Source organism: Colwellia sp. BRX8-9 (genome assembly GCF_014077245.1).
Taxonomy (GTDB): Bacteria; Pseudomonadota; Gammaproteobacteria; order Enterobacterales; family Alteromonadaceae; genus Colwellia_A.
This window is the reverse complement of record NZ_JACGVN010000001.1, coordinates 115,344-173,014: the sequence shown is the minus strand read 5'-3', so window position 1 is coordinate 173,014 and position 57,671 is coordinate 115,344. Positions and strand designations below refer to the sequence as shown.

58 protein-coding genes (1 of these 58 only partly in view) are annotated in these 57,671 nt (G+C 36.0%); 54 read left to right on the top strand and 4 right to left on the bottom strand.

Translation table 11 applies throughout. The features are described from left to right. Positions 1-9 precede the first annotated feature (9 nt). Positions 10-417, bottom strand: a complete 408-nt coding sequence (locus H4J70_RS00855) for a hypothetical protein (RefSeq protein ID WP_182217767.1) — start codon at positions 415-417, stop codon at positions 10-12. Between the two features lie 838 nt (positions 418-1,255). Between H4J70_RS00855 and H4J70_RS00850 the strand changes: the two genes are divergently transcribed. The 18 genes from H4J70_RS00850 to H4J70_RS00765 all read left to right on the top strand — a co-directional run bounded on the left by H4J70_RS00850 (position 1,256) and on the right by H4J70_RS00765 (position 21,361). Further along, entirely contained in the window at positions 1,256-1,960 is a 705-nt protein-coding gene (locus H4J70_RS00850) for a hypothetical protein (protein WP_182217768.1), read from the top strand. After that, positions 1,960-2,478 (top strand): metal-dependent hydrolase, encoded by a 519-nt coding sequence (locus H4J70_RS00845; RefSeq protein WP_182217770.1) that lies wholly within the window; start codon positions 1,960-1,962, stop codon positions 2,476-2,478. Before H4J70_RS00850 ends, H4J70_RS00845 begins: the two co-directional genes overlap by 1 nt. A 6-nt stretch (positions 2,479-2,484) precedes the next feature. Continuing rightward, complete coding sequence (locus H4J70_RS00840; RefSeq protein ID WP_182217772.1) at positions 2,485-3,174, top strand: penicillin-insensitive murein endopeptidase; 690 nt, start codon at positions 2,485-2,487, stop codon at positions 3,172-3,174. Beyond that, complete coding sequence (locus H4J70_RS00835; RefSeq protein ID WP_182217774.1) at positions 3,171-3,515, top strand: low molecular weight protein tyrosine phosphatase family protein; 345 nt, start codon at positions 3,171-3,173, stop codon at positions 3,513-3,515. The genes H4J70_RS00840 and H4J70_RS00835 overlap by 4 nt, the downstream gene beginning before the upstream one ends. 129 nt (positions 3,516-3,644) lie before the next feature. Further along, positions 3,645-4,469, top strand: a complete 825-nt coding sequence (locus H4J70_RS00830; protein ID WP_182217308.1) for an NERD domain-containing protein — start codon at positions 3,645-3,647, stop codon at positions 4,467-4,469. A gap of 274 nt (positions 4,470-4,743) precedes the next feature. After that, positions 4,744-5,607 (top strand): alpha/beta hydrolase, encoded by an 864-nt coding sequence (locus tag H4J70_RS00825; RefSeq protein WP_182242611.1) that lies wholly within the window; start codon positions 4,744-4,746, stop codon positions 5,605-5,607. Positions 5,608-6,001: 394 nt separating this feature from the next. After that, on the top strand, positions 6,002-6,679 hold the full coding sequence (locus H4J70_RS00820) for an acyl-CoA desaturase (RefSeq protein ID WP_259367975.1): 678 nt from the start codon (positions 6,002-6,004) through the stop codon (positions 6,677-6,679). A 223-nt stretch (positions 6,680-6,902) separates the two neighbouring features. Continuing rightward, positions 6,903-8,630: a diguanylate cyclase gene (locus tag H4J70_RS00815; RefSeq protein ID WP_182250496.1), complete on the top strand. Its 1,728-nt coding sequence runs from the start codon at positions 6,903-6,905 to the stop codon at positions 8,628-8,630. Between the two features lie 136 nt (positions 8,631-8,766). Beyond that, complete coding sequence (locus tag H4J70_RS00810; protein ID WP_182250495.1) at positions 8,767-9,237, top strand: hypothetical protein; 471 nt, start codon at positions 8,767-8,769, stop codon at positions 9,235-9,237. Between the two features lie 202 nt (positions 9,238-9,439). Beyond that, the gene (locus H4J70_RS00805; RefSeq protein ID WP_310740283.1) at positions 9,440-13,495 is read left to right on the top strand and encodes a hypothetical protein; all 4,056 of its coding nucleotides are present in this window, start codon (positions 9,440-9,442) and stop codon (positions 13,493-13,495) included. A 151-nt stretch (positions 13,496-13,646) separates the two neighbouring features. Next, positions 13,647-14,606: a DUF1186 domain-containing protein gene (locus tag H4J70_RS00800; protein WP_182217300.1), complete on the top strand. Its 960-nt coding sequence runs from the start codon at positions 13,647-13,649 to the stop codon at positions 14,604-14,606. Positions 14,607-14,927: 321 nt separating this feature from the next. Continuing rightward, positions 14,928-16,262, top strand: coding sequence for a pitrilysin family protein (locus H4J70_RS00795; RefSeq protein ID WP_182217298.1), 1,335 nt, complete (start codon positions 14,928-14,930; stop codon positions 16,260-16,262). Then, positions 16,263-17,639 (top strand): pitrilysin family protein, encoded by a 1,377-nt coding sequence (locus H4J70_RS00790; protein ID WP_182250494.1) that lies wholly within the window; start codon positions 16,263-16,265, stop codon positions 17,637-17,639. Between the two features lie 183 nt (positions 17,640-17,822). Continuing rightward, complete coding sequence (locus H4J70_RS00785) at positions 17,823-18,620, top strand: PhzF family phenazine biosynthesis protein (protein ID WP_182250493.1); 798 nt, start codon at positions 17,823-17,825, stop codon at positions 18,618-18,620. 455 nt (positions 18,621-19,075) lie between these two features. Beyond that, positions 19,076-19,441: a cupin domain-containing protein gene (locus H4J70_RS00780; RefSeq protein WP_182217293.1), complete on the top strand. Its 366-nt coding sequence runs from the start codon at positions 19,076-19,078 to the stop codon at positions 19,439-19,441. Between the two features lie 322 nt (positions 19,442-19,763). Further along, a complete protein-coding gene (locus H4J70_RS00775) occupies positions 19,764-20,258 on the top strand; it encodes a DUF2878 domain-containing protein (protein WP_182230994.1) in 495 nt (164 codons plus the stop codon). Next, positions 20,251-20,811, top strand: coding sequence for a chalcone isomerase family protein (locus H4J70_RS00770; RefSeq protein WP_182217291.1), 561 nt, complete (start codon positions 20,251-20,253; stop codon positions 20,809-20,811). The genes H4J70_RS00775 and H4J70_RS00770 overlap by 8 nt, the downstream gene beginning before the upstream one ends. Beyond that, positions 20,804-21,361 (top strand): DUF3833 domain-containing protein, encoded by a 558-nt coding sequence (locus H4J70_RS00765; RefSeq protein WP_182217290.1) that lies wholly within the window; start codon positions 20,804-20,806, stop codon positions 21,359-21,361. The genes H4J70_RS00770 and H4J70_RS00765 overlap by 8 nt, the downstream gene beginning before the upstream one ends. Position 21,362: 1 nt before the next feature. Here the strand turns inward: H4J70_RS00765 and H4J70_RS00760 are convergent, their stop codons facing one another. Next, positions 21,363-22,259 (bottom strand): TIGR01777 family oxidoreductase, encoded by an 897-nt coding sequence (locus tag H4J70_RS00760; RefSeq protein WP_182230993.1) that lies wholly within the window; start codon positions 22,257-22,259, stop codon positions 21,363-21,365. Between the two features lie 199 nt (positions 22,260-22,458). Between H4J70_RS00760 and H4J70_RS00755 the strand changes: the two genes are divergently transcribed. The 22 genes from H4J70_RS00755 (at position 22,459) to H4J70_RS00650 (ending at position 45,934) form a co-directional block, all read left to right on the top strand. After that, on the top strand, positions 22,459-22,650 hold the full coding sequence (locus H4J70_RS00755; RefSeq protein WP_220470350.1) for a hypothetical protein: 192 nt from the start codon (positions 22,459-22,461) through the stop codon (positions 22,648-22,650). Between the two features lie 1,035 nt (positions 22,651-23,685). After that, on the top strand, positions 23,686-24,255 hold the full coding sequence (locus tag H4J70_RS00750) for an LON peptidase substrate-binding domain-containing protein (protein ID WP_182230991.1): 570 nt from the start codon (positions 23,686-23,688) through the stop codon (positions 24,253-24,255). 133 nt (positions 24,256-24,388) lie between these two features. Further along, entirely contained in the window at positions 24,389-24,958 is a 570-nt protein-coding gene (locus tag H4J70_RS00745; RefSeq protein WP_404842425.1) for a sigma-70 family RNA polymerase sigma factor, read from the top strand. Further along, positions 24,951-25,637 carry a ChrR family anti-sigma-E factor gene (locus tag H4J70_RS00740; protein WP_182250492.1) on the top strand — a complete coding sequence of 229 codons (687 nt, stop codon included), beginning with the start codon at positions 24,951-24,953 and terminating at the stop codon, positions 25,635-25,637. The genes H4J70_RS00745 and H4J70_RS00740 overlap by 8 nt, the downstream gene beginning before the upstream one ends. Before the next feature lie 34 nt (positions 25,638-25,671). Continuing rightward, positions 25,672-26,631, top strand: coding sequence for a DUF523 and DUF1722 domain-containing protein (locus H4J70_RS00735; protein WP_182217283.1), 960 nt, complete (start codon positions 25,672-25,674; stop codon positions 26,629-26,631). Positions 26,632-26,821: 190 nt separating this feature from the next. Next, positions 26,822-28,201: a deoxyribodipyrimidine photo-lyase gene (gene phrB / locus H4J70_RS00730; protein ID WP_182217281.1), complete on the top strand. Its 1,380-nt coding sequence runs from the start codon at positions 26,822-26,824 to the stop codon at positions 28,199-28,201. A gap of 67 nt (positions 28,202-28,268) precedes the next feature. Further along, positions 28,269-28,730 (top strand): nuclear transport factor 2 family protein, encoded by a 462-nt coding sequence (locus H4J70_RS00725; RefSeq protein ID WP_182222667.1) that lies wholly within the window; start codon positions 28,269-28,271, stop codon positions 28,728-28,730. Beyond that, positions 28,730-29,446, top strand: a complete 717-nt coding sequence (locus H4J70_RS00720; RefSeq protein WP_182250491.1) for an SDR family NAD(P)-dependent oxidoreductase — start codon at positions 28,730-28,732, stop codon at positions 29,444-29,446. Before H4J70_RS00725 ends, H4J70_RS00720 begins: the two co-directional genes overlap by 1 nt. 5 nt (positions 29,447-29,451) lie before the next feature. After that, the gene (locus H4J70_RS00715) at positions 29,452-30,723 is read left to right on the top strand and encodes an NAD(P)/FAD-dependent oxidoreductase (RefSeq protein ID WP_182217276.1); all 1,272 of its coding nucleotides are present in this window, start codon (positions 29,452-29,454) and stop codon (positions 30,721-30,723) included. Positions 30,724-30,725: 2 nt separating this feature from the next. Then, positions 30,726-31,502 (top strand): DUF1365 domain-containing protein, encoded by a 777-nt coding sequence (locus H4J70_RS00710; protein WP_070373604.1) that lies wholly within the window; start codon positions 30,726-30,728, stop codon positions 31,500-31,502. A gap of 35 nt (positions 31,503-31,537) precedes the next feature. Further along, on the top strand, positions 31,538-32,764 hold the full coding sequence (locus H4J70_RS00705) for a cyclopropane-fatty-acyl-phospholipid synthase family protein (RefSeq protein ID WP_182222668.1): 1,227 nt from the start codon (positions 31,538-31,540) through the stop codon (positions 32,762-32,764). Between the two features lie 260 nt (positions 32,765-33,024). Beyond that, positions 33,025-34,056 carry a selenide, water dikinase SelD gene (gene selD / locus H4J70_RS00700; protein WP_182250490.1) on the top strand — a complete coding sequence of 344 codons (1,032 nt, stop codon included), beginning with the start codon at positions 33,025-33,027 and terminating at the stop codon, positions 34,054-34,056. Then, positions 34,056-35,162 (top strand): tRNA 2-selenouridine(34) synthase MnmH, encoded by a 1,107-nt coding sequence (mnmH, locus tag H4J70_RS00695; protein ID WP_182250489.1) that lies wholly within the window; start codon positions 34,056-34,058, stop codon positions 35,160-35,162. Before selD ends, mnmH begins: the two co-directional genes overlap by 1 nt. 512 nt (positions 35,163-35,674) lie before the next feature. Then, entirely contained in the window at positions 35,675-36,280 is a 606-nt protein-coding gene (gene betI / locus H4J70_RS00690) for a transcriptional regulator BetI (protein ID WP_182250488.1), read from the top strand. Then, a complete protein-coding gene (gene betB / locus H4J70_RS00685) occupies positions 36,271-37,734 on the top strand; it encodes a betaine-aldehyde dehydrogenase (protein ID WP_182250487.1) in 1,464 nt (487 codons plus the stop codon). Before betI ends, betB begins: the two co-directional genes overlap by 10 nt. 88 nt (positions 37,735-37,822) lie before the next feature. Further along, complete coding sequence (gene betA, locus H4J70_RS00680) at positions 37,823-39,463, top strand: choline dehydrogenase (RefSeq protein WP_182217264.1); 1,641 nt, start codon at positions 37,823-37,825, stop codon at positions 39,461-39,463. Positions 39,464-39,666: 203 nt separating this feature from the next. After that, positions 39,667-40,884, top strand: a complete 1,218-nt coding sequence (locus H4J70_RS00675; RefSeq protein WP_182217262.1) for a BCCT family transporter — start codon at positions 39,667-39,669, stop codon at positions 40,882-40,884. Between the two features lie 45 nt (positions 40,885-40,929). Beyond that, positions 40,930-41,634, top strand: a complete 705-nt coding sequence (locus tag H4J70_RS00670; RefSeq protein ID WP_182230981.1) for a TorF family putative porin — start codon at positions 40,930-40,932, stop codon at positions 41,632-41,634. Positions 41,635-41,933: 299 nt separating this feature from the next. Beyond that, on the top strand, positions 41,934-43,259 hold the full coding sequence (locus H4J70_RS00665) for an aspartate aminotransferase family protein (RefSeq protein ID WP_182230980.1): 1,326 nt from the start codon (positions 41,934-41,936) through the stop codon (positions 43,257-43,259). A gap of 383 nt (positions 43,260-43,642) precedes the next feature. Then, the gene (locus tag H4J70_RS00660) at positions 43,643-44,197 is read left to right on the top strand and encodes a GNAT family N-acetyltransferase (RefSeq protein ID WP_182230979.1); all 555 of its coding nucleotides are present in this window, start codon (positions 43,643-43,645) and stop codon (positions 44,195-44,197) included. A gap of 312 nt (positions 44,198-44,509) precedes the next feature. Continuing rightward, positions 44,510-45,109 (top strand): hypothetical protein, encoded by a 600-nt coding sequence (locus H4J70_RS00655; RefSeq protein WP_182230978.1) that lies wholly within the window; start codon positions 44,510-44,512, stop codon positions 45,107-45,109. A 306-nt stretch (positions 45,110-45,415) separates the two neighbouring features. Beyond that, on the top strand, positions 45,416-45,934 hold the full coding sequence (locus tag H4J70_RS00650) for a gamma-glutamylcyclotransferase family protein (RefSeq protein ID WP_182222676.1): 519 nt from the start codon (positions 45,416-45,418) through the stop codon (positions 45,932-45,934). A 211-nt stretch (positions 45,935-46,145) separates the two neighbouring features. Here the strand turns inward: H4J70_RS00650 and H4J70_RS00645 are convergent, their stop codons facing one another. Beyond that, entirely contained in the window at positions 46,146-47,486 is a 1,341-nt protein-coding gene (locus H4J70_RS00645) for a GGDEF domain-containing protein (RefSeq protein ID WP_182242597.1), read from the bottom strand. A gap of 1,361 nt (positions 47,487-48,847) precedes the next feature. Here H4J70_RS00645 and H4J70_RS00640 point away from each other — a divergent pair. The 14 genes from H4J70_RS00640 (at position 48,848) to H4J70_RS00575 (ending at position 57,028) form a co-directional block, all read left to right on the top strand. Next, a complete protein-coding gene (locus H4J70_RS00640; protein ID WP_182250486.1) occupies positions 48,848-49,201 on the top strand; it encodes a 2OG-Fe(II) oxygenase in 354 nt (117 codons plus the stop codon). 100 nt (positions 49,202-49,301) lie between these two features. Next, positions 49,302-49,592, top strand: coding sequence for a hypothetical protein (locus H4J70_RS00635; protein WP_182204747.1), 291 nt, complete (start codon positions 49,302-49,304; stop codon positions 49,590-49,592). Between the two features lie 110 nt (positions 49,593-49,702). Continuing rightward, positions 49,703-50,044, top strand: a complete 342-nt coding sequence (locus H4J70_RS00630; protein WP_182231375.1) for a hypothetical protein — start codon at positions 49,703-49,705, stop codon at positions 50,042-50,044. A 105-nt stretch (positions 50,045-50,149) separates the two neighbouring features. Beyond that, on the top strand, positions 50,150-50,506 hold the full coding sequence (locus tag H4J70_RS00625) for a hypothetical protein (RefSeq protein WP_182250485.1): 357 nt from the start codon (positions 50,150-50,152) through the stop codon (positions 50,504-50,506). 469 nt (positions 50,507-50,975) lie between these two features. Next, a complete protein-coding gene (locus tag H4J70_RS00620) occupies positions 50,976-51,482 on the top strand; it encodes a hypothetical protein (RefSeq protein ID WP_182250484.1) in 507 nt (168 codons plus the stop codon). Positions 51,483-51,965: 483 nt separating this feature from the next. Further along, positions 51,966-52,349 (top strand): hypothetical protein, encoded by a 384-nt coding sequence (locus tag H4J70_RS00615; RefSeq protein WP_182250483.1) that lies wholly within the window; start codon positions 51,966-51,968, stop codon positions 52,347-52,349. Between the two features lie 562 nt (positions 52,350-52,911). Next, a complete protein-coding gene (locus tag H4J70_RS00610; RefSeq protein WP_182222999.1) occupies positions 52,912-53,106 on the top strand; it encodes a hypothetical protein in 195 nt (64 codons plus the stop codon). Between the two features lie 108 nt (positions 53,107-53,214). Then, on the top strand, positions 53,215-53,565 hold the full coding sequence (locus tag H4J70_RS00605; protein WP_182250482.1) for a hypothetical protein: 351 nt from the start codon (positions 53,215-53,217) through the stop codon (positions 53,563-53,565). A gap of 124 nt (positions 53,566-53,689) precedes the next feature. Then, positions 53,690-53,956 (top strand): hypothetical protein, encoded by a 267-nt coding sequence (locus tag H4J70_RS00600; protein ID WP_182250481.1) that lies wholly within the window; start codon positions 53,690-53,692, stop codon positions 53,954-53,956. 115 nt (positions 53,957-54,071) lie between these two features. After that, positions 54,072-54,629: a hypothetical protein gene (locus tag H4J70_RS00595; RefSeq protein WP_182243957.1), complete on the top strand. Its 558-nt coding sequence runs from the start codon at positions 54,072-54,074 to the stop codon at positions 54,627-54,629. Positions 54,630-54,751: 122 nt separating this feature from the next. Next, positions 54,752-55,483: a hypothetical protein gene (locus tag H4J70_RS00590; protein WP_182250480.1), complete on the top strand. Its 732-nt coding sequence runs from the start codon at positions 54,752-54,754 to the stop codon at positions 55,481-55,483. 123 nt (positions 55,484-55,606) lie between these two features. After that, positions 55,607-55,984: a hypothetical protein gene (locus H4J70_RS00585; RefSeq protein ID WP_182250479.1), complete on the top strand. Its 378-nt coding sequence runs from the start codon at positions 55,607-55,609 to the stop codon at positions 55,982-55,984. Positions 55,985-56,107: 123 nt separating this feature from the next. Beyond that, on the top strand, positions 56,108-56,506 hold the full coding sequence (locus tag H4J70_RS00580) for a hypothetical protein (RefSeq protein WP_182250478.1): 399 nt from the start codon (positions 56,108-56,110) through the stop codon (positions 56,504-56,506). Positions 56,507-56,608: 102 nt separating this feature from the next. After that, on the top strand, positions 56,609-57,028 hold the full coding sequence (locus H4J70_RS00575; protein WP_182250477.1) for a hypothetical protein: 420 nt from the start codon (positions 56,609-56,611) through the stop codon (positions 57,026-57,028). A gap of 28 nt (positions 57,029-57,056) precedes the next feature. On the opposite strand, the gene H4J70_RS00570 is transcribed toward H4J70_RS00575, so the two are convergent. Next, positions 57,057-57,671 carry the 3' portion of an IS30 family transposase gene (locus tag H4J70_RS00570; protein ID WP_182244793.1) on the bottom strand. It continues 339 nt past the right edge of the window, so the window shows 615 of its 954 coding nt (coding positions 340-954); its start codon lies off the right edge, out of view — the gene reads right to left on this strand; its stop codon occupies positions 57,057-57,059.

The following is a 57,671-nucleotide window of genomic DNA, read 5'->3' as shown; positions in this document are numbered from 1 at the left end:
TTTTTTGTATCATTGCACTATTTTTATATCATTTGTTCTCACACAGGTATTGTTGAAGTCGTCAAAATTATCGCATGTGGTTCGAACAAACCAGTTCTGCCGCGGGTCGAAAGAACACTTTGTTTGGTAATGACAGGTGCTGTCAAACTTTTCCCAGTACTGACATTCTTCAACGCATTGTAGATTTTTGTATATATAAGTCTTTTTTTCAAACAGGCACTTTTTATTAAAATCGTCCCAGTGTTGGCATTCTTTGAGAGCCTGCGGGACATGCTCTGTTAACGCTATGCCGCAGGTGACAGTGAGGTTTCCCTGGCGATATGTTTCTCCTGTATCGAGAATTACCTCTTTTGCGAAGACACTACCAGCTAAAAATGTCACCCATCCAATGAAAGCTATTAAAAAAATTTTGTTCATGATCTGATTCCTTATTAACTTAATTTTTCTATAATCTAATTGCACAATGCAAAGATATTAGATTTTATTCATCATCTCCTTTCATTATGGCCACAATGACCATGCTATTGGTTTGAATCTGGAGATGGCGACTTCAGCGCATTGTTGATTGAGTCATCCGTGACACCCACAGTCGAGATAAGACTGTGATGAGGTTTTGGGAGAACTGGACTTGTGCCAGTACTGTTGTTGATTGGTTGAGAACTGATTACGCTGCAACCATTTAGGATTAGAAAGGTCAGATAAAAAGAGGTAGTTCGAATTAACTGAAACGTTTTCATCAGTGTTCTCCAAAATGGGTCTTAAGGGTCTTACTATGTGTAATTTATTCGACTCGACTCAGTTGATTTTAGTCTTCTAATGTTTTGAATGGTAAAACAATACGCACAATTAATCTGGAAGTCTGTACTCTAGCGAACACATAAATTGGAAAATTCTGGGGTGTTCTATATGTATTATCTTACACCGTGTGTTTTGTTTGAGTGTAACGTCGTTTAGGGTTTCCTATGGTTTTTCCATTTATAATCAATGGTTTCAGAATATTTTAAATAACGATTTTGGTTTAGTAGCTGGTAAATAGTTTTAGGTTAGAATTTCAACGGCAGGTATGGTGACTTGATGTCTCCTGCAAGCTCATTGCCGTCAGTCAAGTTTAATTAATCGTATGATTATTTTTCGCTCAGTTCGAATGCTCTTACGACCGTTTTAGGTCGTTAGTTGCCTTTTCTAGAATAGAGTCAATAATATGCTCATTCCATTTAATTCCAAGTAAAATGATAAATATTAACATACAAGGATAGTGGTTATTTCTAAATTAGTGTTGTTGCCCGGTATGGATGGTACTGGAGAATTATTTGAAGAGTTTTTGTCTAACTTTGACGGAGACTATATTGTAATCCCATTACCTCAATCGGGTTCTCAAGACCATGTGTTTTTAGCTAATATAATAAAAGAGCAATTACCAACTGAAGATTATATTTTGTTAGCTGAATCGTTTGCTGGCGGTATTATTCCTGAGCTACTTAGGCAAAATAATCCACATTTGAAAGGCGTGATTTTCATTGCCAGTTTCCTTAGTTCTCCTAACCAATTCTTATTGTCGATAGCTAAACTTTTACCTATTAAATCTTTAGCTTCAGCACCTTTATCAACGATTTTTCATAAGTTTTTACTCCTCGGTCAAGGGGCATCAAAAGAGCTTTTATCAAAATTTATTACGGTTACTAAATCTATACCTGATCTCGTATTAAAAAATAGATTAGAAGTTATGAGCCAGCAACGACTACCAATAACAACATCGGATATACCTTCAATTTATATTCGAGCACTTTCAGACAGGCTTATAGCATCACAGAAGGGTCGTGAGTTCACCAAAGTCTTCAGCAATATTAAGTATATAGAAATTGAAGGACCTCATTTCATACTTCAAGCACAGCCAAAAGAGTCTGCGCGGTTGGTTACTGAGGCGATATCCTTGATCCTTAAAGACTGTAGGTATTCATAATGCCATTTACTCCAATGCACATGGGGCCAGGGATTTTTATTAAAGCCATATTACAAAGTAGCTTTAGCTTGATGGTTTTTGGCTGGACTCAAATCGTAATGGATATCCAACCACTAATTGTGTTGATAACGGGAGAGGGGCATCTTCATGGTTTTACCCATACCTATGTTGGTGCAGTGCTAATTGCTATTTTTGCTGCTCTAACAGGTAAATACTTATCCGAACTTGGTTTAAAGCTGATAAGTATTTCTAAAAGGGAAAATCCCATATCAATTGCTTGGTGGGTAGTATTTCTAAGTGCATTTGTTGGCAGTTTTAGTCATGTATTACTTGATAGTATTATGCATTCAGATGTTGAACCCTTCTTTCCATTTTTATTAGATAATCCGTTGTTAGGTCTGATTTCAGTGCCGATGTTGCACAAGTTATCTTTATATAGTGGGTTATTGGGCGCAGTAGTTTATTATGGAATTTATTTAAAAAATAAAAGCTTAAAAGTAAAAGCAGGGAAGTCATAAAGAAAAATGAAAATATTAACGTTTAGTATCTTAATTACTTGTTTGTATTCTAACGCTGTTTTAGCAGAAGAAAGTACATGCTACGGTACAACCTCAAAAGGACGTTTGGAAAAAGGGGTAGAGCTACCAAGCTCTGGTAATAATTTTGTCGCTTACAGCATTGTTGCAAGGTTAGCAGGGAGAGCTTACGTCCATTCCCAAGTAGAAAGCATCATAGTAAACGGCTATAAATCTTTAGAAACAGAACAACCAGACAAAGTTTTTAAGTATGCTGAAACTGGATTCGAAGAAGGTGGACAGTTCAAACCCCATAAAACTCATCGTAATGGTTTATCGGTAGACTTTATGACACCCGTATTAGATGAATCGGGTCAATCAGTGCATCTGCCAACTCACCCTTTAAACAAGTTTGGCTACGACATTGAATTTGATAGTAAAGGGCAATATGAAGAATATTCTATCGACTATGTTGCTTTGGCTGCTCATATTGTTGCCTTGCACAAAGAGGCTGTAGCTCAAGGTGTAGATTTATGGCGAGTAATATTTGATCCTAAATTACAATCTGAGCTTTTCAAAACACCTTATGGCCCTTATCTTAAAAAGCATATCCAGTTTTCCAAAAAACGTTCATGGGTTAGACATGATGAACATTACCATGTGGACTTTGATATTCCGTGTAAGGAACTAAACGAATGAAAAATATTCTCTTCATCTGTAGTAAAAATCAGTGGCGTAGTCCCACAGGAGAACAAATATTTAAAAATCACGCTGAACTAAATGTGAGATCAGCAGGTACTAGTTCAAGTGCAAGAAAAACGGTAAATGCAAAAGATATTCTATGGGCTGACATTATCTTTGTGATGGAAGAAAAGCATAAAAGTAGACTTAAAGCTGAGTTCATCAAATTAGTTAAATATAAAGATATTCAAGTGTTAGATATCCCTGATGAATATCAGTATATGGATGAAGAGTTGGTAGATATCTTGGAACAGTCCGTTAGTGTATATCTAGGAATGTTAGACATTAATTTATTATAAGTTTATGATATTATTGTGTATTTAATAATAAGTGTGTTTAGATAGTTACTGCTGATTTTTATTATAAAATTAACTGGCTAATAAAGGACAAAATTAGCTAGTAGCTACCAATATGGAAGTAAGTATTAAATGGATTTAACAATTTACCTCAACATGATGATCAGTGCCGCTTGGTATCTAATACCGATCTTCATATTTGCTATCGTCATAAAGTCTGCATGGTTTAAAGGTGTATTGGGTGAGTGGCAAGTTAACTTGCTCATTAAGTTTTTCTTAGACAAAAATGATTATCACCTTATTAAAAACGTGACACTTCCTACTGAGGATGGCACTACCCAGATTGACCACATCATAGTTTCAAAATATGGCATATTCGTGGTTGAAACTAAGAATATGAAAGGTTGGATTTTTGGTGGTGCTAATCAAAAGCAATGGACTCAACAAATCTTTAAACACAAATCAAAATTTCAGAACCCACTTCATCAAAACTATAAACACATAAAGACGTTAGAAGATCTTCTCTTAGTAGGGAGTAACGCAAAAAATGATTATATATTCTCAGTCATTATCTTTATTGGTGATAGTACCTTTAAAACTAAAATGCCAGAGAATGTAAGGTTTGCTCGTGGTGGTATTGAATATATCAAAAGTAAAACTGATATTATTTTCAATGTTGATGAAGTGACTACCATTATCGAGCAAATTGAAAGTGGACGATTGGAACGAAGTTTTAAAACAAATCGCCAACACATTAAGCACGTTCGAGGTATTGTAGAAGAGAAATCTGATATTAAGTATTGTTCAAAATGTGGTGCTGATATGGTCTTACGTAAAGCCAATAAAGCCAATAAAGGTAATAATGTAGATAATGAGTTTTGGGGATGTAGTTCATTTCCCAAATGTAGGAATGTACTTAAAAATGAGTCAGAGTTAAGTGTAAGTATTGATCTCTAACGTTTACCCATACTTTCTAATGCACATTTGGGTATAGCAACAGAATCTAGTTTGGTGATTAATTTTTGGTATGTTTTCAACAGAGCAAGCGTGATAACAGCACACGTTTATCAAAAGTTCGTTAATTAATGTTAATCAATGTTTGATATAATTTTAATATAAAGGTAACTTTTATTTTAAAAAAAAGACAGACGGATAATTGCCTTGATAAAAATAGGTCTTTGCCTGTTTAATAAGCTATTAGTCGTTAAATCAACAAGGAGTGTTACTAGATATGAAAAAAATCACAATATTATTTTTATTATTACTTTCTGGATGTTCTGCAAACTATACAACTGAATCATTTGTATACCAAGATGAGCATCCTGAAAAGCAACTCAACATTACAAAAATTCAAGCTGAACTGACTGAATCTAATATATCGGCTGTTGTCTCAGCGGTGAGCTTAACCGCTGAGGATGGTATTACACTTAGAGGCGTTAAGTTAATAAACAAAGATGCTTTAGTTAATATTGTCTTTTTCAGTGCGAATGGCATGAAAATTAGCCTTTCATCGAGAATATTGAATAAATTTTCTATGTTACCTGCGAACGTTATTTGGTTTGACTATCGAGGCATGGGAGTAAGTGATAAAAAAGATATATTGTCTCTTAATAATTTACGAACAGATGCATTAAGAATCTTTGACTTTTCTAAGGGTGAATTTCCAACTAACTTACCTACAGCCATCCATGGATTATCGATGGGGTCTTTAATCGCAAGTTATGTTGCAAATAATAAAGATATAGACGCATTAATTCTAGATGGTGCTATCAATACAGTGCCAGAGTTAGTCGACAATTTAACACCTGCTTGGTCAAAACCATTTTATTCAATATATTTATCACCTGAATTGACAAAAATAAACAATGTTGATTTTATTAAAGAATATGAGAAACCATTGCTTTTCTTAATTGGTGAAGACGATTCAACTACGCCAGTGCATAACTCGAAAGAGCTTTATGACATATCTCCAAGCTCGGTTAAAGTATTAGCGATCATTCCGGATACAGAGCATGCAGAAACAATGAAAAAAGATAAGGCAATAAAAGTATATCAGGATTTTATTAATAAATTAGTTTGCTGTAAAAACGGCTAACAAGGCGTTAAAACCAACAAATAATAGCTGGCTGTTGTTCGTGCCTCACACATTCAGCCAACTATTATTTGCCGCTGAACAAAGCGTTAGCTGCCTCAGGATATTCATGCTCAATACGAATAGAGTTAAATCGGACAATGACACATGTGCGTACAAGGGAATGGTAAAGTGGAAACCAATTAAATCAATTTGGTTCCTAACTCATGTTGCCGCAACAGTTTTTGTTGCTCCATTTGTCCTGTCAATATCAGCCTTCTCAGTATTCGTCGTACTCACAGTAATAACATTGTGCTTTGGACACTCACTTGGAATGCACCGTTTATTAATCCATCGTTCTTACGAGTGTCCTAAATGGATGGAATATTTGTTCGTATACTTAGGGGTGCTAGTTGGTATGTCAGGTCCTATAGGAATGATTATTCAACACGACCTCCGCGATTGGGCTCAAAGACAATCACAGTGCCACGATTATTTATTGCATGGTTCCAAAATATTAAAAGATGGTTGGTGGCAATTAAATTGCGATCTTGAACTTAATAATCCACCTGAGTTCATCATAGATAAAGAAGTTTCTCTCAATAGGTTTTATCTATTTGTTGAAAAAACATGGATATTCCAACAATTAATTTTAGCTATCCCTCTGTTTCTCATTGGTGGTATTTCTTGGTTAGTTTGGGGAATATCTGTAAGGATTGTAATATCTTTAGGTGGTCATTGGTTAATAGGTTATTTTGCTCACAATAAAGGTGAACGCACATGGAAAGTAGAAGGCGCAGCAGTTCAAGGTCACAATGTTAGAATTGCAGGTCTTCTTTCTATGGGCGAAGCGTGGCACAACAATCATCATGCTTACCCTGGGTCTGCAATGCTAGGTTTGTACAGTGATGAACCTGACCTTGGATGGTGGGTTTTAAATATATTACACAACTTAGGTATTGTAAAAAACATTAAACTGCCTAAGGAGCTTCCGTTTCGTTCAGAGCTTGTCGCTGAGGCGGAAAATCTAGATAGTCGTGTAGAACGAGTTCCAGAAGATTGTAAAATAGCAAAGTTCATTCGAAACGGCACTTAGTTTGTATTTATGCGCTAACGAGTAATCATTATCTCGTGGTGTTGTTTATTGATAAAGAAAAGCTGGAGCAATGCAGAATGACTCATGTACTTGTGCGTTGTCATCGTACAAAAAAGGCACGTTAACTTTTTTGGGTTCATCGTGTAAATAGAACCTTTTGTATTTAATATTAGCTGTTATTTAACCAATTATTCTTGTTATACCATAATATTTTTAACATAATATGAAACATGGAGTTTTAACAGGTTATAAGAATATTCTAAATTTTATATATCGCTATCAAAATTATATTCGCATCCTTAAATTCGTTATTACAAAATATACCGCATGTTTTGCTCTTCTAATTTTTTCACTCACCGCCATTTCAATAAGTGCACAACCTTATGTAAAATTAGATAATCTCAATAAAATCAAACTAAATGAACATAATCTCTGGTACCAAACTCAATCGATAGAGATAAATCCTAGTTTTGCGAAGTTAAGTCAATTATATAAAGATGCTAAACAAGTCACTTCGACATTAGGAGGTCGCGGCGCTTATATTACTAAGATTAAGTTAATTAATACAAAAGGGCATGAAGATACTTGGTTTGTTAAGCTTCATACTAATTATCTCGATTTAGGTACCGCTTATTGGCAGCGCGACAGCGGTGAAGTTATAACGTTAGCAAACTTCGGGCAGATTGGTGGTACGAACCCGAAATTAGCTCACTCGCAAGCATTTTCCCTTTCATTAAATCAACAGGAAACGGGCACGCTGTGGATTTATATTGAAGCTAAAATGTTTGCAACACCTGTTACAGTAAAATTTTATAATAAGGCAGCATTTTACAACAAGCAATTTTTTGTCAATAGCATCACCTCTATTTCATTTGCAGTAATGCTTACGTTAGCCTTAATCGCTTTCTTTATATATCTCAGAACCAAGTATTTGGTTACGTTGGCCTGTACTGGTTATATAGGCATACAAGGCTTAGGTTGGTTTTTAGCCTCAGGAAGTTTTGGTCATTTATTTGCGGTGTCAACATTTAACCCCGTTTACATCGCTATATGGATATTCCCTTTTGCTATTGCTTCAGCCTGTCAATTCACAAACTTATTATTTAATTGCCAACAAGATCATCCTAAATTAGCTAAAACATTTAACTTACTGTCGATAGTTTGCTTAAGTTTAGGTTTGTTCATGCCTTTTAGTTCTTTTGCGCAGAGCTACTTAATATCACATGTTATCGCAACGCTGTGGATCCCACTCTGTATTGGTACTGGGATATTTATGCTCGCGCAAAAAGATTTTAGGGCTAAGTATTATCTAATTGGCAATCTTTTATATGGACTGACGTTAATGGGTTATGTCTTATCTCACCTTTATAAGATTGACTGGGATATTTCTCTTGAACTGATTGTGCAAATAGCGCTAACCATCGATTGTATTTGTATTCTTCTTTCTTTAGCTGAATGGTTGCAAATACAACAGAAAGAATTTCATCGCACTTATGCTATTTCACGTATTGATCCATTAACTCAAATTGGTAACCGCTTTGCTCAAAATGAAAAATTAGCCAGCTTAAAAGGGCATTACTGTATTACTTTTATTGATCTAGATGGTTTTAAAAAAATCAATGACAAACTCGGCCATGACGAAGGTGATAAAGTGCTGATTGCAACAGCTGATATCATGCAAAAAAAACTTCAAGGGTTGGGTAGCATTTTTCGCTGTGGTGGTGATGAGTTTATTTGGGTTGTTAGTATTAAAAGCTCACAACAGGTTAAGCCACTTTTGCTGAAATTGTCTGATCTACTAATAGAAACGGCAAAAGAGTTACAAGAAAAAGGATGGAAAGATGCGGGGCTAAGTTTTGGTATTGCAACGAGTTTTGAAACCCTAAATCAATCTGAATGTTTATCACTAGCCGATAAACGTATGTATAAATATAAACAAGATAAGCAATAGCACATTTTAGCAATGTCATTTGTCGGCCTTAAAGTCGCGGATTTGCTAAAATGAATTGCTTTACAATCTTAGGTTTCAGCGGTTGTTCACAAATTAACAACAACGAGTAACCCAGTTCACCTTATAAGGTTTAATAATGAAATTTTTAGTTATTATATTCTCGGTATTATTATTAAGCGCTTGCGCTTCAACAATAGATACTTACAACCCAAACAATATCTCTAGTCAAACCCTGTCTAGTGTTTCTGTAGATGACGTAGGGTTATGGGTTGGCGATTATGAACTAGTCACTGATATTGCTTCAGCATTTGATACCAATGGCGCCAAAGTTATTTCTGTTAATGTTTGGGATACAGTTCCCGCAGTAGTTTATCTAAAAGAAGGTGAGTATCAATTTGTTATTCGATGTGAATCAAGGGGACTTTATAACTTTCATAATATTGATATCACACTTGCAAAAGGTCAGAAATATAAGGCTTATTGCTTGGGTAAATATGAAGACGCTTTCCTTGGTGATAGATTGACAAAGATTTTTGGTTTTATCAGCGAAGAAGATGATTTGTTGGCAGAAAAAGTAACTAATCAAAAAATTATAGATAGTTTGTAGCTGAGCTTATAAATCGTAAGGCCAGGCAATAAACACTAGATTTTTGTCCATTAATATTTTAGCAAAAAAAATCGACTTCAATAATTACGCTGAGCTCGTAAGTATCAGTCTCATGCTAAGTGTAAATTAAAATAGCTAAGTAAGTTGCTTTGTTCATTAGCTTAAGGGCAAAATAAAAGAAAAACGTCACAAGGAGATATAAGTGAAAAATACAAAATTGACCTACAGTGTTTTTTCTTGCCTACTACTATTATTAATGTCGTGCTCACTTTTTGCCAAAGACACTATCCCGGAGCCTTTAACACCATGGGTGTCTTGGGTATTGAAAGGGCACGAAAACCTATCTTGTCCTTTCATCAATAACACTAACTTTGCTGACAAGCAGAATCATATTTGTGCTTGGCCAAGTACGCTGGCAGTAAATGTAACAGACAGTTCAGCAACGTTTAAACAATCATGGCAGGTATTAACGAAAAGTATCATCCCTTTACCCGGAAATGATAATAACTGGCCACTTGGTGTGAAGGTTAATAACAAAGACTTTCCTGTATTTAGTTATAAAGGTAAGCCATCTATTGAATTAGTCAAAGGCACTTATGTTATAGCAGGCCAATTTGAATGGTCAAAAATACCGCAAAGTATCGCTATCCCTGAACAATACGCCTTCGTTAAAATGACAATTAATAACCAAGTCATCGCCTTTCCTAAAATAGAAAATAATGAGCTATGGTTACAAAAGTTTGAAACGAGCCAAGAGCAACAAGACTCTCTTGATATAACGGTTGCAAGACGAATTGCAGACGGCGCTTATATAAAGCTTGAAACCTTCATTAGTATCAATGTGTCAGGTCAAATGAGAGAAGTAAAACTCGGCAAGGTACTGCCTAAAGGGTTTGAACTGATTGGCATTGAATCACCTGTTTCCTCATTTTTAGATGGTGACGGTATCTTGCACGCTAAATTGAAACCCGGCAGTTGGGAAATAAAGGTGCTAGCTTATGCACCCGCTACTTTATTAACGTGGCAAAAACCTGAACAATCTCATCATTGGCCAAAAGAAGAAATTTGGGTTTTTGAAGGGCATGAAAACTTGCGACTGGGTAAAGTTGAAGGTGCTAAAATGGTTGATAGTAGTCAAGCAAATATGCCCAATGCTTGGTATGAGCTACCGAGTTATTTAGTTAATAACGACGATTCACTGCGTTATGATATTCAACATAGAGGAAAGCCCTTACATTTAGAAAATCAACTTAACTTGAAACGCACCTTATGGCTTTCATTTGATCATTCAACTTACACCTTTAATGATGATATTAATGGCGCAATGATCAATGATTGGCGTTTAAGTATGAAATCTCCTTATTTATTAGAGTCTGCAGAAGACCAAGATGGCTCAGTATTAATTACCACCAAAGAGCCCAATGAAAGGGGCATCGAAAACCGTTATCCACAGGTAAAAATTGAAGCAAGAGGTATTATCAACTCAGCCAAACAACTACCTGTTAGCGGTTGGAACAACGATTTTGAGCGGGTATCATTGAAGCTAAATCTGCCTCCAGGCAATAAATTGTTTGCCGTATTTGGAGCCGATACCGTGTCAAACAGTTGGTGGTCAAGTTGGTCAATTTGGGCAAGTTTTATTGTTTTATTATCTTCTTTAATGGCGAGTCGATTGATTAATGTCACCGCAGGTATTGCCACTGCGGTAATGCTGCTTTTTATATATCAAGAAATAAACGCGCCTGTGATCGCCATTCTTAATTTACTTTTAGCAATCGTTATTAAAAAGCATCAACCCTTTGAACGCATGAAAGTCTTAGTTAAGGCTTATTGGGGGATCAGTATAACGGTTGCTATTGGCGCGATATTATTATTTTCTGCAACCCAATTACGAACCGTGATACACCCTCAGCTGGAGTCACGCGAATCAAGTGCAGACAGTTATAGAGAGCGTGTAGTTGTACAAAACAAAGAAGCACAGATGAGCAGAAAGCGCAGTGATGTTATCTCCTCTGCAGATCTAATGAGTGCACCTGTTGAAAGAATCATAGTGTCAGGTAGTCAAGTGAAAATGGCTGAATTAATGATGGAGCGTTATCAAGCTGATGCGTTAATGCAAGCTGGCTCTGGTATTCCAAGTTGGCAGTGGAATAGCTATCAAATTAATTGGAATAGTCCTGTTGCTAAAGATCAAACGTTCGAGGTGATTGTTTTATCAAAAACCATCTATAGGTTCATTAAGATACTGGGTATATTGTTGACCTTGATTTGGCTGTTTTTAATATTAAAAGAAGTCATTAGCGAGGCATACACTAAAATTAAACCTCAGGCAGTCGCGAGTGTGTTGGTATTATTGTTCTTAATGCCGAGTTATATACCTAATGTTGAAGCCGCCGACTTCCCCAGTCAAAAACTCTTAGATGAGCTTAAGGTAAGGCTGACAGAAGCGCCATCGTGCGTGCCTGATTGTGTTGCTATCAATAGATTACACGTTAGCATTGATGAGAAAGAATTAACCTTGGTGTTATCTGTTCATGCTAATACTGCTACTGCGTTAGCTTTACCCAAGTCTGAATTTTGGCGACCAGAAAAATTATTACTAGGTGAGACTTCAGTTGAAAATAAAATTGAAAGCTTAGTTAACTATAAAGGTTGGATATATATTCCTATTGCCCAAGGATTATCTACCATCACCTTGCGGGGGCAGGTGGCTCCCGTTGATGAATTCCAACTTGAATTTAAAGATAAGCCTAAGCATGTTAATACATCCTCTTCAGCCGCTTGGCAAATTGTTGGTCGTCAAGCTGACCGGTTAACTGGCAATACCTTGGCCTTTTTAGCTACCAATACCGATAAAAAGGAAAATGAAAATCAGCAAATTTCAACTCGTTATAGTACACAGCCCTTTGTTAAAGTGACCAGAGAACTGACTGTTGACCAATTATGGACGATACGCACTAAGGTTGAACGAATAGCGCCGAATAGCGGTTCAATAAATATTAAGGTTCCTTTAATAGCCGGTGAAAATATTACCAGCGCAGAGGTTATTGTTGAAGATAATCAAGTGGTAGTTACTTTACCCGCTGGAGTTAACTTTTTTACCTGGACTTCTATCGTTGCTCAACAGCAAGACCTTCGTTTGCACGCTAAGCCTGAACAGCCGTTAATTGAGCTATGGCGAGTGATTGTTAGTCCTGCGTGGCATGCAAATCTTTCTGGATTACCAATAATTCTAGAAGACCAAGACAATAATGATTATTATCGTTACTCTTTCTATCCATATCCCGGAGAAAGCCTAGATCTCACCATTACCCGACCTGTTCCAGTAAAAGGTGACGTGTTAGCCATAGATTCAGTAAATTACACCATTGAGCAAGGCACCCGTACTTCAACGTTAAGTTTATCTTTTGATTATCGAAGTACACGTGGTGGCGAGCATATTATTGAATTGCCGCTAAGTTATCAGTTAAAAGAAATTAGAACGGATAACAAACTGATTAACCTTCAATTAGAAGACGATAAACTGGCAATTCCAGTACTGCCTGGTAAACATAATGTCCAGATACTGATGCGTGCCAGTGTTGAAGAAGAATTGTTGTTCTCTGCGCCAAAAATAAACTTAAATGCGCCAATAAGTAATATTACCAGTATTATTAATTTGAGTAATCAGCGCTGGATACTTTCTGCTAAAGGTCCTCTACTGGGGCCAGCGGTACTTTATTGGGGTGAGTTGTTAGCTTTTATTTTATTAGCTTTACTCGTCTCAAGAGTGAATTTTTCACCCTTAAATACCGTGAGCTGGATAATCTTAGGCTTTGGCTTAAGTTTAAGTAATTGGGGAGTGTTGATGCTAATGGCGCTGTGGTTTGCTGCTATCACTGCTAGTACTTATCGACCAAAAAATATTAATCGACTTTCATATAATGCATCGCAGGTTTTATTATATCTGTTATCAATTGTCGCCATCGTGTCGCTTTTACTTGTGGTTCCGGCCAGCCTGTTGAGTTCGCCTAGTATGGGTATTGAAGGTAATTATTCATACGGTAACCACCTGCAATGGTTTTCAGATAAATCGAGTGGTTTGTTACCCCAAGTATCTGTGGTGAGTATCTCAACCATTTTTTATAAAGGTATTATGTTGGTTTGGGTTATTTGGCTGAGTTTTGCTTTTTTAAGTTGGATAAAATGGGCTTGGCAAGCGCTTGGTCAACAAGGCTATTGGCGAAGTGAACTCAGTAAGCAACTAGACGAAAAATAATAGCTCGTTGCAACAAAACTAGATCTATTTGAAATATTAAATGAAAATTTGATTAGATCTAGTGCTTTCATTGGTAACGGCAATAGGAAGTGTTTATTATGTAACATTTGGCATTTGCCACCCATTATTGATTATTTAACGCGGAACTTACATGAATTTAGAACAAGCTTTATTGGTAATCGCTACTGCACATGGCAACGAACTACCTGTTGAAGCGCTAGAAGCAGTTAAAATGAATTGGTCAGTGTTTTATCCTGATTTAGAGCGACTCATCGATCAATTTATTACCGATGATACTTCGCTTACCGATGAGCAACAGGCGATTTTATTTTTCGGCACCTTATTACTAGCAGAATTAAAATATGTTCCCGCGTTGTCAAAATGTCTGCAGTTATTCTCGCGCAGTGATTCCTTTTTAACTCCCCTTGAAGGGGTGTTTGGAGATGCTCTTACTGAATTAACGCCAACCTTATTTTATAATGTGGCAGATGGTAATACACAAGTATTGTCTGATTACATTGTTGATGGTCATCAAGCGATGTACTGCAAAGCTTCTGCTATTGAAGCGGTGTTTGCTCAATACGAAGTGGGTGTCATTGATAAGACGGAATTAAGTGAACATGTAACTCGCTGGCTAGCAGCCTTTTTGGCTTTACCTAATCCAATCAGTAGTTTTTTAATGAGTGCATTAGCCGATTCTTGTATTGAATATCAACTTGATAATTTCAAACATCAGTTTGTAGAATTATGTGATAAAGACTTATTTGACGAAGACCGCTTTAAAAAATCTGAGGTAAAGGCCTGGCACAGGGGAGATGCACCTAAGCTGATAGAGTCTGGTATTATTCAGGCAGAGTTTAGTGTCGTTGATACGTTAAAGGCATGGATTGATGATGACTCTGAAGATGAACTAATCGACACACTTCCAAGTGAAGACCATGATATATTTGAGTCGTTAATGGCTGAAGGTGGTTTATTAGCTAATATCCTTTATGACGAAAAAACAATTTTAGAGAACAGCGTACCGGTGAGTTCATTAGCTATGGCTGGACGCAACGATCCATGTCCTTGTGGTAGTGGCAAAAAATATAAAAAGTGTTGCTTACAGTAAAATAAAGCGCTGGCATTTACTTTAAAGAAAAATAATACAGCGCAATTAAATCCGTATCTACATTATCTCGTCAAACTAGAAAAACCGCTCATTGAAAGATTAGCGGTTTTTTACTTTCTTAAGGGAATATTTCATTAAAATTAATCGCTATATCAGTTATCTTTTTGATGCTAATTTTATCAGTAAATGACATCAATCTGTCATCATCAATGTAAAAATCAACATTTTATTAACAAATTTCGTTTGACGCGTCTTTGTTGCTTGCACATTTATTTTTTCTCAATACAATCAATGACAATTAAAGTTTATAGTGAAAATAACATGAAAAAATTAATCCTAGCACTTTGTTGTGCTTTGGTAAGCTTGTCTGCAAGTGCCTTAACTACGCTTGAAGATGTTAAGTCTTTTACCTTAGACAACGGTATGACCATCATCGTATTAGAAGACCATTCTATCCCTAATGCCAACATGTATTTATTCTGGAAAGTAGGCTCTAGAAATGAATATCCTGGCATAACGGGGCTTTCACATTTTTTTGAACACATGATGTTTAATGGTGCAAAAAAATACGGCCCTAAACAGTTTGACCGTGTAATGGAAGCTGCCGGCGGAGCTAATAACGCTTACACTTCGGAAAACATTACCGCTTATACTAATTGGTTCCCGGTTAGTGCAATAGAAACAATTTTCAGTTTAGAAGCCGATCGTATTGAAAACCTCGCTATTGATGAAGCTATGGTAGAAAGTGAACGTGGCGTAGTGACCTCTGAAAGATCAACTCGGTTAGAAAATTCAAATTTCAGTAAACTGCATGAAGAAGTAAAAGGCGTCGCTTTTCGAGCACATCCTTACAGTTGGGGGGTTATCGGTCATCAGTCAGACATAGATAATTGGTCGATTGAAGATCTCAAGGCCTACCACAAAACGTATTATGCACCGAACAATGCTGTTGTGGTTATTAGTGGTGATGTCACCTTAGCGCAAGTAAAAAAACTCGCAAATAAACATTTTGCACCGATCAGCGCACAATCAAGCCCAAGAAAAGTACATACCGTTGAGCCTAAGCAACTCGGTGAGCGTCGAACATACGTGCAAAAGGAATCTTCAACTTCTGCCAATGTATTATTTGCTTTTCACGTACCAGAAACTCGCCATGCAGATTATTATCCATTGAAAATGCTTGCCTCTATTTTGGGTGATGGCCAAAGTTCTCGTTTGTCTAGAAGTCTGGTTGATGATAAACAAATAGCAACAAGCGTTTTTACTTATATGCCGGATTCATTTGATCCCAATCTATTCTATGTTTTCGCTACCGCGACCAGTACGGTAAAAGCGAGTGTGCTTGAGCAAGCGATGGTGGCAGAAATTAATAATATTATTGTTAATAGCGTTACTGAGCATGAGCTCACCAAAACCAAAAATATTGCTCAGGTAGATTTTTATCGCACGCTTTCCACAATCAATGGTAAAGCAAATACGTTAGGGACATATGCGTTATTTTTTGATGATTATTCAAAAATGTTTACAGCAATTTCAGACATGAACAAAGTGTCAGTTGAAGACATTAAGCGTGTCGCGAGTACCTATTTAATAAAGTCGAACCGCACGGTTGGCATTTTAGCTGCTGAACAAGACAGCAGCGAAGGAGATTTATAGATGAAACATTCCCTTTTATTTATTTGCAGCTTTATCATGATATTAAGTCATCCAGTATTCGCTGAATTTACTTTACCCGATTATCAAAAGCTGACATTGAAAAATGGCTTAACCGTTTATTTGATGGAACAACATGAAGTCCCTTTAGTCGATATTAAAGTGGTGACTAAAGCTGGCGCAGTTAATGACGGTGACAATTATGGCTTAGCGAACTTTACGGGTACTGCGCTTGGTTTTGGCAGTAATAAATTATCAAAAAAAGAAATTGAAGATTTATTTGATTTTCATGGGGCTAACTTTAGCAACAACGTTGGTATGGAGTCATCTACGTTAAGCTTATCTATTGCCAGTAAAGATATTGATGGATTGTTGCCAGTATTTAGAGATATTTTATTAGCGCCGAGCTTTGAAAATGAAGAATTTATTAAAGAGAAAAAACGTTACCTTGAAAACCTAAAACAAAGTAGGGAGCAACCCGGGCGAATTATCGGTGGTGCATTTAACCAGCTATATTTTCAACAACATTTATTAGGAAACCCTGTTGATGGCAATATTTCAACTATCGAAAAGCTTTCTCTTAAACAAATAAAAACTTTTTACCAGGCGTTCTACTCAGCAAATAATAGTGCACTTATAGTTGTTGGCGACTTTAATAGCAAAAGTATGGAAAAAAAGATTAATGATTTATTTTCAGACTGGCAAACTAAAAATATAAGTGCACCTAATTTAAAGAGCTTTAAAGCTCCTGAAGAATCAAACGTATTGGTTGTTAATAAAAGTGATGCTAACGAAAGTACTTTTATCATAGGTGGTAAAGGGATAGCGTCTAATCATCCTGATATGGTTGCCATCAAAGTGATCAATACTATATTGGGTGGTAGATTTACCTCGTGGTTAAATGACGCATTACGTGTTAATTCGGGTTTAACATATGGTGCGAGAAGTCAATTCAATAGCTACTCAACCGCGGGTACGTTTGTTATATCTACTTTCACTAAAAATGAAACAACCTTTGAAGCCATCGATTTAGCGCTAAAAACCTATGACAGGTTATGGGAGCAGGGTATTGATAAAGATACCTTAGAATCTGCTAAAGCTTATGTTAAAGGGCAATTCCCTCCAAAATATGAAACAAGCCGCCAACTGGCTGGTTTACTGGCTACTATGTGGGTTCAACAGCTTGATAATACTTTTATTAACGATTTTCAAAAAAATGTTGATGCGCTAAATGTCATCAAAGCAAATGAGATTGTTAAAACTGTTTTTCCAAGAGAAAACTTACAGCTAGTCATTATAGGTAAGGCTGACATCATTGGTGAAAAAGCAAAAAAATACGGTAAGGTAAAAGAAGTTGATATCAATACAGTTAGTTTTTAGATGTGTAATAAAAACGCATAACGCTAAAATTTTTAGCATATAAAATTAAGTGCGCAGTACTATACTGCGCACGTTGTAAACAGAGAGAACCCAACGAGAACAGCAACCATCGCTTTATTCAATAAGCCTCAATTATTGATAAAAAAACACTGAAAAATTGATCACACTGGAGTATTATTTTTAATGGAACTACAGATAAATGTTATAGATGCATTCACTGATGAGACGTTTAAAGGCAACCCCGCGGCTGTCATTATAACCTCAGACTGGCTGACTACAGAGCTTATGCAGTCTATTGCTATCGAAAATAACCTTTCAGAAACTGCCTTTGTTAAACAAATTAATAATCAAACGTATGAAATACGTTGGTTTTCACCGATAACCGAAATTGATTTCTGTGGGCATGCCACGCTAGCTGCTTCATTCGTTATTTTTGCTAAAGATAACACAATTAAAGAAATTAACTTTTTCGCAAAGGCCGTGGGCGATCTGTCAGTTACAAAAACCCCCGATGGCCTTATACAGATGTGTTTTCCTAATAAAGAGCCCGCTGTCGTAAATGAAATTCCTGAGGCGCTATTAAATGGTTTGTCGATTAATCCCATCGACGTTTTATTAAATGACCAAGCGTATTTTGTTATTTACAAAAATGAAAGTGATGTGCTCGCTGTTATAGCCAATAGTGACGAATTAAAGCAGCTTGCTCCTTATGATGTAGTTGTGACATCGACATCGACATCAACAGAGTTTGATTTTGTCTCTCGTTACTTTTGGCCTGCAAATGGTGGTGATGAAGACCCAGTAACGGGTTCTATTCATACTGGATTAATGCCTTATTGGTCTAAAAAGTTAAACAAAACCGACCTTATCGCTTACCAAGCCTCTAAGCGAGGAGGAAAACTGATGTGCCGCATAGAAGGAGATAAAGTTTATATCTCAGGTAAAGCGGTGCAGTACTTAACGGGTACAATTACAGTGTAGTGTTATTGTTCAGTGGAAAACTTAGATTAACACTCCCATATCAGGGTCTAAAAAGTTAAACAACCCCGACCTCATCGCTTACCAAGCTTCTAAGCGAGGAGGAAAACTGATGTGCCGCATAGAAGGAGATAAAGTTTATATTTCAGGTAAAGCGGTGCAATACTTAACGGGTACAATTACAGTGTAGCGTTATTGTTAAGTTGAAAACCTAAACTTAGACTAACACTCCCATATCAGGGTCTAAAAAGTTAAACAAAATCGACCTCATCGCTTACCAAGCTTCTAAGCGAGGAGGAAAACTGATGTGCCGCATAGAAGGAGATAAAGTTTATATCTCAGGTAAAGCGGTGCAGTACTTAACGGGTACAGTTACAGTGTAGCGTTTTAGACAATTAAGGGCGCTTTACGCTATCGCTCAGTGGACATTAAAAATCACTCTCCCTTTAAGGAATCTCATGTTAAAAACACCGATAAATTTATTGAATAAGTTCACTCATTTTTCTGATCAATGGTCACCAAGAGTGGTTGCCCAAATGAATGACTATCAATTTAAATTGGCTAAAATTCAAAATGAATTTACTTGGCACTCGCATCCAGACACCGACGAAGTTTTTCTTGTTATAGAAGGTGCTATGAGTATTGAGTTTAGGGATGGCAAAGTGGACCTTCTTGCGGGTGAAATGTATGTTGTGCCAAAAGGCGTTGAACATAAACCTCATGCAAAAGATGAATGTAAAATAATGCTTATAGAACCTTGTGGTGTCGTTAATACCGGAGATTCACCAGGAGAGCTTACCGCTCAGAATGATCTTTGGGTATAAAGTATATAGCGATACTTTTACTTTGCTAACGGGCATTTTTACCCTATTGGCTTTTGTAGGTGCCGCTCTCTAAACTGTTAGCACAGAACATTGCAACGCTAATAACCTCTAGTGTAATCATCATAGGTTTTACAATGTTACTTATGCGATATAAAACTTATACTATCAAAGCAAAAATGTATTTCCGTTTAATTTTAGCAATGTTAGTACCGCTAGCTTATACAAGAACAAATATTCCATATAAGTTGTGCTAAACCTAAGTGGATAGATCTTATTCTCTTATTGATACGTATATAGAAAAAAAGGTTGATTTGATAAATATATGTTGATTAATTTAATTGGTTTTAATGTTTCATGGTTTGGCTTGGTTTATTGGGGTAATAATTTTATTCCATTCGCCTTTATGCTTCTACTTGCCCACTTGTTTTTTCAATCTAAGAATTATAAAGAATTGTTGTTAATCTTGTTGGTCAGCGTCATTGGTATTGGTGTTGATTCATTATTACAGCAACTCAATATTTTCATTTTTATTGAAAAAGCTCATATTCCTTTTTGGCTGATGATGTTGTGGGCTAGTTTTGCCGCCACCATTTGTCATAGCTTACAATTTTTAGCTTCTTCTAAGGTCCTTCAATTAGTGATAGGAGGATTAATATCACCATTAAGTTATATTGCTGGTTATAAATTATCAGCGGTTGATTTTGGTTATTCTATGCTTACAACTTATACCCTTTTAGCGTTGGTATGGGGGACATTGTTTATTTTGTTTTTTTATTTGAAATCAAAAATTATTACCCAAGAGGTAAATAATGCTTAAATTTTATGCTCGATTGATCGTTATCACCATGTTACAACAATTTATTACCGTTCAAGTGTTAGCAACTGATGATATCAAGCCAGACACATTAAATAATATTCTTACAGAGCAGGTTTATATACCTGTTGGTCAAACAACTTTTTCTGTGCTTTTTTGGGACCTGTACAAAAGTAAATTACTGACAACTTCTGGAAAATATCCTATTGAGTTAACGGATGAAAAATTGTTATACCAGATTAACTATTTGACTGACATTTCAAGTAAAGACTTAATTGAACGTACAGTCGAGCAATGGCAGCATTTAGGTGTACCAAGAGAAAACTTTGAAAGCTATGTACCTATGCTTGAAAAAATATGGCCTGATATTAAAGAGGGCGATAGCTTGTCTTTATATGTCAGTAATAATAAGAGTACTTTTTATTTTAATAACGATCTTATTGGTGAAATTGAACAGCAAGAATTTAGTCAACTTTTTCTCGATATATGGTTATCAAAAAATACCAGTGAACCTAAGCTTAGGCTTGAATTATTAGGAATTAACAAAGATGAATAAATATATAAGAACTCTAGCTTTTATTACCACAAGCTTATTTATTTCTAGCTGTTCGGTAGAGTTAGAGGAATACAAACCAGTAGCTAAGCCATTTGATATAAAATCTTACTTTGATGGTAAGGTTATTGCTTGGGGAATAGTTCAAGATTATACCAATGAAGTTAAAAGACGTTTTTGTGTCGAAATTGAAGGAAGTTGGCAAGAAGATCAGGGTGTACTTGCAGAAAAGTTTTACTTTGATGACGGTGAAATAAGCTACCGTAATTGGCAATTGACTAAACTATCTGATGGAAGTTATGTCGGCGGTGCAGAAGATGTTGTCGGTGAGGCTATTGGCAAGCATCAAGGTTTTGCTTTTCAGTTTCAATATACATTATCGTTAAACCTTGATGGTGACATAATGGAAGTTGCTATGGATGATTGGATGTATCAGTTAGATGAAAATAAGGTCTTTAACAAAACTGCTATGTCTAAATTTGGTGTTCAGGTTGCTGAAATAACATTGTTTTTTGATAAGGAAACAACAAATCAAAGCTGTCAGTCTAATTAAGTTATTGTAGTAGGTCAGTTAAAGCGGCTTCAATTTTATTATGTTTAAAAACGAAACCGCTATTTAATAGTTTTTGTGGTACCACATTTTGTCCATACAGCAACAACTCTGCCATTTCACCAAAGATAAGTTTAAGTAGTGGGGCTGGCGTAGTGAAAAGGCTAGGACGATGAAGTGATTTTGATAAAGCTTTTGAAAATACTTCATTGGTTACCGCATTAGGAGATGTCATGTTTACTGGTCCTGACAAGTTGTCATTATCAATTATATGTAATATTGCAGAGACCATATCGTCAATGTGCACCCAAGACATAACTTGATCGCCCTTACTGATCTTCCCGCCAACACCTAATTTGAACGGTAATAACATTTTAGCTAAGGCACCAGAACTCTTATCTAATACTATCCCGGTACGTAATAGAGCAACCCTAGTATTTACTGAACAAGCAAGTAACGCTTTTTCTTCCCACTTTGCACAGACTTCATGAGTAAATTCTTGATGAAAATCTTTAAAGGTTTCATCAATGGCTTGACTGTTTTGTCGACCATATATACCAATTGCACTGCCAGAAATAAGCAAACTTGGTGGTTTTTCTGCGATAGAAATTAACTGTGCTATTTCTTCAGTAATATCCCATCTGCTTTGACAAATTCTATTTTTTTGCTCTTGTGACCAACGCTTATCAGCAATAGGCTCGCCGGCTAAATTAATAACAATATCAGTGCTTTCTATGTTGGTAAGTAAGAGTTTATCAATAAACCGGACTTTTTTGTTTATGACTGAACTCGCAGATTTAATATTTCGAGTTAACACCGTAATCGTGTTTTTGTCCGTATTTATAGATTTAATCAATGCTTGGCCAATGAGGCCAGTTCCACCGGTAATAAGATAATTCATAGGTACATCCAATGATTAGAATAACTAAATTAATACGTAGTATTAATCTTATAAGATCATTCAAAATTGTTTTAATATTTTATCAAAATATTGTGAACTTTGTCTTTTTTATGCGTAATTTGAAATGAAATTAACTTAATAAACGTATAAGGGAAGCCAAGTGAAATATTTTAAAGTATTAACAGTAACCATTATAAGTATGTTTTTTCTACAAGCTTGTAATGATGATAAAGCAACAGAGCCAGAAAAAGAAAAAATAACCATTGTTGATGCTGCTATTAGTAATGGCAGTTTTAGTACATTAGTCGCAGGACTTCAGGCTACAGGAATAGATGCAATATTATCTAACACCAAAATATCTGTTGGTATCGATACCGTAATTCTTGATTAATAGCTCGTATTACATTTTCTAATTAGTTGATATTATGCCCCTGCCTATGGGGCTTTTTTTTGCTTATTATTTACTTTTAAGTGATCGATTATCTGGCCATTAACGTATAACTGAACATGACGATAACAGTTAATCTTTATCGACAGGACATAGTAACTCTGACTAAGACATAGTTTTACCTTTTAATGCATAACCTATTTATATGCATATTTTTATGCCCCAGCTTATGGGGCTTTTTTTTACTTATTATTTACTTTTAAGTGATCGGCTATGTGGCCATTAACGTATAACTAAACATGGCGATAACAGTTAATCTTTATCGACAGGACACAGTAACTCTGACTAAGACATAGTTTTACCTTTTAATGCATAACCTATTTATATGCATATTTTTACGCCCCAGCCTATGGGGCTTTTTTTTGCTTATTATTTACTTTTAAGTGATCGGCTATGTGCTGGCCATTAACGTATAACTGAACATGACGATAACGGTTAATCTTTATCGACAGGACATAGTAACTCTGACTAAGACATAGTTTTACCTTTTAATGCATAACCTATTTATATGCATATTTTTATGCCCCAGCCTATGGGGCTTTTTTTTGCTTATTATTTACTTTTAAGTGATCGATTATCTGGCCAATAACGTATAACTAAACAACACGATAACAGTTAATCTTTATCGACATGACATAGTGACTCTGACTAAGACATAGTTTTACCCTTTAATGCATAACCTATTTATATGCATATTTTTACGCCCCAGCCTATGGGGCTTTTTTTTGCCTGTTACTTATCTTTATGTGATCGATTGCTTGTTTTTTAACGTATAACAAACAATAACGATAGTAATGAACAATTAATATCTATCGGCTTTGATTCAAGCATAGTGGCCTGACTAAATGTAGTTTACCTTTGATTCATAGGTTACTTATATAGATGTTTTAGCCCCGGCTTAAATGATTTTTTATATAATTTTGATCGTTTTTTGTCCATGCACGTATATATTAATAAGATAATAGAAGTAATAAATATATGAAAATAACTACAATCAATCTACCTGTTTTTCCTTTGCCTATATTCCTTCTGCCTGAGGGAGTTACCAAATTAAGAATATTTGAACCGCGCTATTTAAAAATGGTGGGTATTGCTTCTAAAAATGGTGGCTTCATTATATGGTCGAAGAATAGCAACAATGATATTTCAAATTCATTGTGGGGAAGCTGGGTCGAAATTATTAATTTTGATCAAGGAGATGACGGAATATTAGAAATTGATGTTAAATGTAAATCATTAGTAGAAATTAATACGTTAACCTTGGATAGCGATAAATTGTATTTTGGTGATGTAAAGCAAATTCAACATTGGTCACAATCTTCAGTCGATACTTCACTCTCTGAGTTGTCAGAGTCTTTAGCAAACGTATTCACGAACAATCCGGACTTAGATGATTTATATCAGCAAAAAGAAATCACTCGTCCAAGCTGGGTTATTGCAAGATGGCTAGAGTTGCTACCAATAGATTTAGACATAAAAGCCACATTTGTTATAAACCATGATTTTCAAGCAGCAAAAGAATTGGTTCAATCTGTTATAGATAAATAAATATAAATATATTAATTAATTAGTGATCTTTATTCATTTGTAACCGTATAAGCATCTAAATATAATAAAAGCGGTGATAGAAGTGATGCAAACTAACTTGCTAAGCACAGTGACAAGTGTTAAATCTAGTAACATGACAGAAAAAATTAATCATCCTCAGCTTTGTCAGTGGCTTAACGACGTAGCATGCACAAGAGATAAAAAAGCATTCACCGATTTGTTTCAATTTTTTGCACCTAAAATTCAACGAATTGCCCGGGGTAAATTCCCTAATGAAGCTCAAGCTAGCGAAGTGGTTCAAGAGACCATGAGTAATGTTTGGCGCAAAGCACATTTATTTGATAAAGACAAAGGAGCCGCTACGACTTGGGTTTATACAGTCATGCGAAATGTCACTTTTGACATGTTACGTAAGATCAAGGGCAACAAAGAAGACAACCTCAGTGATGACATTTGGCCATTAGCAGAAAGCCAAGTGAGTGAAGAAGAATCATTTGATGATCATCTTGAAAATAAAGAGCTTTTATCAGTAATTGAAAAATTACCAGAAGCGCAACAGCAAGTTGTTAAAGGTTTCTATTTTATGGAAATGTCTCAAGAACAACTAGCGAACCATCTAAACCTACCTCTAGGTACTATAAAATCTCGTTTGCGTTTAGCTTTAGCGAAACTCAAAGTGCAGTTAGGAGAAAATCATGATTAAACATCACCCGAAATTTGAGTTAATACAGTCGTTTGTTAATGGTGATTTACCCGCTTCTTTGTCTGCAGGTATTTCCATTCACGCTAGTATGTGTCCAACTTGCCAACAGAAAATATCACTGTTGACTGACCAAGTAGCAGAATTGAATTTTGATGAGTCAGCTACAAATATCACTCACAGTGGTGGCGATTTAGTTGCTGAAGGTATTCTAGCGATAAATTTTGATGACATGATTAATAGCATCACAGATTCTGATGCGATTGATGTTATGCAACCGGTTGAAACTAAAACAATCAGTTTTAAAGATAAGTCTTATCAATTACCTAGCGTATTGAATAATATGATGTTGGGAAAAACAGCACATATAGGTAAGTTAGCAAGAAAACGTGTACAGCTTGATGAAAATGAAATTCATACTAATTTGTTGCACATGGAGCCAAGCGGCTCTGTTCCACAACATACCCACAAAGGTTTTGAGTTAACGTTATTATTAGAAGGTTCTTTTCATGATGAAAAGGGTGAATATGTAAAGGGTGATTTTATTATGCTTGATGGTGAACATCTTCATAATCCAATTTCAAGCAGTGGCTGCCTTTGTTATACTGTAGCTAATGACGCAATGCATTTTACACAGGGCATTAATAAATTGCTGAATCCAATAGGTTCCTTTATCTATTAGGTAAGCAGATGTTCTAACATTTTTAGGGAAAAATATGATTCACTCAGTCGACAAAGAAGATTTACTTATTGGCATTAGTGCTTGTTTGCTTGGCGAGAAAGTTCGCTTTGATGCCAGTAACAAACCTTCGACTTTTTGTATAAAAGAATTTAGTAATCACGTAACGTATAAATCTTTTTGTCCTGAAGTCGCAATAGGTTTACCGATTCCAAGGCCGACAATTCGTTTAATAAAAAAGGACGATGTCATTCATGTATCTCGTCCTGATGGCAGTGGTGATGTTACACAAGCACTTCAGCTTTACGGTGAAAAAGTCGCTAAAGCGACTAAAGATTTAAGTGGGTATATTTTTTGTGCTAAAAGTCCAAGTTGTGGTATGGAAAGGGTTAAAGTTTACAATCCAGGCGGTCACGCGTTACCATCTGACGGCATAGGTGCGTTTGCTAAAGTTATTATGGAAGCTAACCCACTACTGCCTTGTGAAGAAAATGGCCGCTTAAATGATATGGTGCTTCGTGAAAACTTTGTCGCTCGTGTATTTGCTTACAAGCATTGGCAAAACCTCATCGCTACAGGGCTAACTAAACACAAATTAACAACATTTCACAGCAAATATAAGTACACAGTAATGAGTCATGATTTAATTGCCTACAAAGATTTAGGTCGATTGTTAGCGAGAGCGGATATGCCGCTTGCTGATATGGCTGACGAATATATTTTAGGGCTAATGACTGCACTAAAAATAAAAGCGACTCGTAAAAAACACGCAAATACTCTTGCCCATATTCAAGGATATTTTTCACAGCATCTCAAAGCTAATGAACGACAAGAGCTTTGTGATCAGATAGATGCTTATCGTGAAGGACTTGTGCCATTAGTTGTTCCTTTAACGTTAATCAAGCATTACCTATTACAGTACCCTAAAGATTATTTAACAAATCAATCTTATTTAGCACCTTATCCTGATGCACTAAGGTTAAGATATTCATATTAATGCTTTTCAAATTAATTAAGTCATCGGCTTTACAGAATAGAGTATCAGTCAAAGGCAAGATGTTTATTTTATAAAATGTTGTACTATTTATAAAATAAAGCATCAGTCATTGGCTGTTTACCATTAGCAATGATTATAAAATTTGTTAAACGGGCAAAATTACTTTCAGTCAATGATAAAGGAATAAAATTTGTTACTTTGGTTTCGCAATGATCTTAGAAGTCATGATAATCCCGCATTACAGTATTTTTTAAAAAACAATCAAGATAATGCTCCCCTTAAAGCCGTTTTTTTCATCTCTGAACAACAATGGCACCAGCATGATTGGTCTGCTATAAAGATTGATTTTATAAAACGCCATGCCATAGCACTTCGCGAAGAGCTTCTGTCAGTTGGTATTGAGTTAGAATTAGTTGACGCCGCTACTTTTGAAGATCAGGTTTCATACTTACAAGCGCGTTGTGAAAAAGAAAATATCAATGAGATTGTTGCCAACAGTGAAGTCGAATTTAATGAACAAAAACGTGATAAAGCTATTGTTGCACTGGGTATAAAGCTCAGTTTATTTGAAGCTGATGTTATTGTGCCTAAGGGAAAAGTTCTTAATTTATCTAACCAGATGTATAAGGTTTTTACTCCTTTTAAACGTGCCTGGTTGACTTATGTTAAGCAACATAGCTTTGATTATCTAGGTAAAATAGAAACTAGTACCGCTAAAGTATCATCAGCAGATACTCTTTCTGATGCAAGTATATCTTCTGGTTGGCCACTGGTTGGTGACATTGAAAAACATGTACTTCCTACTTTCTTTAATGAAAAAATATCTGATTATCACGATCAAAGAGATATCCCTTCCATTAAGGGCACCTCGGGGTTGTCACCTTATTTAGCTGCTGGTGTCATTAGTCCCAGGTATATATTAAGAACTTTAATTAACGCCTACCCAGACATATTAATCGCTTCAGATAGTCAAGAATTTTCATGGTTAAATGAAATCATATGGCGTGAATTTTATAGAAATTTAATGTTTCATGAACAAAGGCTTTCTAAACACCAGTGCTTTAATGAGAAGTACCAAGGCGTTAATTGGCATTATGATAAAGGTTTGTTTGATGCTTGGTGTCAGGGTAAAACAGGATATCCGCTAGTAGATGCCGCCATGAGACAACTCAATCAAACGGGTTGGATGCATAATCGACTTCGTATGGTTGTCGCAAGTTTCTTGACTAAGCATCTATTAATCGACTGGCGTCTTGGTGAAAAGTATTTTATGAGTCAGCTAATCGATGGTGATTTAGCCTCTAATAATGGTGGCTGGCAATGGGCAGCAAGTACGGGTTGTGATGCACAGCCATACTTTAGAATTTTCAACCCGATAAGACAAAGTGAACGTTTTGATCCAAAAGGCATTTTCATCCGTAAGTATTTACCAGAGTTGGGAAGTGTTCCAGATAAAAACATTCACTTTCCGCATTTGTTTATAGAAAAAAACAAAAAAAATATTTATTGGCCACCAGTTGTTGACCATAAAGAAGCTAGGTTAAAAGCTCTCGCTTTCTATAAGGTATAACTGGCTTACTTATAATTTTAGCTAATCAAAATTTCTATGATTAGCTAATGCCATTACGGTAACAGCAATGCAAAATAATGCCCCACAGGATACATCAACCACTTCGCCGTTTTGGTTAAATAACTTTGTTAACGTTTATCAAACTCTTTCTACCGACAACCTAGATCTTCTTTCAAAGATTTATCATCGTGATGTTATTTTTATTGACCCCATTCATGAGCTTAAAGGCTTTGATAACTTATTTGAATATTTTCAAAATTTATATCAAAATCTATCGACTTGTGATTTTGTTATTACTAATATTATTGCTGAAAAAGATCAAGCTGCTATTTATTGGACGATGTCATATCAACACCCCAAGTTGAATAAAGGTAAACTTATCACTGTAATAGGCCACTCCCATATTAAAGGTTATGAAGATAAAGTCATTTACCACCGAGATTACTTAGATCTTGGCGCAATGCTTTATGAACAATTACCTGTTTTAGGTAAGCTAATAAAATTAATTAAGCAAAAGGCGGCAAAGTAATGGCAATTCGTACTGTTTTAATCACAGGCGCCACTTCAGGTATTGGCCACGCTTTATATGAAAAATATTTAGCGCAGGGTGACAATGTTATTGCTTGTGGACGTGATAAAAGTAAATTAGATAAGCTGTGCAGTAAGGCTTTTAAAACATTGGTATTCGATATGACCAAACCTGCCCAGATAGAGTCTGCTGCTGTTGATATCAAAGAAATCGATATCATGATATTAAATGCAGGCGACTGCCGTTACATCGACGATGCTAAGCATTTCGACGGCAAACTATTTAGTGATATTATTGCAACAAATTTATCATCATTAGGTGCTCTTTTAGAATTTTTCTTGCCGCTCACTAACAAAGGTGGGCAGGTGGTATTTGTTAGTTCTAGTGCAACAATCGTCCCTTTTCCAAGAAGTGAAGCATATGGTGCCTCAAAAGCAGGTATGGATTATTTAGCGAATAGTTTACGACTTGATCTGGTGGCTGAAAATATTGGTGTAACATTGGTACATCCTGGGTTTATCAAGACGCCTTTAACAGAAAAAAACACCTTCGATATGCCGTTTCTATTATCTAGTGAAGAAGCCGCTACACGAATTTTTAAAGGTGTTAACCGCCGAACTAATTATTTGCACTTTCCAAAAAGGCTTACGTTGACCTTAAAGTTATTCTCTTTTTTACCTGCATCTCTTTGGCAATCAATTATTTTAAGGAAATAAAAAGCATGAAGCACATTGCTATTATTGGCTCTGGTATCTCTGGTTTAACCGCGGCTTATTTACTCTCAAAAAAGCACCAAGTAACTGTCTTTGAAAAAAATGACAAAATCGGTGGTCATACCGCCACAGTAGACGTTGAAATCGCCGATGAAACTTTTGCCATAGATACAGGTTTTATTGTTTTTAACAATAAAACTTACCCTAATTACTTGGCTTTATTGTCAGAGATTGGTATTGGTAAACAAGCTACTGAGATGAGTTTTTCTGTTCACAACTGTCAAACAGGTCTGGAATACAATGGCCATAACTTAGATACTTTATTTGCGCAAAGAAGAAATATATTTAATCCAAAGTTCTGGTTTCTTGTTAAAGAAATATTACGCTTCAATAAACTTTGTAAAAGTATTTATCAGCACAATGATTATCAGGAAGGGTTAACATTAGGTAAATTTTTAACTGATAATAATTTCAGTGCATTTTTTGCTGAGCATTATATTTTACCCATGGCTGCTGCTATTTGGTCAAGTTCATTAGCGCAAATGGAAGATGTTGAATTTAAGTTTTTTGTACAATTTTTCCATAACCATGGTTTACTTAATATCGCTGACAGGCCTCAATGGTACGTTATACCAAAAGGCTCTAGAAGTTACTTAACGCCATTATGTGCGCCATTTAAAGATAATATAATACTTAATGCTGATATTTCAGGGATTACGCGTAGCAACGACAAAGTTCACTTGCACTTTAACGAGCGCGCTAGTGAGACCTTTGATGAAGTTGTTATTGCCTGTCATTCAGACGAAGCCCTTGCCTTGTTAAATGATGCAACTGATAATGAAAATAGTATCCTATCTGCTATGCCTTACAGTGCCAATTCTGTGATTTTACATACCGACAAAACACTTTTACCTGATCGCGAGAAAGCGTGGGCAAGTTGGAATTACCAGCTCAGTCAAGATCGCTCTAAGGCAGCAAGTGTTACTTACAATATGAATATTTTGCAAGGCATAGAAAGTCAGCATACCTTTTGTGTGACATTAAACCAGAAAGAAGATATTGATCCAAAAAAAATATTAAGAGAATTTACCTATCACCATCCTATTTTTTCTGCTGATTCAATCACCGCTCAAAAAAGCAGATCACTCATTTGTGGTGTCGATCATACGCACTTTGCCGGAGCTTACTGGCATAATGGCTTTCATGAAGATGGTGTTAGAAGTGCTGTAGAAGTGGCTAATAAATTTGAATGTTATATAGCACCTACTGTTAAAGGCTAAAAATGTCTGAATTATTCAACAAAAGCAATATTTATCAAGGTAATATAATTCACCGTCGCTTTAGTCCTAAGGCGCATAGTTTTGATTACTCTTTGTATATGCTCGCGATAGACGTTGATGATGTAGAAAATAATAGTAACAGTATGGGGATTTTTGGTTTTTCGTGGTTTCATCCTTTACGCTTTGTTGAAAAAGATTATGTCAAGGGTGAACTATCCTCTCTTAAGGACCGTATAAAACAAAAAGTTGTTCTATTAGATGGGCACAATGAGATAGCTAAAATTGTCATGTTGGTACAAGTTAGATGTTTTGGTATATATTTTAGCCCAGCTAATTTTTATTTTTGTTATAACGAAAAAAATGAATGTACTCAAATGTTAGCAGAGGTTAGCAATACCCCTTGGAATGAAAGACATTTTTATCTAGTTAATTTACTCAATAAAAAAACAGCTAATACCAGTAAAAAAGAGTTTCAGGTTTCACCCTTTATGGATATGGCAATGACATATTTTTGGCATGTAAAGCCGCCGTCATCTGAACACGATAAGCTACTGGTTAAAATTGAAAACAAAACAATTAATGAAGAGACAGGCGAAGTCAGTAAATTATTCGATGCCAGTCTTGTTATGAAAAAGAAGCCATTTACTAAGAAAAGTTTGTTGGCAATCTGGTGTCAACTTCCTGTAATGACAGTAAAAGTTGTTTGGGGCATCTACTGGCAAGCAGTAAGGTTGTTCGTTAAACGGATACCCTTTATTGGCTATCAAAAATCAAATTAATATATAGATTGTAAAATAAGATTAAGGAGTACCAAATGGAACAAATTGAAGGTGTTAGAACTTTGCAGACAGCGAATTGGATAGATAAGCGTTGTCGTGACATGGTTCATTCTGTCTTTTCGAAGTTATCATATGGCCAATTAGAAGTCGTGGAAGGAACAGAGCATAACATTTTCCCTGAAACACCAGGAAGTTCGCTACTCAAAGGAAAGATCAATATACATGATATAAGTGTTTACCGTGATTTTGTTAAAGGTGGCAGTATCGGTGTATCCGAAGCCTTTATCGAAGGAAAATGGAGCAGTCCTAATCTTACTAATGTCATTAGAATTTTTGCTAAAGCACAACAAGAAACTGATAGCCTTGAGTCAAAAAAGTCATGGTTAAACAAGTTTAAGAACAGCATAACGCATTGGCAGAATAGAAATACTCAATCAGGTTCAAAGAAAAATATTCTTGCTCATTATGACCTTGGTAACGAATTATATACGCGTTTTCTTGATCCAGAAATGATGTATTCGTCTGCAATTTATCCGACCAAAAATGCCACATTAGACGAAGCTCAACTCCATAAACTGGAAACTATTTGTCAGCGTTTATCTTTGTGTGAGAGTGATCATTTACTAGAAATAGGAACAGGTTGGGGCGGTTTAGCTATATATGCAGCACAAAATTATGGCTGTAAAGTAACGACAACAACTATTTCTGACGCGCAATTTAATTATGCCCAGTCGCGTATTGAGAAGTTAGGGTTACAAGATAAGATCACTTTACTCAAACAAGATTATCGCGATTTAACAGGATCATTTGATAAAGTCGTTTCAATTGAGATGATTGAAGCCGTAGGCTATGAATTTTTACCTAGCTTCTTTAAACAATGTAATGATTTATTGAAAAATGGCGGTAAATTACTTATACAGTCAATCACTATCGCCGACCAACGTTTTGATTACTATAGAAGTAACGTAGACTTTATTCAGCGTTATATTTTTCCAGGTGGTTTTTTACCTTCGGTAAATGTACTCTCAGATAATATTACCAAACATAGTAGTCTTGTTGTTGAACAGCTTGATGATATTGGTCTAGATTATGCGCAAACACTAGCACATTGGCGTGAAAAGTTTTTAGTTTCTTGGTCTGATCTTACTCAATTTGGTTATGATGAGACATTTAAACGTCTATGGTTATATTACTTTGCTTACTGTGAAGGCGCATTTTTAGAGCGTTCCACTAGTGCTGTTCATATAGTTGCGCGTAAATAATAAAGTGTTGCAGGCTTGCCTTATTTCTTAATCTTAATTGAATGGATTAAGTAAAGTGCGGGCAGCTTAATTAATAAGTAACCTATTAAACAAAATAGGCAATAATGCCTATTTTGTTGTTATAACATGCCCCAACCAGTCAAATATTAACCGTAATTTCAATATTTATCCTCACATAAACAGCTATATCGTAATACACAGGTGTAACGGTGCCAATATTACTGTAAATTAGCCTATTGCTTTTACTTTATTGAATCCTTATGACACCAATTCGCTTGACCCAATACTCACACGGCGCCGGTTGTGGCTGCAAGATCTCCCCATCGGTACTTGATGTAATGCTTAAATCTTCACTGGTATTGCCTGAACACAAAGAACTATTGGTGGGTAATAGCACTAAAGATGATGCAGCCGTTTTTGATATAGGCAATGGCCAAGGCGTTATTTCAACTACCGATTTCTTTATGCCGATTGTTGATGATCCCACTGATTTTGGTAAAATCGCAGCGTGTAATGCCATCAGTGATATTTATGCTATGGGTGGTAAGCCGATAATGGCAATTGCTATTTTAGGTTGGCCAGTCAATATTTTAGCGCCTGAAATTGCCCAACAAGTACTTGATGGCGCTAGAGCTATTTGTGCTGAAGCTGGGATCCCTTTAGCGGGTGGACATTCTATTGATGCACCTGAGCCTATTTTTGGATTAGCCGTTACCGGTTTAATCAATAATGAGCAGATAAAACGTAATAATACCGCAGGTGTTGGCGATCTATTGTATCTCACTAAACCGTTAGGTATTGGCATTATGACTACCGCTGAAAAGCAAGGTAAATTATTAGCTGAACATGCACACCTAGCGCCACAAGAAATGAAAGCTTTAAACATAATCGGTCAAAAATTTGCAGCTCTAGAAACGGTTACGGCAATGACAGATGTCACCGGTTTCGCACTTTTAGGACATCTTTTAGAAATGTGTCAGGGTAGCAATGTTGCTGCTATTGTCGATTTTAAGCAAATACCTTGTATTGACTTTGTTAATGATTACATTGACCAAGGTTGTATACCGGGTGGCTGTGAACGTAACTTTACCAGTTATGGGGAACATGTTGGCCCGTTAACCCCTAAACAAAAAACACTTTTATGTGATCCGCAAACTAGCGGTGGTTTACTGGTTGCTGTTCAGCCATCAGGTAAGCTAGCCTTTGAAGCTTTATGCCAAGAAAATGGTCTGAATCTTCAACCTATTGGTGAACTAGTGGCTGCAACTTCGCCTACAGTGAGTTTATTGTAATGATTATAAACACCGCTGCTACAGAGCGACTAGACAGCAGCGATTTTCGCACTATTATTCGCAATAAAATTCCTTTGATGGATGTTCGCGCTCCTATTGAATTTGAAAAAGGCGCTTTTAACCAATCTGTTAACTTTCCGCTAATGAATAATGATGAACGAGCGGAAGTAGGGCTCTGCTACAAAAAAAAGGGACAAGCGGCCGCCATTAACCTTGGCAATGAACTTGTTTGTGGACAAAGTAAAGATAATCGCTTGGCACAATGGCAAAGTTTTGTTCAGCAAAACCCGCAAGGTTATTTATATTGTTTTCGTGGCGGTTTACGCTCTCAAACGGTACAGCGTTGGCTAAAAGAATCAGGTATTAATTATCCTTTGCTTATCGGGGGTTACAAAGCACTTCGTCAATTTTTACTCAACGAGCTAGAGCAACTTGCTCTACATCCATTAACTATCTTAGCTGGTAATACCGGCAGTGGTAAAACGCCTTTTCTTGCTCATTGTAGCAATAGTCTTGATTTAGAAGGGGTTGCAGGTCATCGCGGCTCAAGTTTTGGTGGTTTTGTTACCGCACAACCCAGCCAGATAGACTTTGAAAATAAATTGGCTGAATTATACATTACCGGTAATTATAGTTTAGATAAACCGTTGATCTTAGAGGATGAAGGGCGATTAATTGGTAGCGTACATTTACCTGAAAGTTTACGACAAGCAATGACATTAGCGCCAATTGTGGTCATTGAAGAAAGTTTGGACTACCGTCTTGAACATATATTCCAAGAATATATTATAAAGATGACTGCGCAATATCAAACAGCATATGGCGTAGAGCAAGGTTTTATTGCCTTTAGTGAATATTTAGCACACGGCTTATTTAAAGTACGTAAACGTTTAGGTACAGAAAGATATGCACAACTACAGATACTTCAAACTAAGGCATTCACTGAACAGCAAAAGGGTCTAACGCACTATCATTTAGATTGGTTAAAGCCATTACTTGAAGAATACTATGATCCTATGTATCAATATCAGTTAGGTCTCAAGGCCGAAAGGGTGATCTTTCGAGGTAACAATGCCCAATGTTTAGCCTATCTAGAGGGTAAGTAACACACTCAATCTAGATTAATAATTCCTACAGCCGTAATGCATGACGCTAATAACAAATGCTTTGAATTAAGCGTTCTACATTCGTGTCATATTGCGGCATTCTCCTTTGCTTAAACGAGCCAATCACCTAAAGTACGATCACTGATGATATTCGTTAACAGTGGATTGGCCTAAGGCCCAGCGAAAATTCAAGTACTCTCGCGTTTCATTTTTAAAATTTCATTAAAAACAGCCAATTAATCTCACCTTATTTATTAGCGCTGACTAAATAATAGCGGTTTATTTACACTCGCTCATCAATTTACAACCTAAAATATAGTTCGTATACTAACCATTATTATAAGTTTTAAAGTATATTTATACCCATATATGTAGCTTATTATATTGATTTAAAATGATTTTATAGACTTACCTTCACTCTAGAACGATAACAGTAACTTGATAATTTCATTCAGAACCGTTAGAATTATAATTAATTGAACGTTCAATTAAAAATAATATTCGAGAAGTCAGTGCCTAAAATTGGAATGAAGCCCTTACGTAAACAACAGTTAATTGATGCTACCTTAGATTCCGTCGCACAATTTGGTTTACAAAACACCACAATAATAACGATCAGTCGGATCGCTGGCTTATCGTCAGGTATTATTAGTCATTACTTTGGTGGCAAGCAGCAATTAGTAGAAGCAACCGTTAAACACTTGCTTGAACAATTGAAGTTAGCGCTACTCGAACGTGTTAGAGGTCAACATCTTGAGCCAACCGATCGACTTATGATGATTATTGAGGCTAATTTCACTCAATTGCAACGTTCTAAACCCGCAACAAAAACTTGGCTTAGTTTCTGGGCGCAATCAATGCATGAACCAGGATTGGCAAGGCTACAAAATATAAACAGCAAGCGCTTGCACAGCAATCTACTTTTTTCTTTTCGTCAATTATTAAATGACGATTTAGCACTCATCGCCACTAAGCAGGCAGCAGCTATGATAGATGGTTTTTGGTTACGTAGTGCATTAAGCCCAAGCCCTGAAGAAGAGTTCAGGCAAGCCGAGCAATTTTGTAAAAAATTTATAGTCGATCTGCTTAAGCAGTATGGAGAAATATCTTGTCATTAGTATGTTATAAAAACTTTATCGATGGTGCCTACATGGCAAATGATAGCGGCGAAACATTTGAAGTAATTAACCCAGCAACAGGGAAAGTTATCTACAAAGTTGAAGTTGCTGACGAAAAAATTAAACAGCAGGCAATTGCAAGCGCGCAACGTGGATTTGCTACTTGGTCTGCAATGAGCGCAATTGAGCGAAGTCGTATTTTACTTAAAGCGGTTGCCTTATTACGTGAACGTAACGATGAGTTGGCTAAAGTAGAAGTACTTGATACAGGTAAGCCATGGCAAGAAGCCTCAGTAGTCGATGTAGCATCAGGTGCAGATTCGATTGAATTCTTTGCTGGGTTAGCGCCAGGTGTTGAAGGTAATCAACAGTCGGTAGATGGCGATTTTTATTACACGCGTCGCGAGCCATTAGGCATTTGCGCAGGTATCGGTGCTTGGAATTACCCACTACAGATAGCTTGTTGGAAAGCAGCACCAGCGCTTGCCTGTGGTAATTCAATGATTTTTAAACCTTCAGAAGAAACACCTTTAGGCGCTTTAAAACTTGCAGAGATATTTACAGAATCAGGTATTCCTAATGGCGTATTTAATGTTGTTCAAGGGGCAGGTGAGGTAGGTGCGTGGTTGTCTCATCATACAGAAATTGCCAAAGTGTCTTTTACCGGAGAAGTCGGTACAGGTAAAAAAGTGATGGCAGCAGCCGCTACTACGCTTAAAGATGTCACCATGGAGCTTGGAGGTAAGTCGCCATTAATTATTTTTGATGATGCTGATGTCGATAATGCGGTTTCTGCAGCGATGTTAGGTAATTTTTATACTCAAGGCGAAGTTTGTACCAATGGTACACGCGTATTCGTTCAAAAATCTATTTATCCCGTTTTTATTGAAAAGTTACTTCAGCGCACCAGCCAAAATATAATTGCCGGTGACCCTATGGTAGAAGAGACTAACTTTGGTGCACTGATTTCTTTAAAGCATTTAAATCTAGTGATGAAATACATCAAGCTTGGCGTTAGTGAAGGGGCAACCTTATTACATGGCGGGAAAACCCTTCAGCCAGACAATTCACCGGGTGGTTATTTTGTCGCTCCTACTATTTTTACCGACTGTACTGATCAAATGACTATTTGCCGCGAAGAAATTTTTGGGCCAGTGATGTCTGTATTAACATTTGATGACGAAGACGAGGTAATAAAACGCGCAAACTCGACTGACTTTGGTTTAGCCGCAGGTGTGTTTACACAAGATATTACTCGTGCTCACCGAGTGACCCATCAAATGGAAGCAGGAATTTGTTGGATAAATAGTTTTGGTGCTTCTCCGGCTCAAATGCCTGTTGGCGGTTATAAGCAATCTGGCGTTGGTCGTGAAAATGGTCTGGTAACACTCGATTATTACACGCAAATAAAAGCGGTGTATGTTGGGTTACAGCCATTAGACAGCCCTTTTTAATAAAGTTAAAGCTTAGTTAGCGTCCTTAAGCCTTGAATAGTTGCCAAAATTAAATGTTGGCAACCAAAGTAATAAAGTTGAGTGTTAAATGAACAGTGATAATTATGATTACATTATAGTCGGTGCCGGCTCTGCTGGTTGTGTATTAGCGAACCGTCTAAGTGAAGACAGCAACAGTAAAGTTTTGTTACTTGAGACTGGCGGCAGTGACAAAAGCATTTTTATTCAAATGCCTACCGCCTTATCTATTCCGATGAATACCAAGAAATATGCATGGCAGTTTGAAACAGAGCCAGAGCCTAATCTTGATGGCCGACGTATGCATTGCCCTCGTGGTAAAGTATTAGGCGGCTCGTCTTCAATCAACGGCATGGTGTATGTTCGTGGACACGCGCGTGATTTTGATGAATGGCAGGAAAACGGCGCTCAAAACTGGGATTACGCTCATTGTTTACCGTATTTCAAAAAAGCAGAAACATGGGCATTTGCCGGTGATGAATATCGTGGAAAAAATGGACCATTGGGTGTTAATAATGGCAACCAGATGAAAAACCCATTATATAAGGCCTTTGTTGATGCAGGTGTTGAGGCCGGATATAGTGCAACCAGTGACTATAATGGTACTCAGCAAGAAGGCTTTGGACCAATGCACATGACGGTAAAAAAAGGGGTGCGCAGTTCAACCGCTAACGCCTATTTACGACCAGCAATGGCACGTGCAAATTTAACCGTGATAACTCATGCTTTAGTACATAAAGTATTACTTAATGGCAAAAAAGCAGTTGGCGTACGTTACGAACGCAACGGAAAAACAGTTGACGTTGCTGCTAATAAAGATGTTGTTTTATCAGCAGGTCCTGTTGGCTCGCCCCACATACTGCAACTATCAGGTATTGGTCCTAAAGCTGTCCTTGAGGATGCCGGTATTGAATTGATACATGATTTACCTGGCGTTGGCGAAAACTTGCAAGATCATCTTGAGTTCTACTTCCAATTTAAATGTAAGCAGCCGATCACCTTAAATGGCAAGTTAGATTGGTGGAGTAAATTGCAGATTGGTGTTCGTTGGATCCTAACAAAGAAAGGATTAGGCTCGACTAATCACTTTGAATCTTGTGGATTTATTCGCTCTAAACCAACCGCAGAATGGCCAGATATTCAATATCACTTTTTACCTGCAGCGATGCGTTATGACGGCAAAGAGGCCTTTGCAGGTCATGGTTTTCAGGTGCATGTTGGTCATAATAAACCAAAAAGTAGAGGTTTTATTAAGGCTTTGTCGAGTGATCCTAAAGCACACCCGCAAATACGCTTTAATTACCTTGAGCACGAAGAAGACCGCGAAGGTTTTCGTGCCTGTGTTCGCCTAACCCGAGACATTATCAATCAAAGTGCATTAGATAAATATCGAGGTGAAGAAATACAGCCAGGCATTGGTATCCAAAGTGATGACGAAATTGACACTTTTGTTCGTCAATTTGTTGAAAGTGCTTATCATCCGTCATGTTCATGCAAAATGGGCACAGATGAATTGTCGGTTGTAGATCCCCAAACTCGAGTACATGGTATTGAAGGGTTAAGGGTTGTTGATTCGTCAATATTTCCAACTATTCCTAACGGTAATTTAAATGCACCAACCATAATGGTCGCCGAACGTGCCGCCGACATTATTCGTGGCCGAGAAGTTTTATCGCCATCAAACGCCCCTGTCAGCTTAGTGCAAAATTAATAGTAATTGCGCACTAAAGCCAAATCTAAAAATTAACTAACGTTAATCGTCAGTACACGGTTAGATCTTAATTTTCGCCATCAAGATATTTTCATGATGGCGACAATTGAAATCTTCAGCTTAAATTTGCCGTGTACTTTTATAAACCTCAAAGAGGAGTACTACTTGTTTATATTAATTAATACCTTACTCAGGAGACAACTATGACTACATGGTTATCAGCTGGGTTGATATTTACCTTCACCGCCATCGCCTTTGTATTATATCGGTGGGGCAATATTCGCTGTGTCGGTGTAACACCGGTTAAAACATTTACCTTTATTGCTATTTTGTTTACCTCTGGGCTAGATGTTGGCTTGATCATGTTTCCGTTAACCGAATTTGCCGGATATGCTGATTTAGCAACCAACCCCGAATATGGATTTACTAACCCGTTGGCCATAGAGTTTGGCTACTGGGCATTTCTTATCTGGGGATTTTACTTTCTAACTTGTTTCTATTTTTGTGTGATTGAACCTCGTGTACGTTTTTTTGAAATTCCACTGGTTAAACTGGTAAATAACGTAGTTATTATTGGTACCTGTGCTTTTACCGCCTATTTATTATTAACCAATTTACCTTGGTATATGCCTGAACTTGGCGATGGTGAATCTATTGTTAGTAGCTTCTATTTGATTGTATTTTTAGTCATAGCTGCAGCGGTTTATTCAAGTACTAATATTCGTTACGTAAAAATATTAAGTTTGGCAACTACTTGGTTATTTTTGGCATTGATTGGTCTAATGTGGGGTGGGGCTTTTCTTTCAGAAACCTCAAGTATTGGTGAGTTTGCCAACACTATCGCGATGATTGGCGGTTACTTTGGTAATATCCACGAATTTGCTTTGCCTCTTAATGATTACCATGAATTTTACCTTTATTGGTGGTTTGCTTGGAGCATTATGATTGGCCAGTTTACTTCTCGGTTTGTTGGAGGTCTTCGTACTTATCAAGTATTGGCAGCGATGTTGGTTTTTCCTTCTATTCCAATCGCCATATGGTTCTCAGTACTGTATTACTACAGTGCAAATGGGCTAGAGACCGCTGGTTTCTATAATATCGCGATGGCATTTGTTGGCATAACCTTCGTTATTAACTCACTTGATTCATTGATCCGTCTCTATACTGATAATTTGAACTTGAGTGTTGCAAGGCTGGGCAGAGTGAAATATTTCTTCGGCAACTTAATTGCTCTTAGTTTACTTACCCTGTTATTTAAATTAGATTTCTTGCAAATCCAATGGGTTGGCGCTGTCGTTATTGGACTCTTTTTTACTTGCTTTGGTTATATCCTGTTTAACAAGTTTAAAGCCGTTAGCGAAATTGAGCGTTCACCGAAAGAAAATAAAATTGATTTTACTAAAATCGAATTAGTCGAATAGCACCGACCATTTTGTATTTGAATACTAAATAAAAAGAGAAACTAAATGAATAAAAGTATTATAGCTATAGCCGCAAGTTGCCTATTAACATTATCTTCAACCGCACTAGCTGATGTGTCTGCAACAGTTAACATAGCCTCTGATTATACCTTTAACGGTGTTAGCCAAACAGGCAACGATCCAGCATTACAAGCGAGTTTGGATTATGCAGATGATAGCGGCTTTTATGCTGGAACTTGGGCGTCAAACGTTGACTTTGGTCGCTATGAAGACACTAACATTGAGTGGGATGCCTATGTTGGTCAATATTTTCAACTTAACGAAAAAATAGGACTAGATGCAGGTATTGCTTACTATACGTACCACGGCGATAACGTGTCAGATACATACAACTATCCTGAAGCTTATGCAAAATTTGGCTACAGTTCATCGATGGGTAATAGTGAAGTAAACTTTTGGTATAGCTGGGATTATTTTGGTCTTGATGTTAATCATTATATTGCTATGGTTGCTCATACGTTTGAAGTTAAACCGGGTCATAATATTAAGGTAAGTTTTGATCGTTCAATATCAGCGAATAAAGATAAATGGTCGTGGAACGCTAAAGATGCTTACAACCATTACCGCGTTGAATATATGACCCATTGGAACGGCTTTGATGTTGATCTTGCTCTTGAAGATACAAATATGAACATTGATTTGGCTGATACCCGTGTCGTGTTATCTGTATCTCATACCTTCAGCTTATAATTGTATTGGATTAAGTAACGTTTATTGTAGGTAGTTCAACGAGCTATCGACTTATTATCCAAGCCTCAGTGGTTATCACTGAGGCTTTTTTTAGTGTTATGGATAAACAGCAACGGTAGTTTTTAGGCTTGGTTATACCCGGTCACCATGACTTTATTAGCTAATTTACCCCTTTAAAAGACGAATACCTGACTAATTAAAAGATTTACTCTTCCTGAAATTGCGCTATCCCTGTATTATCACCCGATAAAATTTACGTTAATTAATGTTTAAAACATTCAGTGATATAAAGAGCGATCATGACTAAACCACATAAGCCCCAAAGCAATGCTATGCTTAAAAGAGCCCACGAAAATATGCCGTTAGGGGTTGCAGACAGCTACCGTTATTGGGGTGAAGAAAACACCGTATTTTTAAGCAGCATGAAAGGCTGTACCATCACCGATTGTGATCAACAAACGTTTGTTGATTTTCGTTTAGCCTATGGCCCAATTATTCTCGGCTATCGTGACGAACGCGTAGACAATGAAGTGATTAACGCGATCACTAGCGTTGGCACCATTTCGGGTTTCTCTACCGGTCTTGATTCTGATGTGGTTGAATTGGTGAAGTCACTTTGCCCTAATATCGATAAAATGCGCTTTGCTAATTCAGGTACCGAAGCGGTTATTGGCGCAGTGCGCACCGCTCGTGGATTTACAAAACGTAATAAAATAGTCGTGGTTGAAGGTGGCTTTCATGGACTGCATGATGAAGTGATGTGGAAATCTGATGTAGATAACTGGGAAGTCACTGATGAAAACGCGCCTGAAATTATACCTTTTGGCGCAGGTATCCCACAAAGTACGCGTGAACATCAAGTAAGTGTACCGCTTAACGATTTTAAAGCTATCGATACTGTTTTCGCTGAACATGGTCATGATATTGCGGCTATATTGATTGAACCTATCATGGGTAACTGTGGCTCGATTGCCTCAACGCAAGCCTATATGCAAAAGTTGCGTGACACTTGTGATACCAATGGTTCTTTGCTAATTATGGACGAAGTCAAAACGGGTTTTCGTGTTGCCAAGGGCGGAGCACAAGCCTTATATGGTATCTATGCTGATTTAACCACGTATGCAAAAGCTATGGGCAACGGTTACCCGATTGCTGCTTTTGGTGGTAAAGCTAATGTTATGGATGCTATATCATTTGCAAAAGACGGGGTAACTCACGGCGGCACTTATACCGCTAATATGGTGGCACTGAGCGCAGCTAAAGCGACATTAACCGTGCTTAAAGAAACCGATGCACTTGAAACGATTGCGACAGTAGGTCAAAAAATTCAAGCGTTACTCTCAAGAGTATTTACAAAATTTGATATTGAACATTGTTTTGCAGGACCCGATGCAATGTTTGGCGTACATTTTGGTAGTGAAGTACCACAAAATTATCGTGATTGGAAAAAAACGAACAGTGATCTTTATACGCAATTCGCGCTTAACTTAATCGACAATGGCGTTATGTTAGAGCCGGATTCACGTGAACCTTGGTTTATTTGTGAAGCCCACCAAACTGTCGATCTTAAGTGGTTAGAGCAAGTTGCTGAGCAATCAATGAGCGCCGCGATTAACGCGCAGTAACTAGAAGTTTTTTTTCAATTTGTAGACCTAACTTATTATTTAGGTAGCCTAGTAGTAAAAATTTATCGCTATTGATCCGACGTCAATTAGCGATAAATGGACTAAATTTTCATTGCTTAATGCCATGTTAAGCAGTGAAACCTAAAATGGATGTTAATCCTCAATGTTATGCTTTTTATAAAGTAATTTAATAAGTAACAACTATATCAATAACTTAAAGGTAACGCGTTACTTTTGGTTGTGCGTATTTATATTGGCTTAGCCATGGAGTGGTTAAATATCTAACGATGTTAGTTAAAGCACAAGCACTTTAAAAACATATACGGCTAAGGTACAAAAGCCCTGACTACTAATCAATAGATTCAAAGGATATGAGTAATACTATGAGCATAAAATTCAGCCCACTTTCTAAATATGACGTTAATTATAGAAATGTTATTGAGCTTTATAAAGAGGCTTTTACGACAGTAAGGCGTGTTCCTTCTTGGTTGCTTCGCTTCATATTGAGAAAAGGGAAGGACGGCTTTAGCGTTCTTTATGAAAATAATAACTGGATTGGTTTAATCTATCTTACCGAGTATAAAGATACTGTTTTTGTTCATTTCTTTGCTATAGCAGAGGATCAGCGTTCGTCTGGTTATGGGAGTAGGGTATTAGGCGCATTGAAAGAGAAGCATGAAAACAGAGTTGTATTAAATATTGAAGAACTTCAAGTACAACAACAAAACTATCCACAACGAGTTAAACGAAAAGCATTCTATTTAAACAATGGCTTTAGTTCTTCTGGTTACCTAGTTAAAGAGCCAGGGGAGGTACTTGAAATGCTAATACATGGTGGCAGTATCTCCAAAGAAGAGATAGAAGCGATCTATAAAAATCTCTTTGGGGGTATTTTGGGTTCACTTTACCGACCTAAAATAATACCCATTAATGAATAATGTCAACCGTGTATCAAAACAGTCAGTCTCAATGAGGATAAAATGGCTAGATTAAAAAAGTAACATCGAGAAATACAGCAAGAGAACTGCACTTTTGGTGAGTACCTTTTCTTTGCAGCGGCAATTATAGGTTTACTGTTACTGTTGCGTTTTTCACAGCCACTTATTAAACCTATACATAACAAACCTACTAATAAGTAGCATTCATTAATTGTAGCGCTTGACTCCATCTCATTGCATTTTACTAATGAGCGGGTTATTGCTGTTATTATGCAATTAAGATTTCACTCTCCAACAATAAGAAAAACAAAAATGACAAGTAGAAAAATACATAGACTTATAGGTTTAATCCTCATATTACCAATGTTTGGTTGGACAATTACCGGTGTCATATTTTTTATAAAACCCGGCTACAAAGGGGCTTATGAACAATTATCATTAAAAACTTATCCCCTAGAAACACAGTTATTAGTTGATCCAAAAGAAAATTGGAGTGAAGTTAAACTCATCAAAACTATTTTAGGACATCATTTATTGGTTAAATCGCAAGGAAAAACGGAACATTTAGACCCTATTACGCTTCAAGTTAAAGGGTTGCCAACTAAGTTAGAATACAAACGCCTTATTGATGATGCACTTTCAGAAAATAAAGAACGTTATGGCGACATTATTTCTATTGATGGAACAAATGCAAAAACTAGCACAGGTGTTGAAATAAATCTTGATTGGGTAAGCTTAAGGTTAAGCCAGAAGGGCGATGATACTAAGTTAATCAACAGACTTTATAAAATTCATTACCTTCAATGGACACCATTTAAAAATGTAAATTTAGTTTTTGGCGTTTTAGGTTTATTACTATTAGCAACCCTAACCACCTTTGGTATACGGCTTTACATTAAAAATAGAGAGTAATTGCTTAGTGGAGGTATCGGTATTAACCGATACCATACCCGGTTTTCGCACCAAACCTAGATAGGGATATAAAAGACTCTTATAGTGAACTACAAGGCACTAAAGTACCGAGTTTTTCGAGGATACTGATAAAAAAGAGAAACCTATAACTTAGGAATAGAACCATGTAAAAGCTAATGTTTTTTTGTTACCCTTATAGCCGATGTCATAGAATTTCAAACAATAAATAGTTAAATGTTTGTGTTCTATATTTTTAACCAATAATTATTTGCCTGTTGAACAGGTATTAATCGCACAGGAGTTTTGATGAAGTATTTTGCATATGGTTCAAACATGTCCCTTATAAGACTTCAACAAAGGGTGCCAAGTGCCCAAAAAATTGACACAGTAAGTCTTAAAAATCATCAGTTGCGTTTTAATATGAGTGGCAAAGATGGATCAGGTAAATGCGACTCTTTTTATACGAATAATAGTGATGACGTGGTCGTAGGCGCTCTTTTTGAGATAGATGAAAATGAGAAACCCATTTTAGATAGAGCAGAAAGTTTAGGGTCTGGGTATAATGAAAAAACAGTATCCGTAATAAATGAACAGGGAAAAACGTTCGAAGCACTAATTTATTGTGCAATTAGAATAGACCCTTCATTAAAACCATATACTTGGTACCTAAATCACGTCATTGTTGGGGCAAAAGAAACAAAGCTATCTACGGATTATCTCGCTATTATCGAATCTGTTGTCTGTATAGAAGATCCAAATAAAGAGAGAGAAACAAAGGAACGGGCAATGTATAGTTCACACACTATTCAAAAAGACTGTGCCTGAGGAATTCAGCGATTTATAAAGGCATAAAATGGCATTTAAGCAAACAATAAGATTATTTGAGTTAGATTGGTTAATAGTCTTAAGTCAGCATTAAAAAGAGGTTAAAGCGTAACACCGTTCAGGACATGGGTTTGGGTAATATATAAAATCAAACTATATGTAAATCTGCAATCCATGTATACCTTGAGGAATTAGGCGAATATTGAAGTGTTTATATTTGATAATCAGTATTGGGTACATACATACCGCCGTTTTTAGCGTTTTTACCTTGTTTTTTTGACTGATATAAATAATTATCGGCACACTTTAAAAGATTATAGAAATTAAAGCCGCTGTTAATATCATGCAATGCAAATCCTGAAGAAACAGTTACTGAGATATTGTTTTTCTCAAAAATAATATCAAGCTTATCTATTGATGCATTTACACGTTCACTTAAATTACCTAACTCTGTTAAGGAAATGTTTTCGCACAATAAAACGAACTCATCGCCTCCCCATCTTACGAGAACGTCACTGCTACGCAATTGATTTGAAAGTGTTGTCGCTATAGCTTTTAAAACTTCATCACCTGCGGCGTGTCCATAGTTATCGTTAATCGGTTTTAAGTTATCACAATCTACCATTACTACACCGACAGACTCTTTGGTAGTGCTATCACGTCGTTCAAATCTAGACTTAAGCCCTGGTAAGTAATCATCTAAGTAATTTCTAACATAGCAACCTGTTAAATTATCGCGCATTGAATAGCTGAGTTTTTCTAGCATCATTTTATTTCTATTTTTCCAAAGTAATAGCATAACGAATGATAAAACACTTATTAGTATTATGATGAAGATAAAGAGTTGGTTATATTTTTCACTTTTTTGTATAGCTATTTGATTTAAAAGTTTTTCGTTTTCAAGAGATGCAAATTTTTTATCTATGGCTATATTTTTATCCATTTCATAGAGCATATCGACAAACGCTTTAGCTTGATTAGAGTTTTGAAATTCAACATAAGCCAAGAGATGAATCAAAGTGTTCTTGTCATCATTTAAACTCTTGTAAATTTCCGCTAGTAAATAGTTGAGTTCAGAAACCTCTGTTTTATGGCCTAATTCTATTGCTATTTTAAGTGACTCCTTTGCATGAGCTAACGCTAGAGTAAAATTTTTCTGGGTAAAATAAAATGAGGCAATACTTTGATTTGTTATTTGGCTAAGACGAACATCTTGATTATTAACCGCTAAAGAAAGTGATTGTAATAGCAATTCTTCAGCTTTGTTAGCTCTTGCCATTCTTGCGTAAGTTAATCCTTCTAGCCGCTCTAAATAACCAATGCTTTCATAAATAGACTTAGCTCTATTAATTAATTTGAGGATATCTTGATTATTGCTATCGGGTTGATTAATTTTAACACCTGATAAATAGAGTATGGTTAAATGTTCGAGCTTATTATCTCCCAGAGAGGCAGCTTTTTCCAAAGACTTATTAAGACGCAACTCTGCTAAATCATATAATTGCAATTCAGCATAAATCAAACCTAAGTTAAGCAGTGCTCTAACTTCCATTTTTTTGCCATTATGCTCAACAGCGAAGGCATTTAGCTGATTAGTATACTCAATGGCTTTAGCATACTGACCTATCAGTAAGTATGCTCGACTTACTTTGTACAGAGCACTGTTGGTATACTTATTATAAGAAGTGTTATTAAATGCTTGAATAGAATCAGCTAAATATTCTTGCCCCTTAGCCTTATTGCCAGCGTTAATATTAAGGACAGCTAAATTTGCAAAAACAGCGGGTTTGAGAAATGTATAGTCTGAGTTGTTAATTTGTGTGAGCAAGGTGGAAATAAAAGCGTTATGTTGATCGCCTTGAAGGTGTATTAGGTTTTGTAATTTTAAATAGTTATTTATTACCTCATTATCATCGTGCTCACTTTCTGCAGAAGCCAAAAAGGGGAACAAAACAACCATAAATAATATTTTAAATACCCATCGATAAGCCAACATGATACCCGTAAAAATTTTTTTTTAAGTTTAACATGGTTCTAAAAAAAACGGCATATAAAAAAGAAAGAGGACCAGTAGGCCTTAGATAAGACTCGACAATGATAAACGTTTCAATACTCTTGCAACAAAAAAACTCTAGTTGTTAATATTTATAGATTACCCGGTTTGTAATTATCAGAATAGCTACATGCCAATGTTGAAGTATATTTGCATTACATCAACAAGCATAAGTAGGGGAAAGCAAACCACTTATTATCTTGTTTCTGATAAGAGTTAATATCATCTAATAATGGTATTTAATGAAAATATTTTTTACCGCAAGCGTTAGACAAAGTTACATATGCACATACTTTAAGATATTGTAGACATAATCAAAGGCTCTAAAAATAAGGCTTTTCATTATTTAATGTAGTTAAAGTTCAGCGAAGCACTTCAGCATCAAGTATTAACGCCTGAGTCAAGCCAGCAAAGATTTCTGGCCTTTATCTTAATGTTAGTAAGACAGTAATATTTGATGGCATTATTCGCGACGTCACATTACGGAGATAATTTGAATAGTCGATGGCAAAAAGATATCTGTTAGATGCCGCCATTAAAAGTTGATAATTATTACAGTTAGAAAAATCGAAGTTGCCCCACCTGATCACACACAAAATTTATAACTTATTTACTATATTTTAAACAATAATTATTTTTACTGTTCTTTTATACAGCTGGTGTTGTTTTCCTTTCTTTTGCCGAAATACCGAAAGATTCGGTGTTGCACCTTTTGAAATGTTTAATAATAATAAAATGTTAATGTTTTTATTATGTTGTAAAGTATGATAATTGTAACTGTAAATAAACAAAGAATGCTAAGTGTGGTCTACTGCTTAGTTTTTCGGTCTAATAAGCTGTTAGGTGTTTCGAGAGTAAGTATGTCTTTTCTGAGTAAATTATTTCGTTGGGAACGAGGCAGGCAAAAGTCAGGCTACGATAAAATGTTGCTTTGTGGTGCGATATGGCCAATAAAATTTGATACTTATTTGCTCAAATTCTCACAAGGGAGTGAAATAGCACCGCACACAGATAAAGTTGATTCTGGTAAACACTATCGATTAAATATAGTGCTTAAAAAAGCGGATGTGGGTGGTGAGTTTATTTGCACTAATCCTATATTTGAAACAAAGCGGATTAAATTATTCCGACCAGATGTGAGTGAGCACCAAGTATCAAAAGTTGTAAAAGGTAATAGATATTTACTTAGCATTGGGTGGCTTAAAAGCACCTAACAAGCTGTTAAGGCAGGACAAAATTCAGTTGGCTGTTTTCGTTCCTCAACATTTTAGCCAACTAAATTTTGCCTCTTAACAGGGCGTTAGGTATACCATCATGCTGGATGAGTTTCGCTACATACTGACAGAAATTAAAGTTGTTGCAGATCCAAAATGGGGAGCATCAATTGAATTAATTGATTATGAACACCGAGATTATATCGAGGATGTGCTTACAGAGCACTTTGATTTAGAATCGGCTTTTCAATCTAACGAAGATGTGACAAATGATTACGTTTTATATTTTTGTGATAATGCCAGCTTTGACCAAGTTGCCGAAGTAGTAAAAAAAATTAATGAGTATCACCGAGTTAACGATAAAGAATATGCAATAGTAGGGTATACCTAACAAGCCACTCAAGCAGGACAAATAACAGTTGGTTTTGTTCGCTTCGCTCTCTATTATAACCAACTATTATTTGCCTCTTAGTGGGGCGTTAGGTAAACAAGGAGAGATTTGTGCTCGGTGTCATTTTAGTTTCAATAGTATTATTTTTTGTAATAAACAGATTTATTGCAAATAAAGCTACATTCAAAGATGTTTTGTTCTTCTTAGCTATTCCTTTTATAGTTCTATTTGCTACACGTTTATTACTTTGGATTACAGAACTAAATGCAACAATCAATTTAATTATATTATTGTCCATTATTCTGGTAACTATATTTTATGTCTTTGTCCGTTCTAAATCTAAATTTGAGCTCTCAAATAAACATGCGGTAATTGTATCATTTGTTTATTTTTTCAGCTTATGGGCTTCAGAAGTTATAACCGGTTTAACTACGTCATTAATGTTTACCTAACAAGGCATTCAAACGGACAAAAAACAGTTGGTTGTTTTCACTGCGTTCAACATTTTAACCAACAATTTTTTGCCGCTTAATGGGGCGTTATGTGTACAGGGAATTATGCGTCCAGAGTTGAAGCATCAGTTAGAAAAGGAGATTTCAAAAGGTAAGCACAAAAACTTCCGTGCTTGGTCAATTGTATTCCTTGTTTTAATTATTCTTATTTGGCTTGTTATTGGCTTTTCTTCTAAGAGTTCTGTACCAGTTAACGGTATTGCTATTAGTCAGCACGCATCATTGCGTGAAGATGGGCATAAAATTTATCTTATAGTCAAAGTGCCTGATAGGGAAACTCTTGTAAAAGTATCTCTCCCAAAGCATTTGCCTATCAAGCGAAATGTTAAAGTTGAATTACGTAAACATAAATCTACTTTATTCGATACTTTTAGGTATACGTTTGTGCGTTACTTAGAGTAATGTACACATAACAAGCTGTTTAAGAAGGACAAAATACAGTTGGCTGTTTTCGTTCCTCAACATTTTAGCCAACTAAATTTTGCCTCTTAACAGGGCGTTAGGTGGCACCACTTTTCTGTTTTAATGGTTAACCAACTTATGTATTTCTATTTTTTGTTTGGTGGTTATTCTGTTTCGTGGGTTTTCGCCGAAACGTTTTTTAAATGTCGCGAATCATTGTCAAGAGTCCAGCAATAACATTTGTGTTGTGCGCTAAAAATACTTTTGTCTAATAGCTCAAAATAATGGTTTGGCATTTAGTCGTGGTGCGGTTATATTAAGTTTCGAAGTTTACTTTAACTAACTGGTTTTATAATAAATTTAACCTAACAAGCAATTCAAACGGACAAAAAACAGTTGGCTGTTTTCACTTCGTTCAACATTTTAGCCAACTAATTTTTGCCGCTTAATATGGGCGTTAGATTTTTATATGAATCAATCTGAAAACTTACATCAACTTTACGCTGAGTTTGGAATGGCGGCAGAGAAAGCTCAAGTATTAGAGCTCGAAGCAGGTAATGTCGTATTATCATTTGTTGCTATGGCTGTTGATCCTAAAAACATTTCAGCCGCCGATAAAATTGGATATAAAAAATTAGTCGATGAGGTTGATCGAAAAACTTTGGGTAATTTACTCCGTCAAATCAGAAAAATTGTCGAGTTTGACTCAACTTCCGAGGAAGTAATATCTCAAGCTTTAAGTAAACGGAATTATCTAGTTCATGGTTTTTTTAAAACGCACAACTTTGCAATCTTCAATGAGTCAGGGCAGATTAAAATGCGCAAAGAGTTAAGTGACATATCAAAGCAAATGGATGTCGCGCATAAGCATTTAACTGCAATATCTCAATTGTTGGAAAAGGTAACAGGTAGAGATGACTCAACCTCTGAAAAAGCAAAAGAATTTATGGCGTTAGGTAAAGCGATCAAAATCTAACAAGGCGTTCAAACGGACAAATAACAGCTGGCTGTTGTTCGTGCCTCACACATTTTAGCCAGCTATTATTTGCCGCTTAACGTGGCGTTATAACTAAAGGCATATTCATCAAGTATTTCGCTAAACGTAGACTAGTAAGTCATGTTAAAGAGCTTGCCATATATAATGACAAAGGAATTCATTGGAGGAGCCATGATAGCGCTCAAGTTGCTGCCGAACGAAAAAGGATAATAGAATTAATATTGGTACAATTACCAAAACTAGGTAATTCTGAATCAGCTATAAAGCTTAATGAAATAATCACAAGTGGCGCATTAGCCGAAGATGATGAAGGTCAATATATAGACCTCGCAAAGTCAATTTAGTTATAACAAGTTGCTTAAACGGACACAAACAGCTGGCTGTGCTCGTTCCTCGCTATTATAGCCAGCCATTTTTAGCCGCTTAGCAAAGCGTTATAAGCACAAACCTATGGAGTTTAAATTGAAGAATTATTGTTATATTTTATTATTGTTGTTTTTAACAACTGGATGTTTAGAGCAAGCAAGTTCGGAAAAATCTCAAAAAGAGGTTTATGACCGCCAAGTAAAAGAATATGACTCTCAACAAGAAGAAGTAAAGCGCCAATTAGAAGAAGGTGCTATTCAGCAAAAAGAAACGGCTAAACAGCAAGAAGCTTATGCTGAATCAATAAAGGTTGCCAAGGAGCAAGAGGCTGAGATATTAGAGCAGACCAAAGAATATTCTAAGCAACTTGAAATTGGTGCTATTCAACAAGAAAAAATGAATAAAATCATAGCTCGGTGGGAATTACAAGCAGACCGCTACGATGCAATTTTAGATAAAATGGAAAAAAATAGTAAATAGCCTCAATGTGCTTATAACAAGCCATTCAAGCAGGACTTTTAACAGTTGGCTAGGTTCCGCTTCGCTTCACATTTTAGCCAACAATTAAAAGCCTCTTAATGGGGCGTTATACGTATAGGGAAGTTTGGTGGGTTATCTAGTTTTAGGTGTTTTTCTTTTTGTTCACTTCTATATTTCTTTTTTAGTATGTAGATATTATGCAAAGTCATATGAGCAACAACTTAATACTGTATTTAAATTAGTAATTACCTTATTTACCGGGCCACTTACTTTTGCGCTTATGTTGTTGGTTATTTATATAACTCCATTAAGGAATACTGAAGCAGGTCTAATGGATGGTGGACTCTTCTTAATATTTATATTATTTACACCGTTGTTTCCTATTGTTAGTTACATGTTTGTAAAATTAGCTCATAAATATACGGTTTGTGTAAAATACGTATAACAAGACGTTCAAACGGACAAAAAACAGTTGGCTGTTTCACTCCGTTCACAATTTTAGCCAACAATTTTTTGCCGCTTAACGTGGCGTTATGTTTTATTCACTAAATAAGGATCGTATATGTTCGCAGGAGTAGCTTTTTTAGCCATCATTTTTCAACTTGCAATTGTAGTTGGGATTATCGTCTTTGCTGTTAAATTACTTAACCGTATTACAGATATTGCAGGGTCTCAAAAATCCATAGCTGACTCTCAAGTTAAGCTCATTAGTTTATTAAGTAAAAAGCAAACAAATCAAGAGTCAGCTGATAGTTAAACATAACAAGAAATTCAACAAGGACAAAAAACAGTTGGCTTTTTGTTCACTACGTTCACCTATTTTAGCCAACCATTTTTTGCCTGTTAATTAGGCGTTAGGCATCATATGAAAATTAATCTTACATTTATCTCAATGCTACTAATTTCTTTTAATTCGTATAGTGCAGAGTCCTTATCTTGTAGTGTTGGTCCAATTCATACCGAATTAGCCACTGGGAAATGGCAAGTTACATCTTGCAGTGACGGGCAATCACTAGTCTTTGCTACTATGAAAAACAACCCTGCTATGCCATTTATGTTTTTCATAAAGCGTGATGGTGATAAGAATCAAATATCAGGTGAAGGAAACGGAAATAAAAAACATACTTCAAAAGCATTTGAAGAGCTTAAGTCTATGTCACAAGCACAGCTTAATGAATTTGTTGAGGCCACAAAAACAGTTGTCAAAAGTAGCTAATGCCTAACAAGAAATTAAACAAGGACAAAAAACAGTTGGCTTTTTGTTCACTCCGTTCACTTATTTTAGCCAACAATTTTTTGCCTGTTAATTAGGCGTTATGTAGCACTATAGGTTTGTATTCGTGATTATTGAATTGGTATTAATTGCAGTGTTGTCTGGAGTTGTTACGCATAAGCATAGTAAATATACCCGTATCATTGGTTCAGCTTTAATTACATATATAGCATTAGCAATGTATTGGACTTACGGTATTTATTACAATAATGAATATGAGCCAGAAATGTTATTTGGTTGGTTTTTAACGTCAACTGTTGGTAATTGTCTAGTAATACCAGTGTCGTATTTTTTAGGTAGTATGTTATTACAGTATCAGCGTAAAGCTACATAACAAGAGCTTTAAACGGAAAAAATACAGTTGGCTATTTTCACTCCGTTCAATATTTTAGCCAACTAAATTTTTCCGCTTAAGCAGGCGTTAGATGAATAGGAGTTTAATTCAAGCTATGTATAAAAAAGTATTAATTACAGCATTAATTAAAGGCTTAATTAAAAAATCATTCATCATACTTGTTTTACCTTGTAGTGCAGTTTATTGCGTTAATTTATATTTCGACTCATTCACAATTACTTATTTTACCGGATTATTTTTACTTTCTTTGGTTGTCTATTTTTTGTTAAGGCCAAATATAAAACATAAAAAGTCCCTAAAAAAAATGAACTCAATAGGTTGTCTGACTGGCGGGCATACAGAAAGAGACTTAGATGTAGACCTTTTTAAAGATTGGGAGAAGGGAGTTGGTTTAATAGATGACCAACAATATTTTATGTGGGTAAGTGCTTCGATAGCAGGATTAGAAATACTTCTAACTTCAGATTCAATTAAAGGAAGTTACATTATTCCATGGGCTAATATTCAAATGTTAAAGCATCAACATTTTTACTTTGACGACAATCCCGTTGCTCTAATTGAGATTGGATTTGCAAATAACTCACTTCAACTTTTTACGCCTTGGCGAGAATCGTTTACAAAATTAGTGCCTGATGTGGTAGGTTTGTCATAATAAAAATTCACCTAACAAGACGTTCAAACGGACAAAAAACAGTTGGCTGTTTCACTCCGTTCACAATTTTAGCCAACAATTTTTTGCCGCTTAACGTGGCGTTATGAATCACTTGGAGTCGTATGAAATCGGATAGATTTTTTAAATGGATTTGGAATTTTAATGGGTTAGTTTTATTCATTGGAATAGTTATAGGTACAGTGTTTATCTCCTACCAACTAATTTCAGTTTTTTTTAAAGCTGAAGTTGTAGAACAACCAACATTGAATCTAGCTCAAGACGATAAAAAAGAAGAAAAATGGAGCTTAGGTTACCCACGAAAAGTTGGTGAAACTGATTTTCATTTTATTCCGCTAGAATCAGAAAAGCTTTCAGTAGAGAAGAAAGAACGAGGGACAATTTACGAAAGCTTTGGTGGCAGTAGCTATACGCCAACGAGATCTAAAAATGTTCTCTTAATCAATGGCGATACTAATCACGCGAATTGGTTATTCAAATCAACAGAACAATTAATTATCGATATAAAACCATTAGTTGATAGTGAATTTAATAATAACTCAATAACGCGCGGAATATCTTACGAAGTCATAAATAGCGATACTAACCAAGATGATAAATTAGATTACACCGATAAACGTACCTTTGCTTTAAGTAAGGTAGATGGCACAGCCTATAGCGAAATTATTTCTGGTTATAATCGTATAATTGAATCTAGTTTGAATTCTGAAGGTAATCTTTTTGTCATATTCATAAATAATAATGAGGTTTATTCAATGGTTATAGATCTATTGTCGTTTAAGATATTAAATAAAAGTTTACTGCCTAAAGTAGGCGATTCAAAACAAGCCAATTAAGATGGGACTGCTAACAGCTTCCTCGGTTCCGCTCCGCTACACATTTTAGCAAGCTATTATCAGCACCTTATTGGGGCGTTATACTTTTATCATATTTCACAGTATTAAATTGAGGCTAAAGGAATGAAGGCTGTTTATATTTCCCTAATATTTATCCTACTTAATGGTTGTGCTATTGGAAATACGCCATTTGCAGAACGAATGGATTATAAAATCGGAACGAAGGTGCTTTTTTTAGATCCCACAAGGTACGGAGATTATGGAGACTTAATCAGAGCTGATTATTTAATTTCTGGAAAAGGATTTACTCACATTTCAAAAAATGAAAATGGTGATATTGTGCAACATTGGTTTTATAGTGAAGTATTACCTACTCATAGTATGAAAGAGTGGGTCGGTAAATGTAAAATTATTTATGTTGTTGATCCCAAAACCAACATCATAAAGGGTTGGGATTATGATAAAGACGCAAACCCTGAAAGTTGCAGGGATTGGTTGTAATCAAAATATAACAAGCAATTTAACAGTGACAAATAACAGTTGGCTTTTGTTCACTTCGTTCACTATTTTAGCCAACCATTATTTGCCCGTTAATTGGGCGTTATATTTATTCCGAGGGGAGTTTTGATTAAATCTATATCTTTAATATTATGTATCGTAAGTTTTCAGTCATTTTGCCAAACAGCGAATGAATTATCAGAAAATAATAAACCTATTGTGAAACATGCAAAAGATTTAATACATACTTATGATCGAGAAGTTGAAAAAGATCTTATAGATTTCAAAGTCCCAATATTATCTGTTCATGAAGTGGTTAAATCCGCAGAAGTGTTTTTACAATCACAAGATATTGAAAGGCAAATGTATTATCGTTCTGGTGTTTATTACGATTACGATTATGGCGAATGGACAATTAATTATAATTGTCATCCAATTAACGGAGTAACTCCATTTGATTGTGGCTTTAGAGTCTCAATTGATAACACTCTAGATTTACAGCATAAATTAGGTTATTACCCATAAATATACAAGGCATTAAAGCAGGAAAATTTACAGTTGGCTGTTTTCACTGCGTTCAACATTTTAGCCAACTACAAATTTCCTCTTAATGGGGCGTTATAAAGCATGAAAAAAGTCAGGCGTTCTAAACAAATTACCGATAATATCGACACTATCTACTTTGCTGATCTAGCAATGGTATTGATTGTTGTATTCTTTATAATGACAGCGCAAGAATCTGAATATGTTATAAATATTATTCAAGGTGTTAATAAAGAAAAGTGCGATAATGTTTGCGCTCATAGCTCTGCGCTTAGAGTCATTATTACTGATGACGGATTTATAACCTTTAATTATCCGCAGCGTAATATCAGTGTGTATGATGAGAAAGAAGCGTCAGATTATATTCAAAAACTATTAGGGGAACTTCCTACTAACACAGTTTGGCTATTTGCCTCAGATACTGTAGCTTTGAAGTATACTATTGCAGCTACCGCCTTGTTCAAAAAAAATGATATAAACAGAATTGTGTGGAATGCTTCTTAGTTTCAAGTTTGAAGTGCGACAAAAGTGATTATTCATAAAAGCATTCCTCTGGTGTTTTATATCCCAATCTCTTTCTTGGTCTTGTATTTAATTTAGCTGCGATGGCATTACATCGTTGTTGAGTTAAGCCCTTCATTGATGTTCCTTTAACCAAATATTGTCTGATTAAACCGTTAGTATTTTCGTTCGTTCCACGCTCCCAGGAGTGATGTGGGTTAGCAAAATAATAAGGGCAATGAGTAGCTTCTTCTACTTTCTTATATTGATGGAACTCGGTGCCGTTATCAGAAGTAATTGTCTTAAATTGCTTAGGCATTTTATTCATGAGTTTAATCGTTCTCGTGTTCGTTGATTTAGTCGTTCTATCATTTAATTGACCTATCAATGTGTAACCCGTTTTACGCTCAACTAAAGTCACAATACAGTGCTTAGAGCCTTTTCCCATCACAGTATCTATTTCCCAGTGACCTTGTGTTTTTCGTGTTTCAACTTCCGCTGGCCGGTCAGCTATATTTCGTTTACCGGCAAGCCTTCCGCGGCTGTCGTAAGCCTTGTAGCGTTTACGTCTTTGCTTATTAGCACATCGCAATTGCTTCCATAGCTTACCGCCACTTTTCTTATCTCGCCAAATATAACGATAAAT

Bases quoted from the DNA above. Each gene is read 5' to 3' on its own strand.
- H4J70_RS00855 (WP_182217767.1), bottom strand. From the start codon at position 417: ATGAACAAAATTTTTTTAATAGCTTTCATTGGATGGGTGACATTTTTA.
- H4J70_RS00845 (WP_182217770.1), top strand. From the start codon at position 1,960: ATGCCATTTACTCCAATGCACATGGGGCCAGGGATTTTTATTAAAGCC.
- H4J70_RS00840 (WP_182217772.1), top strand. From the start codon at position 2,485: ATGAAAATATTAACGTTTAGTATCTTAATTACTTGTTTGTATTCTAAC.
- H4J70_RS00835 (WP_182217774.1), top strand. From the start codon at position 3,171: ATGAAAAATATTCTCTTCATCTGTAGTAAAAATCAGTGGCGTAGTCCC.
- H4J70_RS00830 (WP_182217308.1), top strand. From the start codon at position 3,645: ATGGATTTAACAATTTACCTCAACATGATGATCAGTGCCGCTTGGTAT.
- H4J70_RS00825 (WP_182242611.1), top strand. From the start codon at position 4,744: ATGAAAAAAATCACAATATTATTTTTATTATTACTTTCTGGATGTTCT.
- H4J70_RS00820 (WP_259367975.1), top strand. From the start codon at position 6,002: ATGTCAGGTCCTATAGGAATGATTATTCAACACGACCTCCGCGATTGG.
- H4J70_RS00815 (WP_182250496.1), top strand. From the start codon at position 6,903: ATGAAACATGGAGTTTTAACAGGTTATAAGAATATTCTAAATTTTATA.
- H4J70_RS00810 (WP_182250495.1), top strand. From the start codon at position 8,767: ATGAAATTTTTAGTTATTATATTCTCGGTATTATTATTAAGCGCTTGC.
- H4J70_RS00800 (WP_182217300.1), top strand. From the start codon at position 13,647: ATGAATTTAGAACAAGCTTTATTGGTAATCGCTACTGCACATGGCAAC.
- H4J70_RS00795 (WP_182217298.1), top strand. From the start codon at position 14,928: ATGAAAAAATTAATCCTAGCACTTTGTTGTGCTTTGGTAAGCTTGTCT.
- H4J70_RS00790 (WP_182250494.1), top strand. From the start codon at position 16,263: ATGAAACATTCCCTTTTATTTATTTGCAGCTTTATCATGATATTAAGT.
- H4J70_RS00785 (WP_182250493.1), top strand. From the start codon at position 17,823: ATGGAACTACAGATAAATGTTATAGATGCATTCACTGATGAGACGTTT.
- H4J70_RS00780 (WP_182217293.1), top strand. From the start codon at position 19,076: ATGTTAAAAACACCGATAAATTTATTGAATAAGTTCACTCATTTTTCT.
- H4J70_RS00775 (WP_182230994.1), top strand. From the start codon at position 19,764: ATGTTGATTAATTTAATTGGTTTTAATGTTTCATGGTTTGGCTTGGTT.
- H4J70_RS00770 (WP_182217291.1), top strand. From the start codon at position 20,251: ATGCTTAAATTTTATGCTCGATTGATCGTTATCACCATGTTACAACAA.
- H4J70_RS00765 (WP_182217290.1), top strand. From the start codon at position 20,804: ATGAATAAATATATAAGAACTCTAGCTTTTATTACCACAAGCTTATTT.
- H4J70_RS00760 (WP_182230993.1), bottom strand. From the start codon at position 22,259: ATGAATTATCTTATTACCGGTGGAACTGGCCTCATTGGCCAAGCATTG.
- H4J70_RS00755 (WP_220470350.1), top strand. From the start codon at position 22,459: ATGTTTTTTCTACAAGCTTGTAATGATGATAAAGCAACAGAGCCAGAA.
- H4J70_RS00750 (WP_182230991.1), top strand. From the start codon at position 23,686: ATGAAAATAACTACAATCAATCTACCTGTTTTTCCTTTGCCTATATTC.
- H4J70_RS00745 (WP_404842425.1), top strand. From the start codon at position 24,389: ATGACAGAAAAAATTAATCATCCTCAGCTTTGTCAGTGGCTTAACGAC.
- H4J70_RS00740 (WP_182250492.1), top strand. From the start codon at position 24,951: ATGATTAAACATCACCCGAAATTTGAGTTAATACAGTCGTTTGTTAAT.
- H4J70_RS00735 (WP_182217283.1), top strand. From the start codon at position 25,672: ATGATTCACTCAGTCGACAAAGAAGATTTACTTATTGGCATTAGTGCT.
- H4J70_RS00725 (WP_182222667.1), top strand. From the start codon at position 28,269: ATGCAAAATAATGCCCCACAGGATACATCAACCACTTCGCCGTTTTGG.
- H4J70_RS00720 (WP_182250491.1), top strand. From the start codon at position 28,730: ATGGCAATTCGTACTGTTTTAATCACAGGCGCCACTTCAGGTATTGGC.
- H4J70_RS00715 (WP_182217276.1), top strand. From the start codon at position 29,452: ATGAAGCACATTGCTATTATTGGCTCTGGTATCTCTGGTTTAACCGCG.
- H4J70_RS00710 (WP_070373604.1), top strand. From the start codon at position 30,726: ATGTCTGAATTATTCAACAAAAGCAATATTTATCAAGGTAATATAATT.
- H4J70_RS00705 (WP_182222668.1), top strand. From the start codon at position 31,538: ATGGAACAAATTGAAGGTGTTAGAACTTTGCAGACAGCGAATTGGATA.
- selD (WP_182250490.1), top strand. From the start codon at position 33,025: ATGACACCAATTCGCTTGACCCAATACTCACACGGCGCCGGTTGTGGC.
- mnmH (WP_182250489.1), top strand. From the start codon at position 34,056: ATGATTATAAACACCGCTGCTACAGAGCGACTAGACAGCAGCGATTTT.
- betA (WP_182217264.1), top strand. From the start codon at position 37,823: ATGAACAGTGATAATTATGATTACATTATAGTCGGTGCCGGCTCTGCT.
- H4J70_RS00675 (WP_182217262.1), top strand. From the start codon at position 39,667: ATGACTACATGGTTATCAGCTGGGTTGATATTTACCTTCACCGCCATC.
- H4J70_RS00670 (WP_182230981.1), top strand. From the start codon at position 40,930: ATGAATAAAAGTATTATAGCTATAGCCGCAAGTTGCCTATTAACATTA.
- H4J70_RS00665 (WP_182230980.1), top strand. From the start codon at position 41,934: ATGACTAAACCACATAAGCCCCAAAGCAATGCTATGCTTAAAAGAGCC.
- H4J70_RS00660 (WP_182230979.1), top strand. From the start codon at position 43,643: ATGAGCATAAAATTCAGCCCACTTTCTAAATATGACGTTAATTATAGA.
- H4J70_RS00655 (WP_182230978.1), top strand. From the start codon at position 44,510: ATGACAAGTAGAAAAATACATAGACTTATAGGTTTAATCCTCATATTA.
- H4J70_RS00650 (WP_182222676.1), top strand. From the start codon at position 45,416: ATGAAGTATTTTGCATATGGTTCAAACATGTCCCTTATAAGACTTCAA.
- H4J70_RS00645 (WP_182242597.1), bottom strand. From the start codon at position 47,486: ATGGAAGTTAGAGCACTGCTTAACTTAGGTTTGATTTATGCTGAATTG.
- H4J70_RS00640 (WP_182250486.1), top strand. From the start codon at position 48,848: ATGTCTTTTCTGAGTAAATTATTTCGTTGGGAACGAGGCAGGCAAAAG.
- H4J70_RS00635 (WP_182204747.1), top strand. From the start codon at position 49,302: ATGCTGGATGAGTTTCGCTACATACTGACAGAAATTAAAGTTGTTGCA.
- H4J70_RS00625 (WP_182250485.1), top strand. From the start codon at position 50,150: ATGCGTCCAGAGTTGAAGCATCAGTTAGAAAAGGAGATTTCAAAAGGT.
- H4J70_RS00620 (WP_182250484.1), top strand. From the start codon at position 50,976: ATGAATCAATCTGAAAACTTACATCAACTTTACGCTGAGTTTGGAATG.
- H4J70_RS00610 (WP_182222999.1), top strand. From the start codon at position 52,912: ATGTTCGCAGGAGTAGCTTTTTTAGCCATCATTTTTCAACTTGCAATT.
- H4J70_RS00605 (WP_182250482.1), top strand. From the start codon at position 53,215: ATGAAAATTAATCTTACATTTATCTCAATGCTACTAATTTCTTTTAAT.
- H4J70_RS00595 (WP_182243957.1), top strand. From the start codon at position 54,072: ATGTATAAAAAAGTATTAATTACAGCATTAATTAAAGGCTTAATTAAA.
- H4J70_RS00590 (WP_182250480.1), top strand. From the start codon at position 54,752: ATGAAATCGGATAGATTTTTTAAATGGATTTGGAATTTTAATGGGTTA.
- H4J70_RS00585 (WP_182250479.1), top strand. From the start codon at position 55,607: ATGAAGGCTGTTTATATTTCCCTAATATTTATCCTACTTAATGGTTGT.
- H4J70_RS00575 (WP_182250477.1), top strand. From the start codon at position 56,609: ATGAAAAAAGTCAGGCGTTCTAAACAAATTACCGATAATATCGACACT.